Consider the following 47,038-nt stretch of genomic DNA (forward strand, 5'->3'; position numbering starts at 1 on the left):
GGCACCGTCGGCACGGCGGTCGCCGGCATCCTGTTCTTCTCCGAATCGACCGACCTGCTGCGTCTCGCCTCCATCGGCCTCATCGCCGCCGGCATCGTCGGGCTCAAGCTGGTCACACCCTGAACGGCCTTCCCGATCGGCTTTAGCGTGGTCCGGCCTGCGCGCAGCGCCGGACCACGCGCATTCGCGATTTAGCGAAATGGGGAAAATGCTCTATCAAGGGCGCGCTCCGGCAGCGCCGCCTCGTGCGGCGACCGGAAAGCTGAATTTATTCTGAGGCTTAAGGACGCTTCCGACCTTCTGGTGGCGATCCTCGGAGCCGTGAGGGATCGCCCATGACCGTCGCCCCGCCGCCCGTCGCCCCGCAGAGCATCGTCGAGGCCGGCTCCGTGCGCTTCGGCAATCATCTGCCGCTGACGCTGATCGCCGGCCCCTGCCAGATGGAAAGCCGCGCCCACGCGCTGGAGGTCGCCGCCGCCCTCAAGGAGATCGCGACGCGCCGCAACATCGGCCTCGTCTTCAAGACCTCCTTCGACAAGGCGAACCGCACCTCCCTTTCCGCCGCCCGCGGCCTCGGGCTCCAGGCGGCGCTGCCGGTATTCGGCGAGATCAAGGAGAGCCTCGGCCTGCCGGTGCTCACCGACGTGCACGAGATCGACCAGTGCGCCGCTGCCGCCGAGGTGGTGGACGTGCTGCAGATTCCCGCCTTCCTCTGCCGCCAGACCGACCTTCTCGTGGCCGCCGCCCGCACGGGCCGGGTGGTGAACGTGAAGAAGGGGCAGTTCCTCGCGCCTTGGGACATGGCGAACGTGGTCAACAAGCTCACCGGCGCCGGCAATGGCCGCGTGCTGGTGACGGAGCGGGGCGTCTCCTTCGGCTACAACACCCTCGTTTCCGACATGCGCGGCCTGCCGATCCTGGCCAAGACCACCGGCGCGCCTGTCGTGTTCGATGCCACCCATTCGGTGCAGCAGCCGGGCGGGCAGGGCACCTCTTCCGGCGGGCAGCGCGAGTTCGTGCCGGTTCTGGCCCGCGCAGCAGTGGCCGTGGGCGTGGCGGCGGTGTTCATCGAGACCCATCCGGACCCGGACAAGGCGCCCTCCGACGGGCCTAACATGGTGCCCTTGGCGAAGCTGGAGGCGTTGATTACCACCCTTCAGGCGTTCGACGCGGTTGCGAAAGCAAATCCCGTCACCATCTGAGCGGAACCTTGGCCTTCCTTCCGTGCGGTGCGGCGCGCGGAACGGGGCCGGCCCTGCCTTTCTGCCTGCCTGAAGTCCCGCCTTTCCCCGCCACCTTCCGTGCCGACCCCATGCGCTTGCCTTGACCGAGGTGCCGTGTATGGTCTCGCGCCCCTCCGCTTGAAGAGCTTCCTGATGGCCCGCGACACGCTCGACGCGACCCCGATTTCCGACCGCGGCGAACTCGTCGCCTGGATGGAAGAGGGCGCGAAACCCGAGCGGTCCTTCCGGATCGGCACCGAGCACGAGAAGATCCCCTTCACCATGGGCCGTCACGAGCCCGTGCCCTATGAGGGGCCGAAGGGCATCCGCAAGCTTCTGGAGGGCATGCGCTCCCTGCTCGGCTGGGAGCCGATCATGGAAGGCGAGACCATCATCGGCCTCGCGGATGTGACCGGCGGCGGGGCCATCTCGCTGGAGCCCGGCGGCCAGTTCGAGCTGTCCGGCGCGCCGCTGCGCACCATTCACGAGACCTGCTCGGAGCTGAACGCCCACCTCGCGCAGGTCCGGGAAGTGGCGACACCCCTCGGCATCGGCTTCCTCGCCATCGGCATGAGCCCCAAGTGGTCACGCTCCGAGACGCCGGTGATGCCCAAGGGCCGCTACAAGATCATGTCCAACTACATGCCGAAGGTAGGCACCCTCGGCCTCGACATGATGTTCCGCACCTGCACCGTGCAGGTGAACCTCGACTTCTCCTCCGAAGCCGACATGGTGAAGAAGATGCGGGTGGGCCTGGCGCTCCAGCCGGTGGCCACCGCCCTCTTCGCCAACTCGCCCTTCACCGAGGGCAAGCCCAACGGCTTCCTTTCCTTCCGCTCCGAGATCTGGCGCGACACGGACAATGCCCGCTCCGGCATGCTGCCCTTCGCCTTCGAGGAGGGGTTCGGCTTCGAGCGCTATGTGGACTACGCGCTCGACGTGCCCATGTATTTCGTGAAGCGCGGCGACCATTACATCGACGTGGCCGGCTCCTCCTTCCGCGACCTGCTCGCCGGCCGCAATCCGCTGCTGTCGGGTGAGACGGCGACGCTCTCCGACTGGATCAACCACCTCTCCACCATCTTCCCCGAAGTGCGCCTGAAGCGCTTCCTGGAGATGCGCGGCGCGGACGCCGGCCCCTCCATCAACCTCTGCGCCCTGCCGGCCTTCTGGGTGGGCCTGCTCTATGACCAGCAGAGCCTCGATGCCGCCTGGGATCTGGTGAAGGACTGGACCGCCGAGGAGCGCCAGACCCTGCGGGACGACGTGCCCCGTCTGGCCCTCAAGGCCGAGATCCGCGGCCGCGCTTTGCGCGACGTGGCGAAAGAGGTGCTCAAGCTCTCGCAGGCCGGCCTGAAGCGGCGCGGCTTCCACGACCGGCTCGGCCGCGACGAGACGCGCTTCCTGGAGCCGCTGGAGCAGACGCTGCTCTCCGGACGCGTGCCGGCCGAGGAGCTGCTGGAGCTGTACCACGGCCCGTGGAACGGCTCCGTGGAGCCGGCTTTCGACGCGCTCGCCTACTGAGGCGCGTCGCGCCATCGATGCGCAGGGCTGCCATGCGTTCTGGGCATGGCTGATGCTGGAGGCTTCACTTCGCCCACCGGGGCTTGTAGGGCCTCGATCGGCAAGGCCCGGCTCACGCTTTTCCCACCGGCCGCCGCGCGTTGCCGGGGGCAGGGTGACCGCATAGGGTGTATCACCCTCCGGATTCCCCTCCATGCATGCCCCACCGCCCCGCACCGACGGACCGCTCGGCCCGCGCGAGCTTCTGCTTTACGCGGTCTGCGTGCTCATCTTCGGCACGGGCTGGCTGCCGCTGAAGCTGCAACTCGGTGTGGTCGCACCGGAGGTCTCCGGCGTCTGGCGCTTCCTGGTCGCGGGTTCGGTGATGCTGGTCTACGTGCTCGTCACCGGCGGGCGGCTCGCCTTCGGCTGGCGCGACCATCTGCTGTTCGCGGGGCTCGGCGCGACGCTGTTCTCGCTGAATTTCGTCAGCTTCTATTATGCCGGCTATCATCTGCCCTCAGGGCTGATGTCCGTCATCTTCGCCCTCTCCGCCATCATCATTCCCGTGCTCTCCGCGCTGTTCCTGCGCGTGCCGCTGCGCCGCCAGATCATCGGCGGGGCACTGGCCGGCGTTGTGGGGCTGGCGCTGGTGTTCGGCCCGAGCCTCGCCGACGGACGCGGCATCGACGGGGCTGGGGAAGGGCTGGCGCTGGGGCTCGCCGGAACGCTCTCCTTCTCGGTGGGCAGCCTGCTGACCGGCATCGCCGGGCGGCGGCAATATCCCATCGCCTCGCTGACCACCTGGGGCTTCTTCTACGGCATGATCATCCTGCTGGTGATCGCCCTCATCCACGGCGTGCCGTTCATCTTCGACTGGAGCCCCGTTTATGTGGGCTCCCTTGCCTGCCTCATCCTCGTGCAGACGCTGGCGGGATTCGCCGTCTACAACACGCTGGTGCGGCGCATCGGGCCGAACCGCGCCGGCTATGGCACGGTGGTGTTCCCGCTGGTGGCGCTCGCCATCTCCACCGTGTTCGAGGACTACCACTGGACGCTGGTGTCCGCCGGCGGCATCGCGCTGGTGCTCGCCGGCGTGCTGCTGGTGCTGCGGCCGAACCCGGCGCCGCCCGTGGTGTGAGGCGCCTCAGCCTCTCACGACAATGGGCATGCGCGTGGCGGGCGGCGTGTTGCGCGAGCGCTGGGTGCGCACGATGCCGTCGATGATGGTCATGCAAACGCCCGGCAGGTCGCCGAGGCGCACGCTGTCGAGCAGCGTGGTGCCGGGGGAATGCTGCGCCTTGTCCATCAGCACGAAATCCGCCGCGCGTCCCACTTCGATCAGGCCGGAATCGAGCGCCCGCATCCGTGCCGTGTTGCCGGTGGCGAGGCAGAAGGCCTCTTCGGCCGGCAGTTCGCCGAGGGAGGAGAGCATGGACACCATGCGCAGGATACCGAGCGGCTGCACGCCGGAGCCGGCCGGCCCATCCGTGCCGAGGATGACGCGCTGGAGTTCTCCCAGTTCGCGGGCGAGACGCAGCGTGTAGAGGGCCGAGCGCTCGTTGCCGTTATGGACGATCTCCAGGCCGCGTTTGCAGCCCTCGCAGATGCACCGAATCTGGTTGTCCGGCAGTGCGGTATGGCCGCCGTTGATATGGCCCACCACGTCCGTGTCGGCTTCCAGCACAACATCCTTGTCGATGAGGCCGGAGCCGGGGATGGAGGGGCCGCCGGTGTGGATGGTGGACTGGATGCCGTACTTGCGCGCCCATCCCACCATCTTGCGCGCCGTGGGGCCGTCCTTCACGCCGCCAAGGCCGACCTCGCCGAGCAGCTTCACGCCGGCGGCGGCCAGCTCCTTGAAATCGTCCTCCACCATCTCGTTCTCGATGACCGGGGCGCCGGCATGGACCTTCACGCCGGAGGGGCGAAAGGCGGAGAAGGCGCGCTGGGCGGTGATGGCGAGGGCCTTCACCCCCACCACGTCGCGGGCGCGGCCAGGATAATGCACCTCACCGGCGGAGATCATGGTGGTGACGCCGCCGTGGAGGGAGGAATCGATCCAGTTGATCTGGCTCTGCCGGGGCGTCCAGTCGCCCGCCACGGGGTGGACGTGGCTGTCGATGAGGCCGGGGGTGAGGGTGGTGCCGTTGGCGTCGATGAGGGTGGTCGCGCCCTCGGTGTCCACGTCCTTCTCGCGGCCGATGGCGGTGATGCGCCCGTCCAGCGCCACCACCGTGTCGGCGTCCAGAATGGGCTTCGTCAGGTCGCCGCTGAGGAGGAGGCCGATGTTGCGGATCACCAGCTTGGTGGGGCCGGCGGGACCCTGGGGCGCGTCGTGGGCCATGCTCTCGTCTCCGGAGGCGGCGCGGCGACGCGCGCCTTTCTGTTTGTAGGCATATGAAGTTTACGCCCGCGCCGGGCCTCTGAAAACCGGGCGCGGGGCGGATTTCACCGCTCGGCGAAAGCCTTTTCGATCACGAAATGACCGGGCTCGCTGCCCGAGCCCTCGGTGAAGCCGCGGGATTCCAGCAGCGTCTTCAGGTCCACCATCATGGCCGGCGAGCCGCAGATCATCACCCGGTCGGCGGCGGCGTCGAGGGTCGGCAGGCCCACATCCGCGCAGAGCTTGCCGCTCTCCAGCAGGGTGGAGATGCGCCCCGTATTGCGGAAGGGCTCGCGGGTCACTGTGGGGTAATAGAGCAGCTTGGCCGCGATCTCCTCGCCGAGGAATTCGTGGGCCGGCAGTTCCTTGGTGATCAGATCCTCGTAGGCGAGGTCGGCCACATGCCGGCAGCCGTGCACCAGCACCACCTTCTCGAAGCGCTCGTAGGTCTCGGGATCGCGGATCACCGAGAGGAAGGGCGCGAGGCCGGTGCCCGTGCCGAGCAGATAGAGGTTCTTGCCGGGCAGCAAATTGTCCATCACCAGCGTGCCGGTGGCCTTGCGGCCCACCGTGATGGCGTCGCCCACCTGGATGTGCTGGAGGCGGGAGGTGAGGGGGCCGTTCGGCACCTTGATGGAGAAGAATTCCAGCGTCTCGGCCCAGGCCGGGCTCACCACCGAATAGGCGCGCAGCAGGGGCCGGCCGTCCACCTTCAAGCCGATCATGGTGAATTCGCCGGTGCGGAAGCGGAAGCCGGGATCGCGGGTGGTGGTGAAGCTGAACAGGCGGTCGGTCCAGTGATGGACGCTGAGCACCTGCTCCTCGAAGAAATTGCTCATGGTGGTCTCGGGGCGGTTCTAGAGGCTGGCAGGATCGGCGGAGAGGAGGGCGCGCTTGTCCGGCGTGTCCTTCCAGGCATCGGCATCGGCCGGCGGTGGACCCTTCTCGGTGATGTTGGGCCACACTGCCGCGTATTGGGCATTGAGGGCGGCCCATTCGGCGGCGCGCGGGTCGCTGTCCGGGAAGATGGCCGCCGCCGGGCATTCCGGCTCGCAGACGCCGCAGTCGATGCACTCGTCCGGGTGGATCACCAGCATGTTCGCGCCGGCATAGAAGCAATCCACCGGGCACACCGCGACGCAATCCATGTAGGTGCAACGGATGCAGCCTTCGGTGACGACATAGGCCATGGGAACGCCCTCGGCATATTGTTTGTGTACAAATGAAAATAGAGTCGGGCCGCGAAGGCTGTCAACGGCTTGTCATGGGCAGGATGCGGCTCTTTTGGGCAGCGGGGCGGGATATTTTGGGCAGGGGAGGGGCCGCTCTTCCATTCACCTCCCGTCATCCCCCGGCTTGTCCGGGGGATCCACCGTGGGACGGGGCGGTCCTTCAGGTCAGGCACCGTGCGTGTGGCGAAGTGGATGCCCCGGATGAACCGGGGCATGACGGCAGTGAAAAAAGGCCGGGTGCCTTCGTTTTAGTTCGTCGGCGCCGCCCTCAGCCGCGCCACCGTGCCCTCAAGCCCCTCCCACGCCGGTGCATCCGGCGCGAACTTGGCGCGCATGTAGCGGACGAGGTCAGCCACCTGCGCATCGTCGAGGCTGTCGCGGAAGGCGGGCATGTCGCCCAGCTCCGGGGCGGCGGGCTTGGGGATGCCTTCGAGGATGACGCGGATGAGATTGTCCGGCCGCGCCGCATGGACATTGGTATTCAGCGCCAACGCCGGCCGCGCGCCGAACAGGGTCGGCCCCTCCGGCGCATGGCAGGCGGCGCAGGCGCCGGCGAAGAGGCGGCCGCCCACCGTGTCCATGGGGCGGAGCGAGGCTTCGGCCTTCGCCTCCAGCGTCGCCGCCGCCGCGACCGGATCGGCGATGGCGGGGCCTGAAAGCGAGGCGAGATAGACCGCCATGGCGCGCACGTCGGCGTCCGGCGCGTCGGACAGCGCATGTACCACCGGCGCCATGGGGCCGGCCGCTGTGCCGTGGAAGCGGGAGAACCCGGTGCGCAGATAGGTGAACAGCTCGTCCTCGGTCCACGGAATGGGGGCCTTGGACAGTTCGGTGAGGGCCGGCGCCTCCCAGCCGTCGGCGACACCGCCGGCAAGGTAGGCCGCGCCGCCCTTTTCCGCGCCCAGCGCATTGCGCGGCGTATGGCAGGCACCGCAATGGCCGAGGCCTTCCACGAGGTAGCGCCCGCGGTTCCATTGGGGCGATTGCGCCGGTTCCGCCTGAAGCTGGCCGGGGCGATGGAACAGCATGTTCCACCCCGCCATCAGCGGGCGGACGTTGAAGGGGAAGGTCATCCGGTTTTCGGGCGCCGGCGCCGTCACCGCCGGCTGGGACATGAGGAAGGCGTAGAGCGCCTGCATGTCGGCATCATTGATGCGGCTGAAGGCGGTGTAGGGGAAGGCCGGGTAGAGGTGCCGCCCGTCCCGCCCAATGCCCTCGCGCATGGCGCGCTCGAAGGCGGCATAGGACCATGCGCCGATGCCCGTCTCCACAGCCGGCGTGAGATTGGTGGAATGGACCGTGCCGAAGGGCGTGTGCAGCGGCCGTCCGCCGGCATTGGCGATGCCGCCGTCCGCCGTATGGCACACCGCGCAATCCCCCAGCGCCGCGAGCACCTTGCCGCGGGCGATCATGTCCGCCGAGAAGGCCGAAGGATCAGGCGGGACGATGGGGGCGATGGCGCCGCGAATGGGCAGCGCCAGCGTCGCCATGCCCAGAGCACCGGCGAGCGCGGCGCCCGCCATGGCGAGCCACGGCTTGCGCGTCTTCTCCTTCACCGGGCGGGGCGGCACCTCGCCGGCGAGGGCCGCGCGCACGCGGTCCGGCGTGAAGGGCGGTTCGCGCAGGCGCACGCCGGTGGCGTCGAAGATGGCATTGGCGATGGCCGCCGCGCTGGGCACCGAGGCGGATTCGCCCGAGCCCAGCGGCGGGTCGTCCGGCCGGGGCATCAGCACCACGTTGATGACCGGCACTTCCGGGAAGGTGAGGATGGGATAGGCACCCCACTCCCGGCTCGTCACCGCCTGTTCGTCGAACGTCACCTGTTCCTTGAGCGCGCGGGAGGTGGACTGGATGACGTTGCCGTGGATCTGGTGCTCGATGCCGGCCGGGTTGATCATCAGCCCGGAATCCTGGCCCACCGTGACGCGCTTCACCGCCACGTCGCCGGTCGCTTTGTTCACCTCCACATCCGCCACCCAGGCGGACCATGCGGCGCCGTAGCCGGGGAATTTGGAGTGGACATAGAGGGCATAGGCGAAGCCCTGCCCGCGCACGATGTCGCCTTCCACCACCTCCTGCCGGGGACCGGTGCGCTTCTGCCAGCCGGCGCGCGCGGCGGTGGCCTTCACCAGGTCCACGGCGCGCGGGTCGTGCAGATGGCGCAGGCGATAATCCACCGGATCGACACCGGCGGCGGAGGCCAGCTCGTCCACATAGCTCTCGTGGGCAAAGCTGTTGGGCAGGGCCGAGACGCCGCGCAGCCAGGAGGCACGCACGATGGGCGCCACGTCATCCACCGCCACGCGCATCACGTCATAGGCATAGGGCGGGATCGCCGTGCGGTCGCCCATCTCGTAGACGGGATTGTCCGCAGGCACCCGCCCGGTGAGCAGCAGCGCCAGCGTGACGGCGGCGTTGGAGGGGTAGCGGGTGAGGAAGTCGTAGAAGGCGGGCGTGCCGTCGGCGTTGATGCCGCCCTTCACTTCCATGAGCTGGCCGGCGCCCTTGGGCTCCCAGGCGTGCTCCTGCTCGCGGGTGAGCTGCACCCGCACCGGCCGCCCTACGGCGCGGGAGAGCAGGGCGGCATCGGCCGCCACATCGTCCGCGCAGTTGCGGCCATAGCAGCCGGCCGCCTCGAAGCGGACGATCTCGATGTCTTCTTCCGGCAGGCCGAGCAGGAGGGAAATATCCGTGCGCAGCCAATAGGGGTTCTGCGTGCCCGCCCAGATGGTGGCGCTGTCCTCCCGCACGTCGGCGACGGCGCAGGAGGGGCCGATGGAGGCGTGCATCTGGTAGGGCCAGACGTAAGTCGCCTCCAGCACCTGCGCTGCGTCCGCGCGGGCGGTGTCGAGGTTGCCCTGCTCGTGGAGGAGGCGCGTCTTGGCCTTCTCGGCGCCGCGCAGGGCCTCCTCGGTGCGGGAGAGGTCGGGCAGGGCAGGGGTGTCGCGCCATTCGGTCTTCAGCAGGCGGGCGGCCTCGGCGGCCTGTTCCTCGCGCTCGGCGACGACGCCGATAAAGTCGCCCATGGTGACGACTGCCACCACGCCCGGAATATGGGCGACGGAGTGCTCGTCCACCCGGATCAGGCTCTTGCCCACGAACGGGCCGGCATCGATGCCGGCATAGGGCGGGCGCACCACGCGGCCGTGCAGCATCCCCGGCACGCGCACGTCGTGGACATAGGTGAAGGTGCCCGTGGCCTTGGCGGGGATGTCCACCCGCGGCACGCGGCGGCCGACGATGCGGTGCTCGCTCGCCGGCTTCACCGCCGTTTCCTGATGCAGCATCAACCGGTCGGCGCGGCCCTTGAGGAGGTCGGCATAGGAGCGGCCCGTGTTGCGCCCATCCCTGGGGCGGACGATGCCTTCCTCAACCTCCAGCTCGTCCGCCGGAATGCCCAGAGCCTCGGCGGCGAGCGCCACCAGATGGGCGCGCGCCTGCGCGGCCGCATGGCGCAGCGGGCGGGCCGAGACCTGAATGGAATCGGAGGCGATGGTGCCGCCCTGGTTGGGCGCGACGCCGGTGTGGCCAAGCACCATGGTGACGCGATCGAGCGTCACATCCAGCTCTTCGGCGACGATCTGGGCCAGCGCCGTGCGGATGCCGGTGCCGAGGTCCACATGGCCGTTGAAGGCGGTAACGGCGCCGGTGTCGTCCACCAGCAGGAACAGGTCGAGCGCGCCCTCCTTCGGCACGGCGCTGGGCACGAGGCCGTGCACCACCTGCGCCGGGCGCAGGATGGCGAGATTGCCGGTGGCGGCGAGAAGTGCCGCGGGATCGGGACGCGGCTCGCTCACGGCTGCGCCTCCGCTTCACCCGTGCGGGCGGCGGCCCGCAGCACGGCGCGCAGGATCTCCACATGCGTCCCGCAGCGGCACAGATTGTAGCGCAACGCCGCGCGGGCCTCGGCCTCGGTGGGGGAGGGGTTTCGGGCGAGGAAGGCGACGGTGGTCATGATCATGCCGTTGAGACAATAGCCGCACTGGGCCGCCTGCTCGGCGACGAAGGCGGCCTGCACCGGGTGCAGCGTGCCCTGTGTCGCGAGCCCCTCCAGCGTCGTCACCGCGCGCCCCTCCGCCGTGCCCAGCGTGGTGACGCACGAGCGCGTCGCCCGCCCGTCCATCAGCACCGTGCAGGCGCCGCACTCCCCAAGCCCGCAACCGAACTTGGGGCCGTTCAGCCCGAGGTCGTTGCGCAGCACGTAGATCAGCGGCGTCTCGCGCGGCAGCGCGAAGGCGTGGGTTTCGCCGTTGACCTGGAGTAGGATGGGGGCGGACATCTCGAAGGGACCGCTCAGCCTTTGCCGCAAGAAACCGGGACCGGGACCGGCCCGCCACAGAGTGGATTGTTTCTATACTAATGATCGAGCGTCAAGCGCGGGGGACGCTCAAAACGCAGGCTCCCGGCGGCTGTCCGAAGCGCGAAGACGGCGGGAAAATGCTGCAAGTGCAAAAGAATGGAAGCAATGCTGCCTCTTCGTGCGGCCTGCCCGTTCCTTGTGCTTGACACTCGGGGCTGTCCCGATTTTCATTAGTGTACATATGAAATCGGATGCCCCCGCTGCGGGGCCGGAGCCGGGGTTCCATGGCCGAAGAGTCCACCATCACCGCCCGCGCCGAGGATGACAAGATCCGCTGCGATGCGTGCCCGGTCATGTGCTACATCCGGCCCGGTCTCACCGGCGCCTGCGACCGCTACGCCAACCGCGACGGCGAGCTGATCCGCGTCGATCCCCACATCGTGCTCGATCGCACGCTGGCGCAGGGCGGCAAGGTTGTGCCCTTCGATCGCGGCGGCGACTGGGACGGCCGGCTCGTGGCCGGCGGCGAAGCCTTCGTCACCGCTGTGGGCTCCGGCACCACCTATCCCGACTACAAGCCCGCGCCCTTCATCGTCTCCGCCGAAGTGAACGGCGTGGACATGGTGACGGTCGTCACCGAAGGCATCTTCAGCTACGCCGGCGCCAAGGTGAAGATCGATACCGACCGCTTCATCGGCCCCGAGCAGGCGGCGGTGCGGGTGGATGGCGAGGCGGTGGGCCATGTCACCACCTCCGAATACGGCTCGCAGATGCTGTCGCTCGGCGGCGTGCATCACCTCACCGGCGGCTCCAAGAAGGAAGGCCGCGTCACCTGCGAGGCGCTGCTGGAGCTGTGCAACGGCAAGGCCGTGGAACTCGCCATTGACGGCGGCGCCACCCTCGTGGTGCAGGCCGGCAAGGCACCCATCGTCAACGGCGCGGCAGAGGCGCGGATGCGGGTGGGCTGCGGCTCCGCCACCATCGGCATGTTCGCCAAGCAGTGGCACGGCAAGGTGGACGAGGTGGTGGTGGTGGATGACCACATCACCGGCGTTCTCTCCGAGCATCAGGCCGGCAAGCTTTTGGGCATCCGTGACACCGGCATCCGCATGAAGGGGCGCCGCTCCACCCCCGGCCGCTACTTCCAGGTGGCCGAGCCGGGCCTCGGCTGGGGCGGCACCAACATTTCCGATCCGCTCTCCATCCTCGGCGCGTTCGACGCCAAGCTGGCGTGGCCGGGCCTGCGGTTGCTGCTGGTGTCCACCACCGGCGAGCATTACGGCTATTACGTTCTCGACGAGCATCTGGTGCCCGTGGAGACCGAGGTCCCCGCCGATCTCTATCCTTCCGTGGAGCGCATCCGCGAGAATTGCGAGCCGGCGCTCTCCTCCGTGCTGTTCATGGCCGGGGCCGGTGGTTCGCTGCGCGCGGGCGTGACGGAAAATCCGGTGCGTCTCACCCGCTCGGTGAAGGATTCCATCACCCGCGTCACCTGCGGCGGCGCGCCGGTCTATGTCTGGCCGGGCGGCGGCATCACCTTCATGGTGGATGTGACCCACGTGCCGGAGAACGGCTTCGGCTATGTGCCGACCCCGGCGCTGGTGGCGCCCATCGAATTCACCCTGCCCCTCGCCGCCTATGAGGCGCTCGGCGGTCACATGGACCATGTGCGCCCGGCCGCCTCGGTGATCGAGCGCGAGGCGGTGCGCGAGATGGCGCCCTTCTCCGATATTCCGTGGCCGCTCTCGGCCCGGTCGCAGGGCTGAGATGATGCTGCGCCCCGCCGACATCCCCGCTCCAGCGCCCCGCGTCGCGACGCCCGCGATGCCGGTGCAGCGGCGCCTGCCGCAGGCGGGGCTGCTGGCGGACGGGCGTCGGCTGCATCTGAACGACGGCCCCATCGACCTCGTGATCGAGGCCGATGGTCCGGCGGATGTGGTGGCCGCCGCCTATGGCGCGGCGACCGAACGCCTCGCGGGCCTCCTCGATACGCTGTGCGGCGAACTCTCCCTGCTCCGCCGGCCTGCCCATCCCGGGTCCTGCCCCCTTCAGGGTCCGGTGGCGCGGCGCATGTGGGCGGCGGTGTCGCCCCATGCGCGCGCTGGCTTCATCACCCCCATGGCGGCCGTTGCCGGGGCGGTGGCGGAGGAGGTGCTCGCCGCCATGGTGCGGCCCGGCCTCACCCGCGCCTTCGTCAACAATGGCGGCGACATCGCGCTCTATCTTTCGCCCGGTGCCGAGTTGGTGGCGGGCATCGTGGACCGGCCGGACCGGCCGCGCGTGGTGGGCTCCGCCCGTATCGCCGCCGATGGCCCGGTGCGCGGCATCGCCACCTCGGGCTGGCGCGGGCGCAGCTTTTCCCTCGGCATCGCCGATGCCGTGACCGTGCTGGCGCCCACCGCCGCGGCGGCGGATGCGGCGGCGACCGTCATCGCCAATGCGGTGAACCTGCCGGGCCATCCCGGCATCGTCCGCGTCCCGGCGCGCGATGTGCTGCCCGACAGCGACCTCGGCCTGCTGAAAGTGACGCGCCACGTGCCTGAACTGACGCCCGCCGAGCGGGACGAGGCGCTGGCCGAAGGCCTCGCCTGCGCTGGCGCGCTGGTGGCGCGCGGCCTCATCACCGCCGCCGCGCTCCATCTGCAGGGTGCCAGCGTCTCCACTTGTCCGGTGGGGGATGCCCCCCTGTCATCCCGTCCGATTTCCCTTGCCGCAGAACAAGAAAGAGGCGTCGCCCATGCCTGAGGTCAAGATCCGCAAGCAGGTCCGCATTCTGGAGGAGATCTTCCACGAGGGCGGCCCCGCCGCCGCCACCCCGCGCAAGCGCGGCGCCATCGTGACGGTGATCGAGAACCCGTTCGCCGGCCGCTATGTGGAAGACATCGCCGGCTTCATGGAAGACCTGAAGCCGCTGGGCGCCGCCATGGCCAAGGAACTGCTCGCGGCCCTCGGCGGCGATGCCAAGGCCATCGACGGCTACGGCAAGGGCGCCATCGTCGGCGCCGCCGGTGAGATCGAGCACGGCGCGCTCTGGCACGTGCCGGGCGGCTACGCCATGCGCGAGGCGCTGGGCGATGCCAAGGCCATCGTGCCCTCCACCAAGAAGGTGGGCGGGCCGGGCACCCGGCTCGACGTGCCGGTGACCCATGTGAACGCCTCCTACGTGCGCTCGCATTTCGACGCCATGGAAGTGGGCGTGTCCGATGCCCCCAAGGCCGACGAGATCGCCCTCGTGCTGGTCATGACCTGCGGCCCGCGCGTCCATGCCCGCGTCGGCGGCCTCGCGGCGGAAGCCATCAAGGGCGAGGACGGCCTGCGATGAGCGCCAACATCCGCAAGATCGTCACCATCGTCGAGGAGACGCGGACCGAGATGGGCCGTCCCGTCTCCCCGCCCACCCGGCGCGCGGCGGCCATCGCGGTGATCGAGAATCCATTTGCCGGCCGCTATGCGGAAGACCTGTCCGACCTCATCGCCATGGGCGAGGAGCTGGGCGGGCTTCTAACGAACAAGGCGGTGGAGGCCCTCGGCATCGAGGGGCCTTCCGCCGAGAGCTACGGCAAGGCGGCGCTGGTGGGCGAGAATGGCGAGCTGGAGCACGCCGCGGCCCTGCTGCACCCCAAGATGGGCGCGCCGGTGCGCGCGGTGCTGGGCAAGGGCGCGGCGCTCATCCCCTCATCCAAGCGGCGGGGCGGCCTCGGGGCGGATCTGGACATTCCGCTGGGCCACAAGGATGCGGCCTTCGTGCGCAGCCATTTCGACGGCATGATCGTGAGCGTGTCGGATGCCCCGCGCGCGAACGAGATCGTGGTTGCCGTGGCGGTCACGGATTCCGGACGGCCGCTGCCGCGCGTCGGCGGGTTGAAGAAGGACGAGATCAAAGGCGAGGACGGGCTGAGATAGGCCACGCCCCGCGCGCGGACGGTTCACGGGACATCATAAAAGGGGAATGGACATGAAGAAGCTGGTCGCGGCATCCCTCGCCGCTCTCCTCCTCGCCGCAGGCGGGGCGCGGGCGCAGCAGGGCGAGATCAAGGTAGGCGAAATCAATTCCTATTCGGCGCTGCCCGCCTTCCTCGATCCCTATCGCAAGGGAATGGATCTGGCGCTGAAGGAAGTGAACGATGCCGGCGGCATCAAAGGCAAGAAGCTCGTCATCATCTCCAAGGACGATGGCGGCAAGCCGGCCGATGCGCTCACCGCCGCCAACGAGCTGGTCTCGCGCGACGGCGTGGTGATGATCGCCGGCGGCTTCCTCTCCAATGTCGGCCTCGCGCTCGCCGACTTCGCCAAGCAGAAGCAGGTGATGTACCTCGCCGCCGAGCCGCTCACTGACGCGCTCGTCTGGTCCAAGGGTAACGACTACACCTTCCGCCTGCGCACCTCGAACTACATGCAGGCCGCCATGCTGGCGGAAGAGGCGGCGAAGCTCCCGGCCAAGCGCTGGGCGACCATCGCCCCCAATTACGAGTTCGGCCAGTCCTTCGTCGCGGTGTTCAAGGAACTCCTGAAGAAGCGCAAGCCGGATGTGGAGTTCGTGGCCGAGCAGTGGCCGCCGCTGAACAAGATCGATGCCGGCCCGGTGCTCCAGGCCATCGACGCCGCCAATCCCGAGGCCATCCTCAACGCCACCTTCGCCGGCGACCTCGTGAAGCTGGTGCGTGAGGGCAACACCCGTGGCATCTTCAAGAACCGCGTGGTGGTCAGCTATCTCACCGGCGAGCCGGAATATCTCGACCCGCTGAAGACCGAGACCCCCGAGGGCTGGATCGTGACCGGCTATCCCTGGTACGGCATCAAGACCGCCGAGCACCAGGCCTTCCTCGACGCCTACCAGCAGCTCCACAAGGACTATCCGCGCCTCGGCTCCATCGTCGGCTACTCCACGGTGAAGTCCATCGCCGCGGCGCTGAAGGCGACCGACGACTACTCCACCGCCGGCCTTCTCAAGGCGATGAAGAACCTCAAGGTCTCCACCCCCTTCGGCGATGTCGTCTACCGCGCGGCCGACCACCAGTCGACCATGGGCGCCTATATCGGCACCACCTCGCAGAAGGACGGGCAGGGCATCATGGTGAACTTCCAGTTCAAGCCCGGCGCCGACTACCTGCCGCCCGAGGCCGAAGCCGCGAAGCTGCGTCCGGCGAACTGAGGCGGATTTTTCCGCCCGTCATGGCCGGGCTTGTCCCGGCCATCCACGTGGATCGGCCGGTTACCTCACGCCGTAAGATTTTCCCTGCGGCCCGACGTGGATGCCCGGGACAAGCCCGGGCATGACGGGGCCGACACGAAGCGTCCTCTGCCACCGTGAGGGGTAGGGCAATCCAACAAAGCGCGGGCGGCGCCAGTCAGCCGCCCCCGCATCCGGCCCCCGCCCTCGACGGCGGGTGGCCCAAGAAGATCAAAACTTCCAGCAGGTGAACGAGAGGCTGAAGCCGTGGAATTTCTTCTGGTCCAGGCCCTGAGCGGGCTCGCCAGCGCCGCGTCGCTGTTTCTGGTGGCGTCGGGGCTGTCGATCATCTTCGGCGTCACGCGCATCGTGAACTTCGCCCATGGCGCCTTCTACATGCTGGGCGCCTATGTGGCCTACACGCTGACGACGCGCTTTGCCGGGCCGCTCGGCTTCTGGGGCGCCATCGTCGCGGCGGCGATCATCGTCGCCTTGCTCGGCGCGCTGATGGAGATGGTGCTGCTGCGGCGCATCTATCAGGCGCCCGAACTCTTCCAGCTCCTCGCTACGTTCGGCGTGACGCTGATGGTGCAGGACCTCGTGGTGGTGATCTGGGGGCCGGAAGACCTGCTTGGCCCGCGCGCCCCCGGCTTCACCGGCGCCATCAGCCTGTTCGGCCGAATGGTGCCGACCTACGATCTCTTCATGATGACCCTCGGCCCGGTGGTGCTCGGCATCCTCTGGCTGCTGTTCCACAAGACCCGCTGGGGCGTGCTGGTGCGCGCGGCGACGCAGGACCGCGAGATGGTCGCGGCGTTGGGCGTGAACCAGAAATGGCTGTTCACCGGCGTGTTCGCGCTGGGCGTCTTCCTCGCCGCGCTGGGTGGCGCGCTGCAGATCCCGCGCACCACCGTGACCCACGCCATGGACCTCTCCATCATCGTGGAGGTGTTCGTGGTGGTGGTCATCGGCGGCCTCGGCTCGGTGTTCGGCGCCTTCGTGGCGGCCATCATCGTCGCGGAGCTGAACGCCTTCGGCATTCTCATCCTGCCGCAGATCTCGCTCATCACCGTGTTCCTGGTGATGGCGGTGGTTCTGGTGGTGCGGCCCTGGGGTCTGTTCGGCAAGCCGGAGAGCGCGCCCCGCGCCGCCGCCGGCCTCACCATCCGGCCCTGGCGCCCGTTCACGCAAGTTGAGCGGGCCGGCGTGGCGCTGGTGGTGGTCGCGGTGGCTGCGCTGCCCTTCTTCCTCGGCAACTATGCCCTGACGGTTGGCGCGGAAATCCTCATCTACGTGCTGTTCGCGGCGAGCCTGCATTTCATGATGACGGTGGGCGGCCTCGCCTCCTTCGGCCATGCCGCCTATTTCGGCCTCGGCGCCTATGGCGCGGCCTTCCTTGTCAAATACCTGGGCGCGCCCATGGAGGCGGCGCTCATCGTCGGCCCGCTGCTGGGGCTGGCCGGGGCGGTGCTGTTCGGCTGGTTCTGCGTGCGGCTGTCGGGCGTCTATTTCGCCATGCTGACGCTGGCCTTCGCGCAGATCGCCTGGTCCATCGCCTTCCAGTGGGTGGATGTGACGGGCGGCGACAACGGCCTGCTCGGCATCTGGCCGGCGACGTGGGCGTCACGGCCGGCCGGCTTCTTCTGGCTGGCGCTGGGCATCGCGGTGGTGGGCGTCGGGGTGCTCAGGATGCTGGTGTTCTCGCCGTTCGGCTATGGGCTGAGGGCGGTGCGTGACAGCGCGCTGCGCTCGGAGGCCATCGGCCTCAACCGGCAGCGGATGCAGTGGGCGGCCTTCATCGTCGCCGGCACCTTCGCCGGGCTTGCGGGCGCGCTGTTCGCCTTCCTCAAGGGCTCGGTGTTTCCGGACTACATGGCCATTCCCACCTCGGTGGACGGGCTGGTGATGGTGCTGCTCGGCGGCGTGGAGACGGTCTCCGGCGCGGTGGTTGGCGCGGTGCTCTACAAGGCGCTGGCCATCTGGCTGATGAGCCAGACCGATCTCTCCAAGCTGGTGCTGGGCGGCGTCATCGTCGTCATCGTGCTCGCGTTTCCCAAGGGGGTCGTGGGCTTCATCGAGGATCTGCGCCACCGCTGGCCCCGCAAGGGCAACGGCGCAACCGTCGGCGCCACCAAAGCGGAGGCCGCGTGATGAGCCCGCTGCTCGAAGTCAAAGACCTGATGAAGTCCTATGGCGGCGTCCATGCCGTGCGGGGCGTGTCCTTCACGGTGGAAGCGGGGCAGATGCTCGCCCTCATCGGACCCAACGGGGCGGGCAAGAGCACCTGCTTCAACATGCTCAACGGCCAGATCCCGCCCGATGCCGGCACGGTGCTGATCGAGGGCCGGGACATCAAGGGCCTGCCGCCGCGCGCCGTGTGGCGGCTCGGCGTCGGCCGCACCTTCCAGATCACCGCCACCTTCGCCTCCATGACGGTGCGCGAGAACGTGCAGGTGGCACTTCTCTCCTTCCACGGGCGCATCTCCCGCGTGTTCGGCTTCGCCGGCGCTGCCTGCCGGGCGGAGGCGGATGCGCTGCTCGCCCTCGTCGGCCTCACCACCCAGGCGGAGCGGCCGTGCGGCGAGCTGGCCTATGGCGACCTCAAGCGCTTGGAATTGGCGGTGGCGCTGGCCAATGAGCCGCGCCTCCTCCTCATGGATGAGCCCACCGCCGGCATGGCGCCGCGCGAACGCGTCGAGCTGATGCGCCTCACAGCCGAGATCGCCCGCGCCAAGGGCATCGGCGTGCTCTTCACAGAGCACGACATGGACGTGGTGTTCGAGCACGCCGACGAGGTGATGGTGCTCAACCGCGGCCAACTCATCGCCCGCGGCACCCCGGCCGAGGTGCGGCGCGACCCGCAGGTCCGCGCCATCTATCTCGGCGAAGGACTGCTCTACGACGCACGGCACCGCGAGGGGACTGCGGCATGAAACTTCAGGTCTCGAACCTCAACAGCCACTACGGCCCCGCCCACATCCTCTACGACGTGGGCCTCGAGATCGGCGCCGGCGAGGTGGTGGCGCTGCTCGGCCGCAACGGGGCAGGCAAGAGCACGACCTTCCGCTCCATCGTCGGCCTCGTGCCACAGCGCGCGGGCACGGTGATGTTCGACGGCGCCGACGTCTCACGCCTGCCAACCTACGAGATCGTGCGGCGCGGCCTCGGCTATGTGCCGGAGGACCGGCGCATCTTCAGCCATCTCACGGTGGAGGAAAATTTCGAGGTGGGCCGGCAGGCGCCGCGTCCCGGCGTCGCCACCTGGACGCCGGACATGCTTTACAAGCTGTTCCCGAACCTCGGCGAGATGCGCAAGCGCCCCGGCGGGCAGATGAGCGGCGGCGAGCAGCAGATGCTCACCATCGGGCGCACCCTGATGGGCAACCCCTCCCTCGTGCTGCTGGACGAGCCGTCCGAGGGCCTCGCGCCCAAGATCGTGGAGCAGATGGCCGACGCCATCCTCGCCATGAAGGGGGAGGGGCTTTCGGTGGTCATCTCCGAGCAGAATTTGCATTTCGCCAAGCTGATCTCGGATCGGGCCTACATCATCGAGAAGGGGCGCATCCGCTTTTCCGGCACCATCGCGGATCTGGAGGCAAATCCGGAAATCCGCGACGCCTATCTGGCGGTCTGAGCCATGGCGTCGGAGCCCAAGGCCCTGCGGACGCCCCGCGCGCCCCGGAAAGTGGCAACGCCCGAGGTGGCCGATGCCACGCCCCCGAAAGCCACGCCCTCCAAAGCCACACCGCCCAAATCCATACCCCCCATGCAGGTGCGCCGCCCCGTGCGCCGCTCGCGGGCGAATGCGCCCTATGTGCTGGACGAGCAGGTGGGCTTCATCCTGCGGCAGGTGGGCCAGCGCCATGCCGCCATCTTCGCTGCGCGCATCGGCGACGACCTGACCATGACCCAGTGGGCGGCCCTGTCGAAGCTGGCCGAGACCGGCCCCTGCTCGCAGAACCTGCTCGGGCGCCTCACGGCCATGGATGCCGCCACCATCAAGGGCGTGGTGGACCGCCTCGTTCGTCGCGGCTTCGTGGAGACCCGGCCGGACACCGAGGACGGCCGGCTGCTGGTGGCGGTGCTGACCGCCGCCGGAGAGGAGGCGGTTGCCCGCGCCAGCGTGAACGCCTTCGCCATCACCGAAGAGACGCTGGCGCCGCTGGATGCCGCCGAGCGCGCCATGCTGCTGAAGCTGCTGGACCGGTTGCGGTAGGCGCCCTCCAACAGCGGGATTCGGCGCGCACCTTTCGATCCGCGCGAGCACGGCCGCGCTCCCCCATGGCTGATGGTAAAATGCGCGCTTCTGTCGCAGCGCGTCAACGTCAGCCGGGCCGTGGGGCCTTCGACAGCCAACCTCTTGTTTCCCGCGCGAAATCAGGGTTCCTGCGGCCTGATTGATAGAGTGAGACTATCGATATCGCGTAACTTATCTATTTCACATATGGCATCCGCCCCCATATGTTGCACTGCGATGGCTTCGGCCCGTCGTAGCGCAAACACCCCATCGAGGAATTGCCATGTCGCTCGTCAATACTAAGATCAAGCCTTTCACGACGCAGGCTTTCAAGGATGGCAAGTTCATCCAGGTTTCGGACACCGATCTTGCCGGCAAGTGGGCCGTCTTCTTCTTTTACCCGGCCGACTTCACCTTCGTCTGCCCGACCGAGCTGGGCGATCTGGCCGATCACTATGGCGAGTTCCAGAAGCTCGGCGTCGAGATCTACTCGGTCTCCACCGACACCCACTTCACCCACAAGGCGTGGCACGATTCCTCCGAGACCATCGGCAAGGTGAAGTACACCATGCTCGGCGACCCGGCCGGCGTGATCACCAACAACTTCGGCGTCATGCGCGAAGGTCAGGGCCTCGCCGACCGCGGCACCTTCGTGGTGGACCCGAACGGCGTCATCCAGGCCGTGGAAGTCACCGCCGAGGGCATCGGCCGTGACGCCGCCGACCTGTTGCGGAAGATCAAGGCTGCCCAGTACGTCGCCTCCCATCCTGGCGAGGTCTGCCCTGCCAAGTGGCAGGAAGGCGAGAAGACGCTGGCGCCCTCCCTCGATCTCGTCGGCAAGATCTGAGGTTTTACGACCCGATCCGGCCTTGAGGCGTTTGCCTTGAGGCCCCACCGGCTCCCGAAAGGGAGGCGCCCCGACCGTCCGCCGCGGCCTTTGGCCAGCGGCGGACGTGGCCCGTTTGTACCCCGCCGGCTCATTGATCCGGCGTGTTTTTCTGCCGGAGGATTGCCATGCTCGACTCTGCCATGAAGACCCAGCTCAAGGCCTATCTGGAGCGCGTGGTCCGCCCCGTCGAAATCACCGCCGCGGTGGATGGCGGGCCGAAGTCGAAGGAAATGAGCGAGCTTCTGGCCGATATCGCCGAGCTGTCCGACAAGATCACCGTGCGGGAGCACCAGGAGCCGGGGGCGCGCGTGCCCTCCTTCTCCCTGTCGAGCCCCGGCCACGACATTTCCCTTACCTTCGCCGGCCTGCCCATGGGCCACGAATTCACCTCCCTCGTGCTGGCGCTCCTCCAGGTGGGCGGCTATCCGCCCAAGGTGGAGGAGGCGGTGATCGAGCAGGTGAAGGCGCTCGACGGCGACTTCGTGTTCGAGACCTATTTCTCCCAGTCCTGCCAGAACTGCCCGGACGTGGTGCAGGCGCTGAACCTCATGGCCGTGCTGAACCCGCGGGTGAAGCATGTGGCCGTCGACGGTGCCCTGTTCCAGGCGGAGGTGGATGCACGTCAGGTGATGAGCGTGCCCACCGTCTATCTCAACGGCGAGGTCTTCGGACAGGGCCGAATGGGCATTGAGGAGATCGTCGCCAAGCTCGACACCGGCGCGGCCGCCCGCGACGCCAAGCGCATGGGCGAGATGAACCGCTTCGACGTGCTGGTGGTGGGCGGTGGCCCGGCCGGCGCGACGGCCGCCATCTATGCCGCCCGCAAGGGCATTCGCACCGGCGTCGCCGCCGAGCGCTTCGGCGGGCAGGTGCTGGACACCATGGCCATCGAGAATTTCATCTCCGTCCCCTACACCGAGGGGCCGAAGCTCGCCGCCGCGCTGGAGCAGCATGTGCGCGAGTATGAGGTGGAGATCCTGAACCTCCAGCGCGCCGTCAAGCTCGTTCCGGGCAAGGACGTGGTGGAGGTGGAGTTCGCCAACGGCGCCAGCCTGCGCTCGCGCACCGTCATCCTCGCCACCGGCGCCCGCTGGCGGCAGATGAACGTGCCCGGCGAGGACGCCTATCGCAACAAGGGCGTGGCCTACTGCCCCCACTGCGACGGCCCGCTGTTCAAGGGCAAGCGCGTGGCGGTCATCGGCGGCGGCAATTCCGGCGTGGAAGCGGCCATCGACCTCGCCGGCATCGTTTCCCATGTGACGCTGATCGAGTTCGACAGCCAGCTGCGCGCCGACGACGTGCTCCAGCGCAAGCTGAAGAGCCTCGCCAACGTCACCATCCTCACCTCCGCCCGCACCACCGAGGTGCTCGGCGACGGCCAGAAGGTGAGCGGCCTCACCTACGAGAACCGCAACACCGGCGACATCCACACGGTGGAGCTGGAAGGCATCTTCGTGCAGATCGGCCTCCTGCCCAACACCGAGTGGCTGAAGGGCGTGGTGGACCTCTCTCCGCGCGGCGAGATCGTCGTGGACGCCCATGGTCAGACCTCGGTTCCTGGCGTGTTCGCGGCCGGCGACTGCACCACCGTGCCTTACAAGCAGATCGTGATCGCGCTGGGCGAGGGGGCGAAGGCCTCGCTGTCCGCCTTCGATCACCTGATCCGCACCAGCGCCCCCGCCGAGGACAAGGAGGCGGCCGTCAGGGCCGCCTGATTGGGCCGCATGACCGGACCGGCGGCGGGCCGGACACCATGACCCTGCGCGAGCTGCAATATCTCCTCGCCCTCGCCGACACCCGCAGCTTCCGCCGGGCGGCGGAGCTGTGCAGCGTCAGCCAGCCCACCCTCTCCACCCAGATCCGCAAGCTGGAGGAGGAGCTGGGCGTGGCCCTCATCGAGCGCACGCCGCGCAAGGCCATGCTCACCCCCGCCGGCCGCGATGCGGTGGAACGCGCGCGGCGCATCCTCACCGAGGTGGAGCAGCTCAAGGAGGCGGCCCACCGCAGCCGCCATGCGGAGGGCGGGGCGCTGAAGCTCGGCGTGTTCCCCACCCTCGGCCCGTATCTGCTGCCCCATGTGGTGCCGCTGATCCGCCAGCGGTTTCCCGAGCTGGAGCTGCTGCTGTTCGAGGAAAAGAGCGCCAACCTCATCCAGCGGCTGAACCTCGGCACGCTGGATGCCGCTTTCCTCGCACTGCCGGTGCATGACAGCCATTTCCACAGCGAGTTCCTGTTCGAGGAGCCCTTTCTCCTCGCGGTCCCGGGGGGGCACAGCCTCGCCGGGCGGGACACGCTGGGGGTCGCGGAGCTTGCTGGCCAGAACCTGATGCTGCTGGAGGAGGGCCACTGCCTGCGCGATCAGGCGCTGGACGTGTGCCACCAGTCCGGCGCGCGGGAGAAGTCTGAGTTCCGCGCCACCAGCCTGGAAACCCTGCGCCAGATGGTGGCGGCGGGTGTCGGCATCACGCTTCTGCCCATGCTCGCGACGCGCAATCCGGTGCCTCCGGCCCAGAACATCCACCTGCTCGCCTTCTCGGATTCCCGCCCCAGCCGGCAGATCGCGCTGCTCTGGCGCAAGACCTCGGCGCTGGGGCAGTTGCTGCATCAGGTGGCCGACATCTGCCGCGGGCTACCGGAAGACCTGCTGACCCTGCGCCACTGAGCGGCCCTCGATTGTGCCGTTGCGGCACCCCTTACCGGCCGTATTGAATTTTCCGCGCGCACGCCCCTCGTCGATTTCCGCGCCCTTCAACCGGTGCTAGAAGGCTGAAGTTCGAGCCGGCAAATCAGCCCCCAGGGGGAGGGAGGTCGAAGCAGTGATCCGGCGTACCTTCGCGTTCAGGTCCGTCGCTGCTCTCCTTCTGGTCTGGATCGGCCTCGTCGCGGTTTTCGCGATGTTGATGATCCGGAGCAACCTGTCGCGTGCAGATGCGGAGGTCGAGGCCGAGGGCGTCGCCCTGCATCGGCTCCTGTCCCAGCGGGTTGCCCAGCACGACGCCCATCTCACCAGCCTCGCCGCGCTGGTGCAGGCGAGCGATCCGCCGCCGGCCGAGACGGTCCGGCAGGTGGCCACGGGCATCATGCGCTATTACCGCCGCATCCTGTCCATCCGGGTGCTGGAGATGACCCCCGATCAGGTCATCGAGACGCTGGTCGCCGTGCCGGGCGAGATGGAGGGCACGGTGATGCCCCGGTTCGCCCAGCTCGTCTTCGGCCAGAGGGCGGGGGAGGCGCGCTATTATGTGGAAGCCGATCACCCCGAGCACTATTTCCTCGGCAAGCGCGCCGGCAGCGACCGGCGCCTCGCCATCATCCTGGAGATCGATCCCAACGGCCTGCTGACGCCGGAGGAGCGGCTCTCCAGCGACCGCATCAGCCTGAGTCTCGGGCCCTACGCGCTGACCGGTCGCCCGCCCGTGGCCGAGCCCGGCGCCTTCGCGACGCTCACCTTCTTCCGCCCGGCGGACAGCACCACCCAGCCGGTCAATCTCGGCATCGAGCGGCCGGTTTCCTTCTACAGGGCTGTCGCCCCGGTGCCGGTCGCGGCCTTCGCCCTGTTCTCGCTCCTTGCCTTGTTCGCCGGGCGCTACACGCTGATCCAGCGGCACGAGGCGCGCCATTCCCAGCAGCTCGCCGCGCTGGCGGAGGAGCGCAGCCGCCTGCTGGAGCGCGAGACGCAGCTCGCCCATGCCGCACGGGTCAATTCGTTGGGCGAACTCGCCTCCGGCATCGCCCACGAGCTCACCCAGCCGCTGACCGCCCTGTTGAGCCAGAGCCAGGCGGCGCTGCGCCTGTCCGGTCCAGAGGGCGACCCCGTGCGGCTCTCCGAGGCGCTCGACGCCAATGTGCGGGAAGCGCGCCGGGCCGGTGAGATCCTCCGGCGGATGCGCGATTATATCGCCCGCCGGGCCAGCGAGCGCACGGCGGTGGACATCAGCGACGTGGTGGACGACGCCGCGACTCTCGCCCGCGCCGACCTCGCCCGTCGCGGCATCGCGCTGGAACTGGATCTGGAACGCCCCATGCCGCTGGCCAACGCGGACCCGGTGGAGCTGGAGCAGGTGCTGCACAATCTCATCCGCAACGCGGCGGACAGCCTCGAGGAACGCGACGGGCCGGACAAGCGCATCCTGATCCGCACCTTCGATGCCGGCGAGACGGTGGCGATCCGCGTCAGCGACACCGGCAAGGGCATTTCGGCGGACGTGCTGCCCCGGTTGTTCGAGCCCTTCTTCACCACCAAGAGCGAGGGCATGGGGCTGGGCCTCTCTTTGTGCGCCACGCTGGTGGAGCGGGCGAGCGGTACCATCGAGGCCGAGGCGCGGCCGGGGGAGGGGGCATCCTTCCTCATCAGCCTTCCCGCTTTGGCCGAACGCCGGTTGGCGGCGCAGTGAGCGCTCCCCGCGTCTATCTCGTCGATGACGATGCCGCCGTGCGGCAGGCCCTCACGCTGCTGCTCTCCACCTACGGCATGACGGTGGAAGCCTTCGCCGATCCCGAGACCTTCCTCGCCCATGTGGACCCGGCGCGCCCTGGCTGCCTCCTGCTCGACCTGAGGATGCCCATGATCTCCGGTATCCAGCTCAAGGAGAAGCTGGCCGCGCGGGGCATCGACTGGCCGGCGGTGATGATCACCGGCCACGGCGACGTCAACGCCTGCCGCCGCGCGTTCCGCGCCGGGATGGTGGACTTCCTGACCAAGCCGGTGGACGAGCTGGTGCTGCTCGATGCCCTCGGCACCGCCGCCCGCGCCCTCGACGCCCTCATGGAGCGGCGCGAGGCGGCTTCGCTCCTCGCCAGCCTCACCGAGCGCGAGCGCGAGGTGCTGGACATGGTGTGCCGTGGCTGGGCGACCAAGGAAGTCGCTGCCGCGCTCAGCGTTTCCCCGCGCACCATCGACGCCCATCGGGCGAACATCGCCGAAAAGCTCGGCACCTCCTCCGTGGCGGATTTCGTGCGGATGACGCTCAACGCCCGCGTCCTAGGTAGTTCTACCGATCCCGCCCGGTGAGGCGACGGATTCAGCGCGCGGCTCTCCCGGCCTAGAGAGGCTCAGCGCCACCGCCCGGCGCGGAAAAATCTCCGGTCGCTCGCGCGGCCGCCAAGAAAGGGCCGATGATGAAACGCCTCCTCCTCGCCGCCGCTGCCTCCGCCACCTTCGCCACGCTCGCCGGCCCCGTCGCGGCCCAGGCGCTGCAGGAGCGGAACATGCCGCTGGCGATCGCCCTCGACATCGCCCGCGAGGGCGTCGCGGCCTGCGCGGCGCAGGGCTACAACGTGTCGGTGGCGGTGGTGGATCGCGCCGGCGTCCTGAGGGCCTTCGCCCGCGCCGACAATGCCGGCCCGCACACGGTCGAGGCGGCGCGCCGCAAGGCCTTCACCTCCGCCTCCACCCGCACCCCGACCACGGTGATCGTCGAGAACGTGCAGAAGAACCCCGCCTCTGCGCAACTCGTGGCCATCGATGGCTTTCTGGTGCTGGGTGGAGGCGTGCCGGTGAAGGTGGGCAACGAGACCATCGGCGCGGTGGGCATCGGCGGCGCTCCCGGCGGCAACCTCGACGAGGCGTGCGCGATCGCCGCGATCGCCAAGGTCGAATCCCAGCTCAAGTGAGATGGGCCACCGGCTGCCGCGCGACGGCGGCCGGTTGCAAGCTTGGTCCCGGATGCTTAGGTCAATGGTCCTCCTGACTTTGGGGGACGATGCCTCAAGCTCCGGGATTTGCTTTTGAATGTCCGTTGCCTTCACGCGTGAGACCGACCTCGAAGCCACCGCCGCCGACCTGCCGGACCGGCCCATCTCGCCGCATCCGAACCTTGTGACGGCGAGCGGCCTTGCCGCGCTCGATGCGGCGTTGGCGGAGGCGCGCGCCGCCTATTCCGAGGCGCAGATGGGCGACGTGCAGGCCGACCGCATGGCCATGGCCCGCGCCACCCGCGACCTGCGCTATTACGGCGCCCGCCGCGCCACCGCCCAGCTCATCGAGACTCCTCCCAATCCCGAGACCGTCCAGTTCGGCACCACCGTGACCCTCGACCGCGAGGACGGCCGCCGCCAGACCTTCCGCATCGTCGGCGAGGATGAGGCCGATCCGGCCAAGGGCTCCGTGTCCTACGTCTCGCCGCTCGCTGCCGCCGTGATGGGCAAGGCCGTGGGCGATGTGGCGCTGGTGGCCGGTCGCGAGGTGGAAGTCGTCGCCATCGCCTGAACCGCGCAACGCTCCGGCGCGCCGGCCGCGAGCATTGCGGCGCAGCATTTAGATCGATCTAAATTTTCGTTGACCACACCCTGCGCAGTCTCCTAGACATGGCCGTCGAGAAGTTCGTTAAGAACTCGTTACCGGCGAGGAGGCTGCGCGTGGAGGGTGCCAAGGGGCCACAGGGCCGCCGCTTGCCGGCCGCCCGCGATGCTGCCGAGCCGGCCGATCTGCCGGAAGAGGCGCCGCTCGCCGGTGGCCTGCGCGTGCGGCTGAAGGATGTGGCGGTCCACGCCGGCGTCTCCCGCGCCACCGTCTCCCTCGTCCTGCGCAAAAGCCCGCTGGTGAAGGCGGAAACGCGTGCCAAGGTCGAGGAGGCCATGGCCGGCCTCGGCTATGTCTACAATCGCAGCGCCGCCAATTTGCGCTCGGGCGCCTCGCGCACCGTGGGGCTCGTGCTGTGCGAGATCATCACCCCCAACTTCGCCCAGTTCACCGCCGGCATCGACGAGGTGCTGGGCACCGAAGGCTACATGGCCTTCATCGGCAACGCTGCGGAAGATGCCACCCGCCAGCGCGAGGTGCTGCTGCGGATGCAGGAGCACGGCGTGGACGGGCTCGTGGTGGTCGCATCCGAGAACACCCGCGCCGATGCGCTGGAGGAGGGGGCCTGCGCGCGCATGCCCTGCGTGCTCGCGCAGCGCCGCGTGGAGGGTTTTCCCGCCGACTATGTCGGCCCGGACTACGGCGCCGGCATGGAGCTCATCACCGAGCACCTGATTTCGCTCGGGCATCGCAACATCGCCTTCATCGGCGGCGTGCGCCGCATCGCGCCGCTCACCGAGCGCATGGCCGGCTTCCACCGCGCCCTGCGCCGCCACAAGCTGAAGAGCGGGCCGGTGGTGCCCTGCGCGGTGATCGACCGCTCCTCCGGCTATGCCGGCGCGCGCGAGTTCCTGGCCCGTGAACTTCTGGCCAAGGGCGACATCCCCTCGGCCATCGTCTGCTACAACGACGTGGTGGCCTTCGGCGTCATGCTCGCCCTCGACGAGCACGGTCTGGTGCCGGGCCGGGACGTGGCCGTGGTGGGCTGCGACGACGTGGACGAGGCGGGCCTGCACCGCCCCGCGCTCACCACCTTCACCACCGATCCCCGCGTGGTCGGGCGCGAGGCCGCGCGGCTGCTGCTGCGCCGCATCGCCCATCCCGAGCGCCCGCGGGAAGAAATCATCGTGCCGCCTCGCCTCGTCATCCGCCAGTCGTGCGGCGCGGGGAAAGCTGCCGATACACCCGCCGTCCGCCGTCCGCCCGCCCATCGCCCGACAGGAGGCGCAAGATGAACTACGTCTTCCAGTTCGGAGACGTCTTCAATGCCTGGCCCGAGCTGCTGCTCGGCGCGTGGCTGACGATCCGCCTCTCGGGCCTCGCCATGCTGCTCGGGCTCGCCGTGGCGGTGCTCTGCGCGCTGGGCAAGACGCAGGGGCCGCGCCCGGTGCGCTGGCTGGTGGACGTGTATGTGGAGGTCATCCGCAACACGCCCTTCCTGGTGCAGATCTTCATCATCTTCTTCGGCCTGCCGCGTGCCGGCATCCGGCTCGACGCCAACGAGGCGGCGCTGCTGGCCATGGTCATCAACGCCGGCGCCTATTGCACCGAGATCGTGCGCGCCGGCATCGAGACCATCCACAAGGGACAGATCGAGGCCGGACTGGCGCTGGGCCTCAAGCGCCTTCAGATCTTCCTCTATGTGGTGCTGTTCCCGGCGCTGAAGGCGATCTACCCGTCCCTCACCAGCCAGTTCATCCTTCTGATGCTGACCTCCTCCGTCGTCTCCGCCATTTCGGCCGAGGAACTGACGGCGGTGGCGAACAATTTGCAATCGCAGACCTTCCGCTCGTTCGAGATCTACATCGTTGTGACGGGCATGTATTTCGCCATGTCGCTGATGTTCGCCGGCGCGTTCGCGCTCATCTACCGCGCGGTGTTCGCGCGCACTGACGCCGCACGCTGAGGAGGGGAGCGACATGATCCGCCAGTTCACCTCCGCCGAATTCTTCTTCCTCCTCTCCGCCGTGCGCTGGACGCTGCTGCTCTCGGCCATCGCCTTCGCGGGCGGGGCGGCATTGGGGCTCCTCGTGGCGCTCGCGCGCACCGCCCCATGGCAATGGCTGCGGGCGACGGCGGGGGCCTACATCCTCGTCTTCCAGGGCACGCCGCTGCTGATGCAGCTGTTCCTCGTGTTCTTCGGCGCCACCATGGTCGGCGCCTCGGTGGACCCGCTGGCCGCCGCCGCCATCGGCCTCACGCTGAATGCCGCCGCCTTCCTCGGCGAGATCTGGCGCGGCTGCATCCAGGCCATCCCGAAGGGCCAGTGGGAGGCCTCCACGGCCCTCGGCCTGCATTATGTGACGCGGATGCGCGAGATCATCCTGCCGCAGGCAGCGAAGATCGCGGTGGCCCCCACGGTCGGCTTCCTGGTGATGCTGGTGAAGAGCACGTCGCTCGCCTCCATCATCGGCTTCGTGGAGCTGACCCGCGCCGGGCAGATCGTGAACAACGCGACCTTCCGGCCGTTCCTCGTGTTCGGCATCGTCGCGGCCATCTACTTCGCCCTGTGCTGGCCGCTCTCGCTTTATGCCCGCCACCTCGAAAAGCGTTTCGGCACCGTGTCGCGGTGACGGTTCAGGTTGACCCTCAAGACCAAGGCCGCCCCGCATGCGGCACAGATGGAGGAAGAGACGATGACTTTCGGCACCATCCTGAAGAGCGCGCGCGGCGCCGTCGCGGCGCTCGGCCTCGCGGCGCTCGCCGCCACCGGCCTCTCCCACGGCGCATCCGCGCAGAGCATCGACGACATCCTGTCGAAGAAGAAGCTCACTGTCGGCATGCTGGTGGACGTGGCCCCCTTCGGGCTGCTCGACACCCAGGGCAAGCCGGAAGGCTATGATGCCGACGTCGCCCGCCTCATGGGCAAGTATCTCGGCGTCGAGGTGGAGCTGGTGCCCGTGACCGGCCCCAACCGCATCCCGTACCTGCTCACCAACAAGGTGGACGTGCTGGTGGCGGTGTTCGGCATCACGCCCGAGCGCGCCAAGCAGGTGATGTTCTCCATCCCCTATTCCACCATCGAGATCCAGCTGATCGGTCCCAAGAAGACCGAGATCAAGAGCATGGACCAGACGGTGGGCAAGAAGATCGCGGTGGCCCGCGCTTCCACCCAGGATACGGCGCTCACCGCCGCCGTGCCCAAGGGCGCCACCATCATGCGCTTCGACGACGATGCCACCGCCGCCCAGGCCTTCCTCTCCGGCCAGGTGGACCTGCTCGGCGCCAACAACCTCGTCGGCACCCAGCTCGCCGAGGCGAACCCGGACATGGGCATCGAGAAGAAGATCACCCTGCGCAGCCAGTACAACGGCATCACCGTGCGCCGGGGCTCCACCGATTTCCTCCAGTGGATCAACACTTTCCTCTACTTCGTGAAGAACAATGGCGAGCTCGACGCCATCAACCAGAAGTGGTTCAAGGTGCCGCTGCCGACGATGCCGACGTTCTGAGGAATGCGCCCTGTTCCCCGGACCAGCGACACCGCAGGTGGAGCGCCGATCCGGGGTCCAGGGGAAAGTTCGGCGCAGCCGGCGATACGTTCGGCTGTCGCCGCCATTGCCGCCTGCGGCGAACCGTTGCGCTGGGCCCCGGCTCTCCTTCCGCTGATCGCTCCAGTCGGCCGGGGCGCGAGGGCGGTGCGATGGACGCGGGCGTCAGGGCATAACGGAACAGACACGAGAAGGGCCTAGCCATGCTCACTCCCGCCCCTGCTGACAGCACGCCCGCCGGCGACGCGCGCCCCGTCATGATCCGCATGGCGGGCGTGGAGAAATATTACGGCACCTACCACGCGCTGAAGGCCGTGAACCTCGACGTGCACCAGGGCGAGCGCATCGTCATCTGCGGGCCATCCGGCTCCGGCAAGTCCACGCTTATCCGCTGCATCAACGCGCTGGAGCATCACCAGGGCGGCGAGATCGTGGTGGATGGCACGCAGGTGGGCAAATCCTCGCGCGGGCTCGACAAGGTGCGCGCCGAGGTGGGCATGGTGTTCCAGAGCTTCAACCTGTTCCCCCACCTCACCGTGCTGCAGAACTGCACGCTGGCGCCCCGAAAGGTGCGCGGCCTCGCGCCCAAGGAGGCCGAGGCCATCGCCATGAAGTATCTGGAGCGCGTGCGCATTCCCGAGCAGGCGAACAAATATCCCGGCCAGCTCTCCGGCGGCCAGCAGCAGCGCGTGGCCATCGCCCGCGCTTTGTGCATGGCGCCCAAGGTGATGCTGTTCGACGAGCCCACCTCCGCCCTCGACCCCGAGATGGTGAAGGAGGTGCTCGACACCATGATTTCGCTGGCCCAGGACGGTATGACCATGATCTGCGTGACCCACGAGATGGGCTTCGCGCGGCAGGTGGCCGACCGGGTGATCTTCATGGACAAGGGCGAGATCGTGGAGGAGGGGCCGCCCGCCACCTTCTTCGCCAACCCGAAGAGCGAGCGCACACGCACCTTCCTCGGCCAGATCCTGCACCACTGACGCCAGATGACACCCGCGCTCATCACCTGTGACTGGGGCACCTCCTCGCTCCGCGCCTATCTCATGGCGGCAGACGGACAGGTGCTTGCCAGCCGGGCGAGCGGGCAGGGCATCATGGCGTTGGGCGGCTTGAGCTTTCCCGACGTGCTGACGGCCATCGCCGGCGAGTGGGCGCGCGACCACGGCCCGCTGCCGGTGCTGCTCTCCGGCATGGTGGGCAGCCGGCAGGGCTGGGTGGAAGCGCCCTACGCGCGCTGCCCCGCCGGCCTTCCCGACCTCGCCGCCGCCCTCGCCGAAGTGCCGGCCCAGCCCGGCTTCGGCCGCATCGCCATCGTGCCCGGCGTGCTGAAGGATGACGAGACAACGCCGGACGTGATCCGCGGCGAGGAGGTTGAAGTGCTCGGCGCCCTCGCACGCCTCGGCGTCGCGGACGGTCTGTTCGTGCTGCCCGGTACGCATTCGAAATGGGTGCGGGTGGAGGCGGGCCGCATCACCACCTTCGCCACCTACATGACGGGCGAGGTGTTCGCCGCGCTCCGGGGCCATACCATCCTCGGCCGCATGATGGAGGAGGGGGCCTTTTCCACCGAAGGCTTCCGCCGGGGTGTGGACGCGGCGGCGGAACTCGAAGGGCCGGGGGCCCTGCTCGGCCGGCTGTTCTCGCTGCGCGCGCTGGGCCTTACCGGGCGGCTCGAGGGGGCGGACAGCGCGGACATGCTCTCCGGCCTTCTCATCGGTGCTGAACTGCGCGATGCCTCGGCCGGCGAGCCGTTCACACTGGTGGCAAACCCCGCCCTTTCCGCGCGCTATGCCGAAGCCGCGACCCTTCTCGGCCTGCCCCACGCTTGCGCGCCGGAGGGCTGCGGCCCGGCCGGACAGCACGCCGTGGCGAAGGCGGCCGGCTTCATCTGATGTCAGGAGTGCGATCCATGCCCACCTTCAAGGACGCCCTTGCCGCCTGCCCCCTCGTCGCCATCCTGCGCGGGCTGAAGCCGGACGAGGCGCTGGACATCGGCGCGGCGCTGGTGGGGGCGGGCTTCACCATCATCGAGGTGCCGCTCAATTCGCCGCAGCCGCTGGACTCCATCCGCATCCTCGCCGACGCTTTCGGCGACCGCGCGCTGATCGGCGCCGGCACGGTGCTGACGCCGGAGGATGTGGCGGCAGTGAAGGCGGCGGGTGGCCAGCTCATCGTCATGCCCCATGCCGACCTCGCCGTGATCGGCGCTGCGAAGGCCGCCGGCCTCGTCTGCACCCCCGGCGTCGCCACCCCCACCGAAGCCTTCGCCGCCCGCGCCGCCGGGGCCGATGCGCTGAAGCTGTTTCCGGCGGAAGGCATCCCGCCCCACCTCGTGAAGGCGTGGCGTGCGGTGCTTACCGACATTCCCCTCCTGCCCGTCGGCGGCATCGACACCACCAATATGGCCGCCTACCGCGCGGCCGGGGCCGAAGGCTTCGGCATCGGCTCGGCGCTGTTCAAGCCGGGCAAGGCGGTGGAAGCCATTGCGGCCGACGCGCACGCACTGGTGGCTACGGCGCGCGACGTGTTCGGCCGCTAAATCCCCGCCGTCCGGCGCAGGGTGTCGGCGCGTTCGCGGCGGGCGCGCTCCTCGTCGATGGTGCGGATGGTCTGGGCGACGAAGGCGAGATGATCGTCGGAGGCCCGGCGGGCGGCGTCGGCCTCGCCGGCGGCGATGGTGTCCATCAGCGTCTGGTGCTGGGCGGAGAGCCGCTCGTAGGTGCGGGGCACGATATAGAGCTTGTCGAGGCTCTCGGAGATGCTGCTCTGGAGCAGCCCGAACATGCTCGACATGACCGAGCGCAGCACCGCATTGTGCGAGGCGTCGGCAATGGCGAGGTGGAAGGCGGCGTCCGCATGGGCCTCGGCCACCGCGTCGCCCTTCTCGTGATAGGCCGCGAGCTGGTCCATGCAGCGCCGGATGGCGTCGAGATCGTCCGGCGTCGCCCGGAGCGCGGCGTGGTAGGCGGCTTGCCCCTCCAGCCCCCGGCGCACTTCCAGAACGTCATGGCCGAAGCCCGGATTGCCGGCCACCACCGAGGCCAGCGGATCGGCGATGGCGGCGGCCGTCCAGCGCGCTTCGGCCGGCTCGGCGATGATGTTGCCGCCCTTGCGGATGGTGATGCGCCCGCGCGCACCAAGGCGCATCAGGGCTTCGCGCAGGGTGTTGCGCGAGGCACCCAGCATTTCGGAGAGGGCGCGCTCGGAGGGAAGCCGGTCGCCCACGCCAAGGCCGCGCGCCTCGATCAGCGCCTCGATGGCGAGTTCGACCCGGTCGGCCACGCGCTGCGCAGAGGAAGGGGAGGGGGCCGACGCCATCGGTGAAAGCCTACCTTGGTCCGATCAGATGAGGATCGGGCCGGACCAGCCGGCTACGATCGCGCCCACTATGTCGGACCGTCGCACGGACTTCCAGCCCGCAACGCGCATCGTCCCGGTGCTGCGGGGCACCGGGACGATGGCCCAGGCAGTCGAAGTCTTCCGCTCCTCGCTGCCTAGGGGATCATCCACGGTGTCAGGTAGGCCTGAATGGTGGTCATGATGCCGACGATGGCCGCCAGCGCGAGGCTGTGCTTGACGGTGAAGCGGAACAGGTCCGACTCCCGGCCGATCAGCCCGGCCGCCGCGCAGGCGATGGCGATGGACTGGGGCGAGATCATCTTGCCGGTGACGCCGCCCGTGGTGTTGACCGCCACGAGGAGCACGTCGCTCACCCCGATCTGATGCGCGGTGGTGGCCTGCAGCGAGGCGAACAGCGCGTTGGCCGAGGTGTCCGAGCCGGTGAGAAACACGCCCAGCCAGCCGAGGAAGGGCGAGAAGAAGGTGAAGCTCGGCCCGCTCGCCGACAGCGCGAGGCCGAGGGTGGAGGACAGCCCCGAATAGTTGGCGATGAAGGCGAAGGCCAGCACCATGCCGATGGAGTAGATCGGGATCAGCAGGCCCTTGATGGTCGAGGCGAAGGTGGAGACGGCCCGCGACGGCTTCATGCCGAGGAAGACGATCGACACGATGGCGGACAGGAAGATCGCCGTGCCGGTGGCCGAGAGCCAGTCGAACTTGTAGTCGGCGGCAAACGGCTTCGCGGCGGTGACGATGGGCGGCAGCTTGACCACCATGTTGTGCAGGAACGGCACGCTGACATGGGCGACCAATCCGTCCAGGGCGCCGCCCGCAGCGAACAGGGCCTTGAAGGGCGGGATGCTCCAGATGGTCACGAACACCGTGAGGATCAGGAACGGCGACCAGGCGCGGGCGATCTGGCCGGCGGTGTAGGTTACGGCCGGCTCGATGGCGGCGGCCGCGGGCGCCGGAGCGGCGCCGTGGTCCAGCCCGCCCTTGCTTTTCGCTTCCGTCTCGAAGCGGAAGATGCGGCGGGGCTGCCAGAAGCGCAGGAACAGCGGCAGGGTGATGAGGGTGGCGAGCGCCGCGGTGATGTCGGGCAGCTCCGGGCCGACGAAATTGGCGGTCAGGAACTGCACGGTGGCGAAGGAGCCGCCGGCGATGAGGATCGCGGGCCACGTCTCACGCACGCCGCGTGTGCCGTCCATGATGAGGATGAGCCAGAACGGCACCAGCACCGAGAGGAAGGGAAGCTGGCGGCCGGCCATCTGGCCGATGTGGAAGGGGTCGAGCCCCGTAACCTGCCCGGCGACGATGATCGGGATGCCCATGGCACCGAAGGCGACCGGCGCGGTATTGGCGATCAGGCAGAGGCCGGCGGCATAGAGCGGCCTGAAGCCGAGGCCCACGAGCAGGGCGGCGGTGATGGCCACGGGCGCCCCGAAGCCCGCGGCGCCCTCGAGGAAGGCACCGAAGGCGAAGCCCACGAGGAGCAGTTGCAGGCGCTGGTCTTCCGTAACGGAGAGGATGGACCGGCGGATGATCTCGAACTGGCCTGTCTCAACGGAAATCTTGTAGAGAAAGACCGCGCCGATGATGATCCACGCGATCGGCCACAATCCGTAGAAGAAACCGAATACGCCAGCGGCCAGGGCCATCTGCACCGGCATGCCGTAGAGCAGGATAGCAACGGCGAGCGCAAGAAGAACCGTGATGGTTCCCGCCACATAACCTTTCAGCTTGAGCCGGGTCAGGGCGACGAAAAAGAAGATGATCGGGATCGCGGCGCCGAGGCTCGACAGCCACATGTTCCCCATCGGGTCATAAATCTGGTTCCAGGCCCCCACGTTATCCCCCTCTTGTTATTTGGTACTACCAAAATTGCCGATAGTTTGAATTGGTACTGCCTAATTCAGAAATGGAAGTCAAATGGAATTGTAGCCGAATATTTTGGTCCAACCAAAACGACCAAACGCGAGAGGTTTTAGGGTGCGGCGGGCGCGCGGCGTCAGCCCGGACGGGGGAGCCGTTCAGGGGGGACGGGCTGGATCGCGCGCGGAGACCTTCCCTTCCGGGAGAGGAGCGCGTGACGCATCTGGATAGGACGGGCGCGGGGCAGTGGGGAAAGGTCTGGGGCAGGGAGGGCTGCCCGCCGTCACCCGACGCGAGGCGATGATCCGTGCCGCCACGGCAGGCGGCATCGGCCCGCCCCTGGTCAGGCTGGCTCACTGTTCAAGCTGGCTCCTGGCGGATCGCGCCCGTCTCGCGGCTCCCTCTGCGCGGGCGACGGTTCGGACGGTGCGGTGAGGGGCCAACCCCTACCGCAGCCACGCCCCCGTCTTCACCGCCGTCAGGACGGTTGCGGCGTAGACGATCAGCGCCACGGAGAGGGCGGCAAACAGGGCCTCGATGGAGCCGGTGAGCCGCAGGGCGATCAGCCCGCCGCCGAGGGCGATGGCGACGCGCAGGAAGCCGGCCACCACCGGCCAGAACAGCCGCCCCGTGCCCTGCGCCGCGAAATAGAGCGCGAGCCCGATGCCGAAGAAGCCGTAGAACGGCCCGACGATGCGCAGATAGGCGCTGCCGGTGGCGACCATGGCCGGTTCGGCGCTGAACAGGGACAGCCACGCCTCCGGGAAGAATGCGGCGGCGAGCCCCACGGTTTCCGTCACCACGAAGGCAAGGCCCGCGCCGGCCAGCGCGATATGGAGCGCGCGATCGCCGCGGCCGGCGCCGAGATTGGTTCCCACCAGCGCCACCATCGGCGCGCCGATGCCGAAGATGAGCGGGATGAGCAGATACTCCAGCCGCACGCCCGTGCCGAAGCCGGCGACCGCATCGACGCCGCCCTGCAAGGCGACGAGGGCCGTCGCGCCACCGACGATGACGTTGGTCTGGATCGACTGCAGCGACGACAGCGCGCCGACCCGCATGACCGAACCGATCACCCGCCAGTCGAGCCGCACCCAGCGGAAGCGGGCGGGGTTGCGCCCAGACAGGATGTAGGCGGCCAGCACCAGCGTTCCGCCGAGATAGTAGGCGATCAGCGCCAGCCCGCCGCCGGCGATGCCGAAGCCCGGGATGGGGCCGAACCCGAAGATCAGCAGCGGCGAGACCGGGACGAGCAGCGCGACGCCGACGCAGATGACAAAGGCCGGCAGCAGCATGTTGCCGGTGCCGCGCACCACGCTGGCGAGCCCGTTCATGGCCCAGGTCAGCGGCGTGCCGAGGAAGACGATGTTGGAATAGATCAGCGCCGCCTCCAGCTCCGGCCCGGAACCGCCCATGGCGCCGTAGATCTGCCGGCCGAACAGCAGGAACAGCGCCGCGAAGGCGAACCCGAAGGCGAGGCTCACGGCCAGCGCGTGTAGCACCAGCGCATCCGCCGCCGCCTGCCGCCCGGAGCCGAGCGCCCGTGCCACCGCGGAGGAGATGCTGCCGCCCAGGGCGCCGGCCGACAGGGTGGTCATCAGCATGACCGCGGGAAAGACCAGCGCCATGGCCGCTAGCGCCGCCGTGCCGAGCTTGGCCACGAAGAAGGTCTCGATGAGCCCGGCCGAAGCCTGCGCCAGCATGATGAGCACGTTGGGCCACGCCAGCTTGATGAGAAGCGGCACGATGGGCGCTTCCACCAGCCGCCGGGTTCTGGCATCGGCAGCCGGGGGCGTGGGGTCTTGCGCTGCGGGGGCCGCTTCGTCTGTCGGGGCGCGGTACATGAGGCGGCCTCAGAGCGCTTCGAGGGCGAGGGCGATGCCCTGTCCGCCGCCGATGCAGAGGGTGACGACGCCGCGCTTCAGCCCGTCCCGCCGCATGGCATGGAGCAGGCGGGTGATGAGGATGGCCCCGGTGGCACCGATGGGATGGCCGTGCGCCACTGCCCCGCCCTCCACGTTCACGATATCCTCGGGCAGGCCCAGCTCGCGCGCGACGGCGATGGGCGCGGCGGCGAACGCCTCGTTGATCTCGATGCGCTCGATGTCGCCGATGGACCAGCCGGCGCGCGCCAGCGCCTTGCGCACGGCGGGCACGGGACCAAGGCCGAACAGGCCCGGCTCGACCCCGGCAACGCCATAGCCCGCAAGCCGGCCCAGCGGCGTGATGCCCTTCGCCTCCGCGAAGGCGCGGTCGGCGACGATCATGGCGGAGGCCGCGCTGTTGAGCCCCGGCGCGTTGCCGGCGGTGATGGTGCCCTCGGGGCGAAAGGCCGGGCGCAGCTTCGCCAGCGTCTCCAATGTGGTGTCGGGGCGGGGCGCCTCGTCCGTGGCGAAGGATTCTGTGCCCTTGCGGCCCTTCACCTCCACCGCGACGATCTCCTTGGCGAACCGCCCGTCCTTCTGCGCGGCTGAAAAGCGCTGCTGCGAGCGCGCGGCGAAGGCGTCCTGCTCGGCGCGGGTGATCTGGAGCTTTTCGACCAGATCTTCCGTGTGCCAACCGGAATGCTTGCCGGAGAAGGCGTCGTCGAGCCCGTCGGTCAGCATGCTGTCGAGGATCTGCGCGGGGCCCATGCGATATCCCCAGCGGCCGCCGTCCATCAGATAGGGGGCGCGGTCCATGTTCTCCATGCCGCCGGCGATGGCAACGTCATGCACGCCCGCGGCGATCTCCAGCGCCGCAGTGACGACGGCCTGCGCGCCGGAGCCGCAGACGCGGTTGACGGTCATGGCGGGCACCTCCACCGGCAGGCCGCCATGCATCGCCGCCTGCCGCGCCGGGTTCATGCGGTTTCCGGCCTGGATGACGTTGCCCATCACCACCGTGCCGATGGATGCGGGATCGAGCCCGGAGCGGCGGAGGGTCTCGCGCACGGCGACGGCGCCCAGCTCGGTGGCCGGCGTGCCCTTCAGCGTGCCGTTGTAGGCGCCGATGGCGGTGCGCACGGGATGGGCGATGACGATGTCCGTGGTCATGACGACCTCCTCCAATGGACGATGCGCGGGCCGGCCGGCATCGCGGGAATTTCAGGCGACCGGCAGGGCCGGGCGATCAACGAAACGTGGGTAGATACCCGTATAAAGCGCGGAAAAGCTGTGTGACCCCTTCGCCTCAGAGGGCGGCGAGGAGATCGCGCAGCTGTTCGAGCCGGTCCTTGCCCAGCCGGTCCTCGATCGTCTTCTGGCTCCGGCGCCAGGCCTCGGCAGCGGACTTGAGGAGTTCGGTGCCCTGCGGGGTGAGGGCGATGCAGGCCTCGCGCTGGTCGTCCTTGCCGCGCCGCATCTCCACCAGGCCGTGCTTGGACAGCACCCGCACGTTGCGGCCCACAGTGGAGCGGTCCAGCTCCAGCATCCGGCCCAGCTCGGTCATGCTGACCTCGCTCTTGTCGCGGACAGAACGCAGCAGCGAATACTGCGCCACGTTGATGCCGAACGGCGCGAAGCCTTCGTCGTAGATGGCACTGATACGGCGTGTCGCCCGGCGCAGGCGGGCGCAGTGGCAGGGGGTGTCCATGAATGCGTGCATATACCCGCTACGGTGCCTCGTCCAGCCTCCGCCGCCACATCCGAACCTTGCCCTGGCGAAGACGAAGCTCGGGGCCTCAGCCCGGCGGAGACGGACGAAAACGCGGCGATTCCGGTCATCTGCCCCGTTTGGCCCGACCGGACGGGCAGGGCCGCTTGCATTCGGGTCTCCATGTCCCAGATTGCCTGAAGCGGCGAAACGGGACGTGGGAGCAGGGCATGCGGCACATCGGCTTCATTGTCGAGGACGGGTTCCAGGTCATGGGGCTCGCGGCCGTGTCGGCCTTCGAGTTCGCAAACACGGTGCTGGAGCGACCGGCCTATTCCCTCACGCTCATGTCGGAGAGGGGCGGCGGTGTGTCCTCCTCGCTGGGGGTCTCTGTCACCACGCAGCCGCTCGGTCCATTTCCCGACACGCTCGTGGTGCTGGGCGAACTGGTGCCCACCCCAACGCCCGAGCGGCTGCGCGCCTACATCGCCGAAGCGGGCGCGCAATCGCGCCGCGTGGCCGGCGTCTGCACCGGCGCCTTCCGCCTCGCCGAGGCCGGCCTGCTGGATGGCAGGGCGGCCACCACCCACTGGGCGCACGCGCGGGCGTTGCAGGGGCGCTTCCCCGCCATCCGCGTGGATGACGACCGCATCTTCATCCGCGACGGCAACATCTGGACCTCGGCGGGCATGAGCGCGGGCATCGATCTCGCCCTCGCATTGGTGGAGGACGACCACGACGCCGCGCTCGCCCGCGCCATCGCCCGCAAGCTGGTGGTCTACCATCGCCGGCCCGGCGGACAGGCGCAGTTCTCGACCCTGCTGGAGCTGGAGCCGCGCTCCGATCGCGTCCGCCGCGCGCTGACCTATGCCAAGGAAAACCTGCGCAATCCCCTCACCGTGGAGGAGCTGGCGGAGGCGGCGAGCCTCAGCCCGCGCCAGTTCAGCCGCGTGTTCCGCGACGAGACGGGCGAGTCCCCCGCCAAGGCGGTGGAGCGGCTGCGCCTCGAGGCGGCAAAAGCCATGCTGGAGGAGGGGCGCCACGCCATGGACGTGGTGGCGCGCGACACCGGCTTCGACGACCGTGACCGCATGCGTCGCGCCTTCCTCCGCCACTTCGGCCATCCGCCCCAGAGCCTGCGCCGCAGCCTGCGCTACATCGAAGGGGAGAAGGACGGGGCGGCGCATGGCGCACCCGCCGACGTCGCCCCCGCTTGTCGGGCGGTTATGTCCTGAATTGCCGCTTCTTCGACATTCAAGACATGCCGCGCGACGCCTAGGCTCCCTCTGTCTCGCACCAACGACCGGGGATCGGCCATGAACACGGAACACAACAAGGGCATTGCGCTGATCACCGGCGCTTCCGGCGGCATCGGCGCCATCTATGCGGAGCGGCTGGCGCGCCGCGGCTACGACCTCATTCTCGTCGCCCGCAATGCGGTGCGGCTGGAGGCGGTGGCGGCGCGCATCGGGACCGCGACCGGCCGCACGGTGCAGACCGTGACCGCCGACCTCAATGCCGCCGCCGACCTCAACCGCATCGAGGCGCTGCTGCGCGAGGAGGCCGGCATCTCCCTGCTGGTCAACAATGCCGGCTTCGGCGCCGCGACGCCCCTCCTCGACAGCGATGTCGCGCGCATGGAGGAGATGATCGCCATCAACGTCACCGCTTTGACCCGCCTGACCTACGCCGCGGCGCCCGGCTTCGTGGCGCGGGGCGGGGGCACCATCATCAACATCTCCTCCATCGTGGCGCTGGCGCCGGAGGTGCTCAACGGCGTCTATGGGGCGAGCAAGGCCTATGTGCTGGCGCTCACCCAGTCGCTCCAGCACGAACTGGGCGCGCGCGGCCTGCGCGTGCAGGCGGTGCTGCCGGGGGCGACGGCCACCGAGTTCTGGAACATCCCCGGCGTCGGCGGCCACGCGAACCTGCCCAAGGAGATCGTGATGTCCGCCGAGGAGATGGTGGACGCCGCGCTCGCGGGCCTCGATGCCGGCGAGATCGTCACCATCCCGGCCCTTCAGGACGGCGGCGAATGGCTGGCCTATGAGGCGGCCCGCCGCGCCATGGCCCAGCATCTCGGCGGCTCCGCCCCGGCCCCGCGCTATCGCGCTGCCTGATGCGGCGCGGCGCCACGGGGCGCGTGCAGTCCTAAGCTGTGCGCTGCGGTGCTGCGGTCTGGCCTCAGCTGGAAAAACCGGCTTCACTCTCCGGCCACGGGATCGCACAGATCCCACGGCCGGAGCGGGTGGATACAATGGGTCAGGCGCAAGAGGCAGCTCCTGTCGAGGCAGATCAGACCCAGATCACCTGTTCGCGCACCTTCGCCGCGTGGCTGGCGCAGCACCGGGTGAGCCTCGCCTTCTCGTCCTACCAGAGCGGGCAGCTCTTTCTCGTCGGCCAGTTCGGCAACGACAACCTCTCCTTCCACCAGCGCAATTTCGTGCGGGCCATGGGCCTCGCCCCGCGCGGCGACGAGCTCTATCTCGCCTCGCTGAACCAGATCTGGCGCTTCGCCAACGTGCTCGGCCCGGACGAGCGGGCGAACGGGCATTTCGACCGCCTCTACGTGCCGCGCACCGCCTTCGTCACCGGCGACGTGGACGCCCACGAAATCGCGGTGGAGGCGAGCGGCCGCATCGTGTTCGTGAACACCAAGTTCAGCTGCCTCGCGACGGTGAGCGCCACCCACTCCTTCAAGCCGGTGTGGAAGCCGAAATTCATCTCCCGCCTCGCCGCCGAGGATCGCTGCCACCTCAACGGCCTGGCGCTGGAGAACGGGCGCGTGCGTTATGTCACCGCGGTCTCCGCCACCGATGTGGTGGACGGCTGGCGCGAGCACCGGGTGGGCGGCGGGCTGCTCATCCGGGTGGACGACCATCAGGTGATCGCCGGCGGCTTCTCCATGCCCCATTCGCCGCGTGTCCATGACGGCTGGATCTTTATGCTCGATTCCGCGCGCGGCTATCTGGTGCGGGTCGATCCCGTTACCGGCGCGAAGCAGGATGTGGCCTTCTGCCCGGGCTTTTTGCGGGGCCTCTCCATCCACGCCGGCCACGCGGTCGTCACCCTCTCTTTGCCGCGCAACCTCTCCTTCTCCGGCCTGCCGCTGGAGGAGGAGATCGCCCGGCGCGGCGGCGCGCCCTGGTGCGGCGTCCAGATCATCAAGCTCGCCACCGGCGACGTGGTGGAATGGATCCGCCTGGAAGGCGCCATCCGCGAGCTGTTCGACGTGGCGGTCCTCCCCGGCACCACCTGCCCCATGGCCGCCCCGGAGAGCGGGGCGGATCTTTCGAGCCTGCTGACGATTGAAGCGCCGGATGGGGTGCTGGGGTGAGGGGGAGGGGGCGTTTATCAGAAGATAAAAACGCTTACTAAGTGCCTCAGTGCGCGTTGTTATTCAAAGCCCGGAGGCGCAGGAACAACCACCACCCCAAATTTTGCGGGCGAGTACTTGGCTAAAGTTAGAAGTTCGGTCGCGCAATGATCAAAGAGTGCCCGCAATAGGGGATGGCGGCTTCCGAAATCCATTATCGAGTTGGGCGATAGGCAGTTTGGCAACATTTTGTCAAAATCAGAAAATTTAAGCGCGACGGGGTATCTCCCGCACCAAATCGCAATTTGCGATAATCCTTCAAGTAGCGCGAATTCGTCTGTTGACAACGACAAGCTGGTGCTCCGCGCAAGTGCTGCAATGTCGTGTGTTGAAATGTTTTTATCTATGCGATTGTGGTCTGTCTGCGCCAATCCGCTAGCGACATGAATGCCTTTAAGGGCATTTTCAAAAGCAAATGCGTAAAGCAATTCACCGTGTATGTAATTTGGTTCGTCGGCTTCGATTTCTGCGTGTGCAGTCTTTCCGGTTAACGTCATCTGCGTCTCAGCTGCTTCTGATGCGCGTTTGTATGCCGCGAGGTATGCCGGTTCCTTGCTACGTTCCGCGGCTAGAACGACTTCCGCAGCGTCGCGCAGTGAGTATGCTGTCCGCAACCAAAAAGTTGGGCTTTGTGCGTGTCTAAAAGAATCTCTGCGAAATTTTGCTAAATCCATCGCCAATCTCGTCTTATCGCTAGATCGTGCGACATTTTATCTTGCGGCAACTACCGAGTGTCCAGGAGGAAATCCGTAACAAATGTCGCTAAATGTGGCGGACAGTGGAAGTGGTGGCCTGATTTTCGAAAGCGCGTAAGTTAGCCTTTCAGCGGCAGCGATCCGAAAGCGAACTAGCTATTTTAAGCTGGCACACGCCAAAAGTATCCGTACATGCTTGTTGCCTCGATAGCCGAGGCGTTCGTCAGCATGTCGGTCTGGCTGGCGGAAGGGGTGGGATTCGAACCCACGGTGGAGTTGCCCCCACGGCGGTTTTCAAGACCGCTGCCTTAAACCACTCGGCCACCCTTCCAGGCCCGCTCGCGGGGCGGACGCTCGATGGTCCCATCTAAAGCAGGTGCACGGGCGCGTCGAGAGGGGGCGGCGCGGGAGGAGGGGACAGGGGGCGCGAGACCGACTGCGGGGTGCCGAATGGGGCTGTCCAAGGTATCATGATGGGCGGCAATATTGCCGTTTGTTAACCATGGCCGCAGCTGCGCCCCATTTTTGCCGTCATTGGACCCCCTGTTGACGGAATCTGCCGGGGTCCATGCCGATCGCGGCACGGTGCGTTCTGTCTCTGCCGGCGGCAGCAAAAGCGGGGAACCGGGCACGGATGATGACGGGATCGGCGAGGACGCAGCGGAACAGGATCGGTCACCTCATGCGCGCCGTCACCGGCGCGGGGGCAGCGCCATCCATCCGGGGCGTGCGGACCGTGGCGGTTCTCTCCTCCCTGATCGCCATCGCCGGCTGCGGCTCGGTCGAATCCCTCGGCAGCAAGATCGATCCCATCTGGGGCGTCTCCACCAGCCCGCGCGTGGTCGCGGAGGGTGATCCCGTGCCGCGCGGCGGCGGCAACTACAAGGTGGGCAAGCCCTACACCATCGGCGGGCGCACCTATGTGCCGGCCGAGAACCCCAATTACATGGCCGAGGGCACGGCCTCCTGGTACGGCAAGGATTTCCACGGCCGCAAGACCGCCAATGGCGAGATCTTCGACATGGGCTCCATCTCCGCCGCCCACAAGACGCTGCCCATGCCATCCTATGTGCGGGTGACGAACCTGTCCAACGACCGCTCCATCGTGGTGCGCATCAACAATCGCGGGCCCTATGTGGGCGATCGCCTGATCGACGTGTCCTACAAAACGGCCGAGCTGCTCGGCTTCGCCCAGAAGGGCATGACCAAGGTCCGCGTGCAGTATCTCGGCCGCGCGCCGCTGGATGACGACGACGACATCAAGCTCGCCTCCACCCTGCGCACCGACGGCACCCCGGCCGACCTGATCGAGGGCTCGCCGGTGCGCGTCGCCTCGGCCAAGCCGTTCGTGCCGGAAGGCCCGCCCCTGCGTCGTGTCGCCGCCTCGGCGCCGCCGTCGGACGAGGCGCCGGTGCCGCCGTCGCGGCCCTATGATCTCGGCCAGACCAGCGGTTCGGGCCAGGTGGTGGCCAGCGCGGGCTGGTCGCAGGGCGCCGCGCCCGTTTCCGGCCTCGGCTTCGCCGGGGTGCCGGGAGAGCGCTGAGTTTCCGAACGCTGAGTCTCCGGGCGTTGATCCGGCCCGGCGCACACCCGAGCTGAAGATATCCCCCCAACTCGATTCCCCAAGGGCTTTACCCGGAGCCGGCGCTTCGCGATGATCCGGCCGAATGGAACGTCGTGCCCCGAAGCCGCGCCGCGGCAGGGAGTGGCGCCGTCCGCGTGCCGTATCCGGTGGAGCCAGATGTCCGTGTCCTCCCGCTTCGCCTCCCGTCTTGTTCGCGCTCTCGCTTTTCCGGCCATCGCGCTGGCGCTGCTCGGCGTGCTGACCGCCCCCCGTCCCGCCGCCGCCCAGCCGGCGCAGGGCTTCCAGACCTCGGTTCCCTCCGCCGTGCTGATCGATTTCGAGACCGGCACGATTCTCTACGAGAAGGACGCCGACAAGCGCTTCGCCCCCGGCACGCTGGTGAAGGTGATGACGGCGGATGTCGTCTTCTCCCAGCTCAAGGCCGGCAAGATCGCCCTCGACACGCCCTTCACGGTGAGCGTGAACGCCTGGAAGCGCGGCGGCGGACCCTCGGGCGGGGCGGCCATGTTCGCCGAGGTGAACAAGCCGGCGCCCGTGGGCGAGCTGCTCGCCGGCGCGCTGGTGGTCTCGGGCAATGACGCGGCCATCGCCCTGGCCGAGGGCGTCGCCAACACCGAGAGCGAGTTTTCCCAGATGATGAATGCCGAGGCGAAGTCCATCGGCATGGCGAATTCCGAGTTCCACAACGCCACGGGCTTCGCCGATCCCGGCCAGGTGTCCACGGCGCGAGACCTCGGCCTGCTCGCCGCCCATGTCATCCGCACCTATCCCACCTATTACCCCGTGTTCGCCCGCCCCAACATCGAGTGGAGCCGCATCAAGCAGCGCAATCGCAACGTGCTGCTGGACGCGGGCATCGGCGCCGATGGCCTTCAGGTGGGCTGGGTGAAGGATGTGGGCTACCACGCCCTCGGCTCGGCGGTGCAAAACGGCCAGCGCCTCATCGTCGCCACCCTCGGCGCGAAGAGCGAGAAGGAACGGCTGGAAGAGACCCGCAAGCTGCTGGAATGGGGCTTCCAGTCCTTCCGCCAGCGGCAGATCTTCACGGCGGATCAGGAGATCGGCCGCGCGCAGGTCTTCGGCGGCACGCAAGGCTCGGTCGGGCTCGTGGCGAAGGGGGCGGTTTCCATCCTCACGCCGCGTTCGGGCAACGAGCGCGTCACCGCCAAGGTGGTCTACACCGGGCCGCTGCGCGCACCAGTGGCGAAGGGCACGGAGGTGGGCCGCATGCAGGTCACGCGCGGGCAGGTGAAGGCGCTGGAAATTCCGCTCTACACCGCCGAGGACGTGCCCGTGGGCTCGCTGACGGATCGCGCCCTCGATGGCGGCATGACGCTGATGGGCGATGGCGTGCGCGATCTCTTCAAGAAGGTGCTGGCGAAGGTCGGCAAATGAGCGGACGCTTCATCACCCTCGAAGGCGGGGAGGGCACCGGCAAGTCCACCCAGGCGCGGCGGCTGGCGCAGCATCTGCGCGGCCTTGGGCTCGACGTGGTGGAGACGCGCGAGCCCGGCGGCACGCCCGGTGCGGAAGCGCTGCGACATGTCATCCTCTCCGGCGCGGCCGAGCCGCTCGGGCCGGCGGCGGAGGCGCTGCTATTCGCCGCCGCGCGGGCCGATCATGTGGCCGGCCTGATCGCTCCCGCGCTGGCGGCGGGCAAGATCGTGGTGTGCGACCGCTTCATCGATTCCACCCGCGTCTATCAGGGCGCGGTCGGCGCCGTGGACCCGAGCCTTCTTGATTCCCTTGAGGCGCTTTCGGTTGGCGCCGTGCGGCCAGACCTCACCCTGGTGCTCGACGTGCCGCCGGAGATCGGTCTTGCCCGCGCCGCCCGGCGCGCGGCGGGCGCGGCGGCGGACC

The 47,038-nt window shown here is 68.5% G+C and carries 44 protein-coding genes and 1 tRNA gene (1 of these 45 cut by a window edge); 33 read left to right on the forward strand and 12 right to left on the reverse strand.

Annotated elements, in window-relative coordinates:
• From sugE to ACE3QW_RS08665, 4 genes are all read left to right on the forward strand, one after another.
• A protein-coding gene (sugE, locus tag ACE3QW_RS08650) for a quaternary ammonium compound efflux SMR transporter SugE (protein WP_029558400.1) crosses the window boundary here: on the forward strand, positions 1-123 show its end. 195 nt of this gene lie to the left of the window's left edge; only the last 123 of its 318 coding nucleotides appear in the window; the start codon falls outside the window, past its left edge; the stop codon is at positions 121-123.
• Positions 124-335: 212 nt separating this feature from the next.
• Positions 336-1,202 (forward strand): 3-deoxy-8-phosphooctulonate synthase, encoded by an 867-nt coding sequence (kdsA, locus tag ACE3QW_RS08655; RefSeq protein ID WP_374251215.1) that lies wholly within the window; start codon positions 336-338, stop codon positions 1,200-1,202.
• A 174-nt stretch (positions 1,203-1,376) separates the two neighbouring features.
• On the forward strand, positions 1,377-2,747 hold the full coding sequence (locus ACE3QW_RS08660) for a glutamate--cysteine ligase (protein ID WP_374251217.1): 1,371 nt from the start codon (positions 1,377-1,379) through the stop codon (positions 2,745-2,747).
• Between the two features lie 193 nt (positions 2,748-2,940).
• Positions 2,941-3,867, forward strand: a complete 927-nt coding sequence (locus tag ACE3QW_RS08665) for a DMT family transporter (protein ID WP_051679231.1) — start codon at positions 2,941-2,943, stop codon at positions 3,865-3,867.
• Positions 3,868-3,873: 6 nt separating this feature from the next.
• On the opposite strand, the gene ACE3QW_RS08670 is transcribed toward ACE3QW_RS08665, so the two are convergent.
• From ACE3QW_RS08670 to ACE3QW_RS08690, 5 genes are all read right to left on the reverse strand, one after another.
• Positions 3,874-5,073, reverse strand: coding sequence for an amidohydrolase family protein (locus ACE3QW_RS08670; protein ID WP_374251218.1), 1,200 nt, complete (start codon positions 5,071-5,073; stop codon positions 3,874-3,876).
• Between the two features lie 104 nt (positions 5,074-5,177).
• Entirely contained in the window at positions 5,178-5,951 is a 774-nt protein-coding gene (locus ACE3QW_RS08675; RefSeq protein ID WP_374251219.1) for a ferredoxin--NADP reductase, read from the reverse strand.
• A gap of 18 nt (positions 5,952-5,969) precedes the next feature.
• Complete coding sequence (fdxA, locus tag ACE3QW_RS08680; protein ID WP_029558406.1) at positions 5,970-6,302, reverse strand: ferredoxin FdxA; 333 nt, start codon at positions 6,300-6,302, stop codon at positions 5,970-5,972.
• A gap of 290 nt (positions 6,303-6,592) precedes the next feature.
• Positions 6,593-10,141 carry a molybdopterin cofactor-binding domain-containing protein gene (locus ACE3QW_RS08685; RefSeq protein ID WP_374251221.1) on the reverse strand — a complete coding sequence of 1,183 codons (3,549 nt, stop codon included), beginning with the start codon at positions 10,139-10,141 and terminating at the stop codon, positions 6,593-6,595.
• Positions 10,138-10,623 carry a (2Fe-2S)-binding protein gene (locus tag ACE3QW_RS08690; protein WP_374251223.1) on the reverse strand — a complete coding sequence of 162 codons (486 nt, stop codon included), beginning with the start codon at positions 10,621-10,623 and terminating at the stop codon, positions 10,138-10,140. The genes ACE3QW_RS08685 and ACE3QW_RS08690 overlap by 4 nt, the downstream gene beginning before the upstream one ends.
• A 305-nt stretch (positions 10,624-10,928) precedes the next feature.
• Here ACE3QW_RS08690 and ACE3QW_RS08695 point away from each other — a divergent pair, with 305 nt between their 5' ends.
• The 23 genes from ACE3QW_RS08695 (at position 10,929) to ACE3QW_RS08805 (ending at position 33,277) form a co-directional block, all read left to right on the forward strand.
• Positions 10,929-12,410 carry a 6-hydroxynicotinate reductase gene (locus ACE3QW_RS08695; protein ID WP_374251225.1) on the forward strand — a complete coding sequence of 494 codons (1,482 nt, stop codon included), beginning with the start codon at positions 10,929-10,931 and terminating at the stop codon, positions 12,408-12,410.
• Positions 12,411-12,468: 58 nt separating this feature from the next.
• The gene (locus ACE3QW_RS08700; RefSeq protein ID WP_374251260.1) at positions 12,469-13,389 is read left to right on the forward strand and encodes a UPF0280 family protein; all 921 of its coding nucleotides are present in this window, start codon (positions 12,469-12,471) and stop codon (positions 13,387-13,389) included.
• Positions 13,382-13,966, forward strand: coding sequence for an amino acid synthesis family protein (locus ACE3QW_RS08705; RefSeq protein ID WP_029558411.1), 585 nt, complete (start codon positions 13,382-13,384; stop codon positions 13,964-13,966). Before ACE3QW_RS08700 ends, ACE3QW_RS08705 begins: the two co-directional genes overlap by 8 nt.
• Complete coding sequence (locus tag ACE3QW_RS08710; protein WP_374251226.1) at positions 13,963-14,547, forward strand: amino acid synthesis family protein; 585 nt, start codon at positions 13,963-13,965, stop codon at positions 14,545-14,547. The genes ACE3QW_RS08705 and ACE3QW_RS08710 overlap by 4 nt, the downstream gene beginning before the upstream one ends.
• Before the next feature lie 52 nt (positions 14,548-14,599).
• Entirely contained in the window at positions 14,600-15,796 is a 1,197-nt protein-coding gene (locus ACE3QW_RS08715) for an ABC transporter substrate-binding protein (RefSeq protein WP_374251228.1), read from the forward strand.
• 285 nt (positions 15,797-16,081) lie between these two features.
• Complete coding sequence (locus tag ACE3QW_RS08720; RefSeq protein WP_374251229.1) at positions 16,082-17,965, forward strand: ABC transporter permease; 1,884 nt, start codon at positions 16,082-16,084, stop codon at positions 17,963-17,965.
• The gene (locus ACE3QW_RS08725; protein ID WP_029558415.1) at positions 17,965-18,747 is read left to right on the forward strand and encodes an ABC transporter ATP-binding protein; all 783 of its coding nucleotides are present in this window, start codon (positions 17,965-17,967) and stop codon (positions 18,745-18,747) included. Before ACE3QW_RS08720 ends, ACE3QW_RS08725 begins: the two co-directional genes overlap by 1 nt.
• A complete protein-coding gene (locus ACE3QW_RS08730; protein WP_024279159.1) occupies positions 18,744-19,448 on the forward strand; it encodes an ABC transporter ATP-binding protein in 705 nt (234 codons plus the stop codon). The genes ACE3QW_RS08725 and ACE3QW_RS08730 overlap by 4 nt, the downstream gene beginning before the upstream one ends.
• 132 nt (positions 19,449-19,580) lie before the next feature.
• Positions 19,581-20,030: a MarR family winged helix-turn-helix transcriptional regulator gene (locus ACE3QW_RS08735; RefSeq protein WP_051679473.1), complete on the forward strand. Its 450-nt coding sequence runs from the start codon at positions 19,581-19,583 to the stop codon at positions 20,028-20,030.
• 304 nt (positions 20,031-20,334) lie between these two features.
• Complete coding sequence (ahpC, locus tag ACE3QW_RS08740; protein ID WP_024279157.1) at positions 20,335-20,898, forward strand: alkyl hydroperoxide reductase subunit C; 564 nt, start codon at positions 20,335-20,337, stop codon at positions 20,896-20,898.
• A 167-nt stretch (positions 20,899-21,065) separates the two neighbouring features.
• Positions 21,066-22,655 (forward strand): alkyl hydroperoxide reductase subunit F, encoded by a 1,590-nt coding sequence (gene ahpF, locus ACE3QW_RS08745; RefSeq protein WP_374251231.1) that lies wholly within the window; start codon positions 21,066-21,068, stop codon positions 22,653-22,655.
• A gap of 38 nt (positions 22,656-22,693) precedes the next feature.
• Positions 22,694-23,602, forward strand: coding sequence for a LysR substrate-binding domain-containing protein (locus ACE3QW_RS08750; RefSeq protein ID WP_024279155.1), 909 nt, complete (start codon positions 22,694-22,696; stop codon positions 23,600-23,602).
• Between the two features lie 154 nt (positions 23,603-23,756).
• Positions 23,757-25,334, forward strand: a complete 1,578-nt coding sequence (locus ACE3QW_RS08755) for a sensor histidine kinase (RefSeq protein WP_374251233.1) — start codon at positions 23,757-23,759, stop codon at positions 25,332-25,334.
• Positions 25,331-25,951: a response regulator transcription factor gene (locus tag ACE3QW_RS08760; RefSeq protein WP_374251234.1), complete on the forward strand. Its 621-nt coding sequence runs from the start codon at positions 25,331-25,333 to the stop codon at positions 25,949-25,951. Before ACE3QW_RS08755 ends, ACE3QW_RS08760 begins: the two co-directional genes overlap by 4 nt.
• A gap of 104 nt (positions 25,952-26,055) precedes the next feature.
• Positions 26,056-26,553 (forward strand): heme-binding protein, encoded by a 498-nt coding sequence (locus ACE3QW_RS08765; protein ID WP_374251235.1) that lies wholly within the window; start codon positions 26,056-26,058, stop codon positions 26,551-26,553.
• A gap of 118 nt (positions 26,554-26,671) precedes the next feature.
• Positions 26,672-27,148, forward strand: coding sequence for a transcription elongation factor GreA (greA, locus tag ACE3QW_RS08770; RefSeq protein WP_374251236.1), 477 nt, complete (start codon positions 26,672-26,674; stop codon positions 27,146-27,148).
• Positions 27,149-27,297: 149 nt separating this feature from the next.
• Positions 27,298-28,476, forward strand: a complete 1,179-nt coding sequence (locus ACE3QW_RS08775; RefSeq protein ID WP_374251237.1) for a LacI family DNA-binding transcriptional regulator — start codon at positions 27,298-27,300, stop codon at positions 28,474-28,476.
• Positions 28,473-29,147 carry an amino acid ABC transporter permease gene (locus ACE3QW_RS08780; RefSeq protein ID WP_024279149.1) on the forward strand — a complete coding sequence of 225 codons (675 nt, stop codon included), beginning with the start codon at positions 28,473-28,475 and terminating at the stop codon, positions 29,145-29,147. Before ACE3QW_RS08775 ends, ACE3QW_RS08780 begins: the two co-directional genes overlap by 4 nt.
• 13 nt (positions 29,148-29,160) lie before the next feature.
• Positions 29,161-29,814, forward strand: coding sequence for an amino acid ABC transporter permease (locus ACE3QW_RS08785; RefSeq protein ID WP_250165949.1), 654 nt, complete (start codon positions 29,161-29,163; stop codon positions 29,812-29,814).
• 63 nt (positions 29,815-29,877) lie between these two features.
• Positions 29,878-30,693: a transporter substrate-binding domain-containing protein gene (locus tag ACE3QW_RS08790; RefSeq protein ID WP_038194836.1), complete on the forward strand. Its 816-nt coding sequence runs from the start codon at positions 29,878-29,880 to the stop codon at positions 30,691-30,693.
• Positions 30,694-30,989: 296 nt separating this feature from the next.
• Entirely contained in the window at positions 30,990-31,718 is a 729-nt protein-coding gene (locus tag ACE3QW_RS08795; protein WP_029558424.1) for an amino acid ABC transporter ATP-binding protein, read from the forward strand.
• A 6-nt stretch (positions 31,719-31,724) separates the two neighbouring features.
• On the forward strand, positions 31,725-32,630 hold the full coding sequence (locus tag ACE3QW_RS08800) for a 2-dehydro-3-deoxygalactonokinase (protein WP_374251238.1): 906 nt from the start codon (positions 31,725-31,727) through the stop codon (positions 32,628-32,630).
• A gap of 17 nt (positions 32,631-32,647) precedes the next feature.
• A complete protein-coding gene (locus ACE3QW_RS08805) occupies positions 32,648-33,277 on the forward strand; it encodes a 2-dehydro-3-deoxy-6-phosphogalactonate aldolase (protein WP_374251239.1) in 630 nt (209 codons plus the stop codon).
• Here ACE3QW_RS08805 and ACE3QW_RS08810 read toward each other — a convergent pair.
• From ACE3QW_RS08810 to ACE3QW_RS08830, 5 genes are all read right to left on the reverse strand, one after another.
• Positions 33,274-34,020: an FCD domain-containing protein gene (locus ACE3QW_RS08810; RefSeq protein WP_374251240.1), complete on the reverse strand. Its 747-nt coding sequence runs from the start codon at positions 34,018-34,020 to the stop codon at positions 33,274-33,276. The two genes, ACE3QW_RS08805 and ACE3QW_RS08810, sit on opposite strands and share 4 nt — an antisense overlap.
• A 212-nt stretch (positions 34,021-34,232) precedes the next feature.
• The gene (gene lldP, locus ACE3QW_RS08815) at positions 34,233-35,924 is read right to left on the reverse strand and encodes an L-lactate permease (protein ID WP_374251241.1); all 1,692 of its coding nucleotides are present in this window, start codon (positions 35,922-35,924) and stop codon (positions 34,233-34,235) included.
• A 471-nt stretch (positions 35,925-36,395) separates the two neighbouring features.
• Entirely contained in the window at positions 36,396-37,793 is a 1,398-nt protein-coding gene (locus ACE3QW_RS08820) for an MATE family efflux transporter (RefSeq protein WP_374251242.1), read from the reverse strand.
• 9 nt (positions 37,794-37,802) lie between these two features.
• On the reverse strand, positions 37,803-38,984 hold the full coding sequence (locus tag ACE3QW_RS08825) for an acetyl-CoA C-acyltransferase (protein ID WP_374251243.1): 1,182 nt from the start codon (positions 38,982-38,984) through the stop codon (positions 37,803-37,805).
• Positions 38,985-39,120: 136 nt separating this feature from the next.
• Positions 39,121-39,534 (reverse strand): MarR family winged helix-turn-helix transcriptional regulator, encoded by a 414-nt coding sequence (locus tag ACE3QW_RS08830; RefSeq protein WP_374251244.1) that lies wholly within the window; start codon positions 39,532-39,534, stop codon positions 39,121-39,123.
• Between the two features lie 218 nt (positions 39,535-39,752).
• Here ACE3QW_RS08830 and ACE3QW_RS08835 point away from each other — a divergent pair, with 218 nt between their 5' ends.
• From ACE3QW_RS08835 to ACE3QW_RS08845, 3 genes are all read left to right on the forward strand, one after another.
• Entirely contained in the window at positions 39,753-40,757 is a 1,005-nt protein-coding gene (locus ACE3QW_RS08835; protein ID WP_374251245.1) for a GlxA family transcriptional regulator, read from the forward strand.
• Between the two features lie 81 nt (positions 40,758-40,838).
• Entirely contained in the window at positions 40,839-41,642 is an 804-nt protein-coding gene (locus tag ACE3QW_RS08840) for an SDR family NAD(P)-dependent oxidoreductase (protein ID WP_374251246.1), read from the forward strand.
• Between the two features lie 137 nt (positions 41,643-41,779).
• Complete coding sequence (locus ACE3QW_RS08845; RefSeq protein WP_374251247.1) at positions 41,780-42,859, forward strand: TIGR03032 family protein; 1,080 nt, start codon at positions 41,780-41,782, stop codon at positions 42,857-42,859.
• 59 nt (positions 42,860-42,918) lie between these two features.
• Here the strand turns inward: ACE3QW_RS08845 and ACE3QW_RS08850 are convergent, their stop codons facing one another.
• Both ACE3QW_RS08850 and ACE3QW_RS08855 read right to left on the reverse strand, forming a co-directional pair.
• Positions 42,919-43,572 (reverse strand): hypothetical protein, encoded by a 654-nt coding sequence (locus ACE3QW_RS08850; protein ID WP_156026394.1) that lies wholly within the window; start codon positions 43,570-43,572, stop codon positions 42,919-42,921.
• Positions 43,573-43,834: 262 nt separating this feature from the next.
• Positions 43,835-43,924 (reverse strand) — tRNA-Ser (locus ACE3QW_RS08855).
• 351 nt (positions 43,925-44,275) lie between these two features.
• On the opposite strand from ACE3QW_RS08855, the gene ACE3QW_RS08860 reads away from it, so the two are divergent.
• From ACE3QW_RS08860 to tmk, 3 genes are all read left to right on the forward strand, one after another.
• Positions 44,276-45,136 (forward strand): septal ring lytic transglycosylase RlpA family protein, encoded by an 861-nt coding sequence (locus tag ACE3QW_RS08860; protein WP_081837709.1) that lies wholly within the window; start codon positions 44,276-44,278, stop codon positions 45,134-45,136.
• A 198-nt stretch (positions 45,137-45,334) separates the two neighbouring features.
• The gene (locus ACE3QW_RS08865) at positions 45,335-46,573 is read left to right on the forward strand and encodes a D-alanyl-D-alanine carboxypeptidase family protein (protein ID WP_250168255.1); all 1,239 of its coding nucleotides are present in this window, start codon (positions 45,335-45,337) and stop codon (positions 46,571-46,573) included.
• Positions 46,570-47,038, forward strand: a 469-nt coding sequence (gene tmk / locus ACE3QW_RS08870) for a dTMP kinase (RefSeq protein ID WP_374251248.1), incomplete at its 3' end; no start/stop codon positions are given. The genes ACE3QW_RS08865 and tmk, both read left to right, overlap by 4 nt.

The sequence above is a fragment of the Xanthobacter sp. genome (assembly GCF_041911315.1).
Lineage (GTDB): Bacteria > Pseudomonadota > Alphaproteobacteria > Rhizobiales > Xanthobacteraceae > Xanthobacter > Xanthobacter aminoxidans.

What these genes read in the sequence shown, in the direction of transcription:
- kdsA (WP_374251215.1), top strand. Translation starts at nt 336, where the DNA reads ATGACCGTCGCCCCGCCGCCCGTCGCCCCGCAGAGCATCGTCGAGGCC.
- ACE3QW_RS08660 (WP_374251217.1), top strand. Translation starts at nt 1,377, where the DNA reads ATGGCCCGCGACACGCTCGACGCGACCCCGATTTCCGACCGCGGCGAA.
- ACE3QW_RS08665 (WP_051679231.1), top strand. Translation starts at nt 2,941, where the DNA reads ATGCATGCCCCACCGCCCCGCACCGACGGACCGCTCGGCCCGCGCGAG.
- ACE3QW_RS08670 (WP_374251218.1), bottom strand. Translation starts at nt 5,073, where the DNA reads ATGGCCCACGACGCGCCCCAGGGTCCCGCCGGCCCCACCAAGCTGGTG.
- ACE3QW_RS08675 (WP_374251219.1), bottom strand. Translation starts at nt 5,951, where the DNA reads ATGAGCAATTTCTTCGAGGAGCAGGTGCTCAGCGTCCATCACTGGACC.
- fdxA (WP_029558406.1), bottom strand. Translation starts at nt 6,302, where the DNA reads ATGGCCTATGTCGTCACCGAAGGCTGCATCCGTTGCACCTACATGGAT.
- ACE3QW_RS08690 (WP_374251223.1), bottom strand. Translation starts at nt 10,623, where the DNA reads ATGTCCGCCCCCATCCTACTCCAGGTCAACGGCGAAACCCACGCCTTC.
- ACE3QW_RS08695 (WP_374251225.1), top strand. Translation starts at nt 10,929, where the DNA reads ATGGCCGAAGAGTCCACCATCACCGCCCGCGCCGAGGATGACAAGATC.
- ACE3QW_RS08700 (WP_374251260.1), top strand. Translation starts at nt 12,469, where the DNA reads ATGCCGGTGCAGCGGCGCCTGCCGCAGGCGGGGCTGCTGGCGGACGGG.
- ACE3QW_RS08705 (WP_029558411.1), top strand. Translation starts at nt 13,382, where the DNA reads ATGCCTGAGGTCAAGATCCGCAAGCAGGTCCGCATTCTGGAGGAGATC.
- ACE3QW_RS08710 (WP_374251226.1), top strand. Translation starts at nt 13,963, where the DNA reads ATGAGCGCCAACATCCGCAAGATCGTCACCATCGTCGAGGAGACGCGG.
- ACE3QW_RS08715 (WP_374251228.1), top strand. Translation starts at nt 14,600, where the DNA reads ATGAAGAAGCTGGTCGCGGCATCCCTCGCCGCTCTCCTCCTCGCCGCA.
- ACE3QW_RS08725 (WP_029558415.1), top strand. Translation starts at nt 17,965, where the DNA reads ATGAGCCCGCTGCTCGAAGTCAAAGACCTGATGAAGTCCTATGGCGGC.
- ACE3QW_RS08730 (WP_024279159.1), top strand. Translation starts at nt 18,744, where the DNA reads ATGAAACTTCAGGTCTCGAACCTCAACAGCCACTACGGCCCCGCCCAC.
- ACE3QW_RS08735 (WP_051679473.1), top strand. Translation starts at nt 19,581, where the DNA reads ATGCAGGTGCGCCGCCCCGTGCGCCGCTCGCGGGCGAATGCGCCCTAT.
- ahpC (WP_024279157.1), top strand. Translation starts at nt 20,335, where the DNA reads ATGTCGCTCGTCAATACTAAGATCAAGCCTTTCACGACGCAGGCTTTC.
- ahpF (WP_374251231.1), top strand. Translation starts at nt 21,066, where the DNA reads ATGCTCGACTCTGCCATGAAGACCCAGCTCAAGGCCTATCTGGAGCGC.
- ACE3QW_RS08750 (WP_024279155.1), top strand. Translation starts at nt 22,694, where the DNA reads ATGACCCTGCGCGAGCTGCAATATCTCCTCGCCCTCGCCGACACCCGC.
- ACE3QW_RS08765 (WP_374251235.1), top strand. Translation starts at nt 26,056, where the DNA reads ATGATGAAACGCCTCCTCCTCGCCGCCGCTGCCTCCGCCACCTTCGCC.
- greA (WP_374251236.1), top strand. Translation starts at nt 26,672, where the DNA reads ATGTCCGTTGCCTTCACGCGTGAGACCGACCTCGAAGCCACCGCCGCC.
- ACE3QW_RS08780 (WP_024279149.1), top strand. Translation starts at nt 28,473, where the DNA reads ATGAACTACGTCTTCCAGTTCGGAGACGTCTTCAATGCCTGGCCCGAG.
- ACE3QW_RS08785 (WP_250165949.1), top strand. Translation starts at nt 29,161, where the DNA reads ATGATCCGCCAGTTCACCTCCGCCGAATTCTTCTTCCTCCTCTCCGCC.
- ACE3QW_RS08790 (WP_038194836.1), top strand. Translation starts at nt 29,878, where the DNA reads ATGACTTTCGGCACCATCCTGAAGAGCGCGCGCGGCGCCGTCGCGGCG.
- ACE3QW_RS08795 (WP_029558424.1), top strand. Translation starts at nt 30,990, where the DNA reads ATGATCCGCATGGCGGGCGTGGAGAAATATTACGGCACCTACCACGCG.
- ACE3QW_RS08800 (WP_374251238.1), top strand. Translation starts at nt 31,725, where the DNA reads ATGACACCCGCGCTCATCACCTGTGACTGGGGCACCTCCTCGCTCCGC.
- ACE3QW_RS08805 (WP_374251239.1), top strand. Translation starts at nt 32,648, where the DNA reads ATGCCCACCTTCAAGGACGCCCTTGCCGCCTGCCCCCTCGTCGCCATC.
- ACE3QW_RS08820 (WP_374251242.1), bottom strand. Translation starts at nt 37,793, where the DNA reads ATGTACCGCGCCCCGACAGACGAAGCGGCCCCCGCAGCGCAAGACCCC.
- ACE3QW_RS08825 (WP_374251243.1), bottom strand. Translation starts at nt 38,984, where the DNA reads ATGACCACGGACATCGTCATCGCCCATCCCGTGCGCACCGCCATCGGC.
- ACE3QW_RS08830 (WP_374251244.1), bottom strand. Translation starts at nt 39,534, where the DNA reads ATGCACGCATTCATGGACACCCCCTGCCACTGCGCCCGCCTGCGCCGG.
- ACE3QW_RS08835 (WP_374251245.1), top strand. Translation starts at nt 39,753, where the DNA reads ATGCGGCACATCGGCTTCATTGTCGAGGACGGGTTCCAGGTCATGGGG.
- ACE3QW_RS08840 (WP_374251246.1), top strand. Translation starts at nt 40,839, where the DNA reads ATGAACACGGAACACAACAAGGGCATTGCGCTGATCACCGGCGCTTCC.
- ACE3QW_RS08845 (WP_374251247.1), top strand. Translation starts at nt 41,780, where the DNA reads ATGGGTCAGGCGCAAGAGGCAGCTCCTGTCGAGGCAGATCAGACCCAG.
- ACE3QW_RS08850 (WP_156026394.1), bottom strand. Translation starts at nt 43,572, where the DNA reads ATGGATTTAGCAAAATTTCGCAGAGATTCTTTTAGACACGCACAAAGC.
- ACE3QW_RS08860 (WP_081837709.1), top strand. Translation starts at nt 44,276, where the DNA reads ATGCGCGCCGTCACCGGCGCGGGGGCAGCGCCATCCATCCGGGGCGTG.
- ACE3QW_RS08865 (WP_250168255.1), top strand. Translation starts at nt 45,335, where the DNA reads ATGTCCGTGTCCTCCCGCTTCGCCTCCCGTCTTGTTCGCGCTCTCGCT.